The sequence below is a fragment of the Pseudomonas sp. P97.38 genome (genome assembly GCF_001269745.1).
Taxonomy (GTDB): domain Bacteria; phylum Pseudomonadota; class Gammaproteobacteria; order Pseudomonadales; family Pseudomonadaceae; genus Aquipseudomonas; species Aquipseudomonas chlororaphis_E.
On sequence record NZ_LHVJ01000035.1, the window covers coordinates 57672 to 115342 of the forward strand.

Genomic DNA, 57671 nt, shown 5'->3' on the forward strand with positions numbered 1-57671 from the left:
TTGCCGGAAACCAGCGTGATCGGCGCGGGCAGCAGCGAAACCGCGTGGGGCCCGACCGAGGGCTATGCCGCCACCCGCACCGCCGCCGGCACCAAGACCGATACACCGATTGTCGAGTTGCCGCGCTCGGTCTCGGTGGTCACGCGCCAGCAGATGGAAGACCGCTCCGTGCTCAACCTCAACGACGCCCTGCGCTACACCGCCGGCGTGCAGAGCAGCGGGTATGGTTCGGATACGCGCAACGACTGGCTGCTGGTACGCGGCTTCGTGCCGACCCAGTTCCTCGACGGCCTGCCACTGCCGCGGGGCAACTACGTCACGCCCAAGATCGAGACCTGGAACCTTGAGCGCATCGCCGTGCTGCGTGGCCCGGCCTCCTCGGTCTACGGCCAGACGCCACCGGGCGGCATGCTGGACATGGTCAGCCGTCGTCCCCAGGCCGACAGCAGCCACGAAGTCCAATTGCAGGCCGGCAGCAACGAGCACAAGCAGATCAATTTCGACAGCACCGGCAAGGTCGACGACGAAGGCCAGTTTCTCTATCGGGTCAGCGGCACCGTGCGCGACAGCAACGCCCAGGTCGACCACATTCCGGACAAGCGCTACAACATCGCCCCCAGCCTGACCTGGAACATCAACGACGACACCCGCCTGACCTTCCTGTCCCAATACACCCGCGACGACACCGGCATCACCGGGCAATTCCTGCCGTTGCAAGGCACCAAGCTGGCCTCGCCGGCAGGCACGATTTCCCATCACAAGAACCTCGGCGACCCGGATTGGGAGTTCTACGACCGCACCTACTACGCGCTGGGCTATGCCTTCGAACATCGCCTCAACGACACCTGGCAGTTCCGTCAGAACCTGCGCTATACCAAGAGCGACCTGGAATTCCAGGGCATCTCCGCCGGCGGCTCATTCTGGCCGGACGGCCCTGACACCTCGGTGAGCGCCGACGGCACCGTCAAGCGCAGCGCCAGCATTGTCGACGAAGACATCAGCCAGTTCGCCGTAGACAACAACTTCCAGGCCGACTTCCAGACCGGCGCCTTGAGCCACACCCTTTTGCTGGGCCTGGATCACCAGCGCTCCAACAGCAACGCACGCTGGCAGTGGGGCTCCGGCGGCGTGCCGACCAGCAACATCAACAACCCGGTCTATGGGCAGGATTTCTCCAACGTCCAGTACTTCACCATGTACGACTACAACCAGAAGACCAACCAGACCGGCCTCTACGTCCAGGACCAGATGGCCCTGGACAACTGGCGCCTGACCCTCGGCGGACGTGAAGACTGGATTCACACCGGCACGCTGTTCCACAACCAGAACGATGCGACCACCACCCAGCGCGACAAGAAATTCAGCGGCAACGCAGCGTTGAGCTACGTCTTCGATAACGGCGTGACGCCGTACATTTCCTTCGCCCAGTCATTCCAGGCGGCGACCGGTTCGGTCATCACCAGCACCCAGGCGTTCAAACCCACCGAAGGCGAACAATACGAAGCCGGTATCAAGTACCAGCCGCCCGGCACCAAGACCTTGCTGACCGCCGCCGTGTTTGACCTGACCCAGAAAAACAACTCCGTCACCGAAAACAACATCACCCGCCAGGTGGGTGAAGTGCAGGTTCGCGGCCTGGAGCTGGAAGCCTCTGGCGATGTCACCGACAACCTGAAACTGGTCGGGTCCTACACCTACAACGACAGCGAGATCACCAAGGGCACCGCCGCCGAGAAAGGCAAGCGCATGGCCCAGGTGCCTCGCAACCAGGCCACCGCGTGGGCCGACTACACCTGGCACAACGGCCCGCTCGACGGCTTTGGCGTCGGTGCCGGTGTGCGCTATGTCGGCGACACCTATGGCAACACCACCAACACCGATTGGGGCCACGTCGGTTCCTACACCGTGTACGACGCCTCGGCCCATTACGACCTGGGTCGCCTGAGCAATGCTCTCAAGGGCGTGTCGGTGGCGGTGGACGCGAAAAACATCTTCAACAAGGACTACCTGTCCACCTGCGACGGGTTCTATTGCTACTACGGCGACCAGCGCAATGTCGTGGCCAGCGTGAATTACAAATGGTAAACGGTTAGCATTTGCAAAACCTTTCGAGGGCACCTGTACCCGAGACCTATCAGTCAAATGAACCCCCTGTGGGAGCGAGCTTGCTCGCGAAGACGGCGTAACAGTCAACATTGTTGCTGTCTGGCACACCGCTTTCGCGAGCAAGCTCGCTCCCACAGGTTCGCGGCTTGACTGACGGGGCTCAGGCATCGAGGCCCTCTTGCATTCGGATCGCCCATGAAAAGCAAAACCATCCGCCGCTGGTCCTTCGTCCACACCTGGACCAGCCTGATCTGCACGGTGTTCCTGCTGATGCTGGCGATCACCGGGCTGCCGTTGATCTTCCACCATGAAATCGAACACCTGTTGGGCGACGCCCCCGAGCTGCGGCAGATGCCGGCCGACACGCCGCCCCTGGACCTTGCGCAACTGGTGGAAAAAGCCAAGGCCCATCGCCCCGGCGAAGTGGTCCAGTACTTTGGCTGGGACGAAGACGAGCCCAACGGCGTCATCACCATCATGGCACCGACGCCAGGCACCGAGCCCAATTCGTCCCACACCTTCATGCTCGACGGGCGCACCGGTGAAGCCCTGGAAATGCCCTCGGCCAATGGCGGCTTCATGATGGTCATGCTGCGCCTGCACGTGGACATGTTCGCCGGCTTGCCGGGCAAGTTGTTCCTGGCGTTCATGGGCCTGCTGTTCGTGGTGGCCATCGTCTCCGGGGTGGTCTTGTACCTGCCGTTCATGCGCCGCTTGAAGTTCGCCACCGTGCGCCAGGACAAATCGACCCGCCTGCGCTGGCTCGACCTGCACAACCTGATCGGCGTGGTCACGTTGGTCTGGGCGCTGACGGTGGGGGTCACCGGCGTGATTGCCGCGTGCGCCGAGTTGATCATCGCCGCCTGGCGCAACGACAGCCTCAGCAGCATGATCGAACCCTATCGCGATGCCCCGCCACTGACGCAACTGGCACCGGCCACCCGCCTGCTGGACATCGCCAGGGACGTCGCGCCCGGCATGGAGCCCAGCTTCATCGCCTTCCCCGGTACGCTGTTCTCCAGCGCCCACCACTATGGCGTGTTCATGAAGGGCAACACTCACCTGACGTCTCACCTGCTCACGCCGGTGCTGATCGACGCCAGCACCCTGGCCGTCACCGCCGTGGCCGAGCGCCCGTGGTACATGGACGTCATGAGCTTGTCGCTGCCTCTGCACTTCGGCGACTACGGCGGCCGGCCGATGCAGATTTTCTGGGCGGTCCTCGACGTGCTGACCATCATCGTGCTCGGCAGTGGCGTCTACCTGTGGCTGGTGCGGCGCAAAGCGGCCAAGCCAGCAGCCATCGCCGCGCAGGCCACCTCGTGAAGCCGCGCCAGTCGAGTTTCTGGAAGGTGTTTGGCCTTCCCATGGGGATCGGTGTGCTCTGCGCCGCCGGGTTGTTCAGCGCTTTGCTGGGCGATGGCCTGTGGGACGCCGTGAGCTGGCTCGGGCTGGGCGTGCCTTGCGTGTTGGGGGTGCGGGGATTGCTCCCGCGCCGCTGAGTCCTCCGGGCGCCATCCCATTGATCTGGCGCCCTTTCTCCTGACGTTATACGACGACACTTCGCCGCGTCGCGGCATGGCTGCGCCTGTCCGCTGACATATTTGTTGACAAATTAATCCTTGCGCTCCTATAAATGCGCACGTTGTACGACAACCTACAACAAGTATCCCTGCGACACCAAATCCAAAAATAATCATGGTGAAGTGATGAAAATCAAAGGCATCCGCTGGTGGATGGTCGGCCTGGTCACGGCCGGCCTGATGGTCAACTACCTGGCCCGCAATACCCTCTCGGTGGCTGCCCCCACCCTGATGAGCGACATGAACATTTCCACCGAGCAGTATTCGCACATCGTCGTGGCCTGGCAGGTGTGCTACGCGCTGATGCAGCCGGTGGCCGGTTACATCATCGATGCCATCGGCACCAAGATGGGCTTCGCCATTTTTGCGTTCGCCTGGTCCCTGGCTTGTGCGGCGGCGGCCATGGCCTCGGGCTGGCAAGGCCTGGCCTTTTTCCGCGGGTTGTTGGGCGTGACCGAAGCAGCCGGGTTGCCGGCAGCGGTCAAGGCGTCCACCGAATGGTTTCCGGCCAAGGAGCGTTCGGTCGCCATCGGCTGGTTCAACATCGGCTCGTCGATCGGTGCCGTCCTGGCCCCGCCGCTGGTGGTCTGGGCAATTCTGAACAGTGGCTGGGAACTGGCCTTCCTGATCGTCGGCGGCATGGGCATCGCCTGGACGTTCCTGTGGTTGATCCTCTACAAGCACCCGCGTGACCAGAAGCGCCTGAGCGACACCGAGCGCGACTACATCCTCAGCGGCCAGGAAGCCCACTTCAAAGACCAGGCGCCGAAAAAGGGCGGCTGGAAGACGATCATCGCCAGCCGCAACTTCTACGCCATCGCCAGCGCGCGGATTCTCTCCGAGCCGGCCTGGCAGACCTTCAATGCCTGGATCCCGCTGTACCTGATGACCGAACGGCACATGAACATCAAGGAAATCGCGATGTTCGCCTGGCTGCCGTTCCTGGCCGCGGACCTTGGCTGCGTGCTGGGCGGTTACCTGAGTCCGTTCTTCCACAAGTATTGCAAGGTGTCGCTGTTCACCTCCCGCAAGATGGTCCTGCTGTTCGGCGCGTCCTGCATGATCGGCCCGGCCTGCATCGGCCTGGTCGAGAGCCCGTACACCGCCATCGCCCTGCTGTGCATCGGCGGCTTCGCCCACCAGACCTTGTCCGGCGCGCTGTACGCCATCACGTCCGACTCGTTCGGCAAGCATGAAGTCGCCACGGCCACCGGCATGGGCGGGATGTTCGGTTACCTCGGCGCTGCTGCCTTCACCCTGGTGTTTGGCGTGATGGTGACGAAGATCGGCTACAGCCCGCTGTTCGTGATGCTGGCGATCTTCGACGTGGTCGCGGCGTTCATCGTCTGGACCGTCGCCCGGGAACTCAAGCCACAACCGACGACACCGTCAGCACAACCCCAGGCGCTGCAACCGGCCGCTTGAGCCGCGACGACCGGGCCACCGCGGCCCGGTCGCACTGCCTTGGGCACCGATGAAGCGCTATGCTGCGCAACACGTGCCACTGACCCGAGACGTTGCCATGTCCACCCCCAGCATGACGCTGTTCCACAACCCCGCTTCACCTTTCGTTCGCAAAGTCCTGGTGCTGCTGCACGAAACCGGCCAGCAGGACCGCGTGGCGTTGCAGCTCAGCCAGCTCACACCGGTCAAGCCGGACCGGGCGCTCATCGACGACAACCCGTTGAGCAAGATCCCGGCCCTGCGCCTGGCCAACGGAACGGTGATCCATGACAGTCGCGTGATCCTCGATTACTTCGACCACCAACATGTCGGCAATCCACTGATCCCCCGGGACGGCGCGGCCCGCTGGCGACGCCTGACCCTGGCCTCCATGGCCGATGGCATCATGGATGCGGCAGTCATGATTCGTTATGAAACCGCCCTGCGCCCGGCGGAAAAGCATTGGGACGAATGGCTCGATGCGCAACGGGACAAGATCCGCCGTGCCGTGGGCGTGCTTGAAGCCGAGGCCATTGCTGAGTTGGCCAGTCATTTCGACGTAGCGTCCATCAGCGTGGCCTGTGCCTTGGGCTATCTCGACCTGCGCCACCCGGACCTGGAATGGCGCAAGTACAACCCGCAATTGGCGGCGTGGTTTGCCGAGGTGAGCTTGCGGCCTTCAATGATTGAAACAGTGCCCAAAGTCTAGGCTCTGGCTGAAAAGCCTTGATACTCGTTCATGCTGCGTTGAAAACCGGCTCGGAATGCTCATTTACTCCAGTAAAGTCGAGCGCGACCCCTGCCGTTCCTCGCCGGTTTTCGCCTTGCCTGACCTTCGTCTCAAGACTTTTCAAACAGAGTCTAGTTCTGCACTGGCTGCACCGGCCCCATCGCGAGCAAGCTCGCGCCCACATTTGGCTTCGTTGCCTGGGTAAACGAGGTCTCCTGTGGGCGTGAGCTTGCTCGCGATAAGGCCAATGCGATCCATCGGAAACAATCCGGCAATCCGCGTCACCAACACCTCTGCCAATCGCTGATCCTCCCGCAACCCCAGCGACCGGCTCATTTCACCTCTCCCAGCTCGAAGGACATGGCCGCTGCCGGCTTCGCCCCCACCCCGTACCAGTCCAGCTTACGGGTCAGCACCATGAACACGCCGAGCAGGGCGAACAGCAACAACGAGCCCATCAGCAAGGCGTAGTCCTCAGCGCTCAGCAAACCGTAGAGCAGGCCATACAACGCCGCCAGCCCCACCGAAAAGGCCACGCCATGGCTCACGCTGCGCAACACATGGCACACATAGAAACCGATCAACACCACGCAGGCACTGGCGGATGCCAGGTAGGCCAGGGCGAAGCCGATGTGCTCGGACAACGACAACAGCAGCAGGTAGAAGAACGCCAGCGCCACGCCCACCAATGCGTATTGCACCGGGTGCACCGCCAGGCTCTTGAGCACCTCGAACAGGAAGAAGCCGGCGAAGGTCAACGCGACGAACAGCAGTGCATATTTGATCGCCCGGTCGGTCTTGAGGTACTGGTCCACCGGATCGATGAAACTCACGCCGAACGCCCGGCTGCGGAACGCTTCGCAACCATCGCTAGGTTCGCAGCCTTGCAACGCTTCTTCGAGGTTGGTGGAAAAAAACGACGTCTGCCAGTCAGCACTGAAGCCTTGCTCATTGATGTCACGCTGGACCGGCAGGTAATTGCCGATGAAACTCGGGTGTGGCCAGTCGGCCGACAGATGCACCTTGGTAGACTTGCCCACCGGCAGGATCTGCAGCTCGCCGGTGCCTTGCAGGCGCAGGTCGAAACCAAAGGTCAGGTCGGCACTGCCCTGGGCAGTGATCATCGGCAGCGGCACGTGCACGCCCTGCCCCAGCCAGCCGACTCGCGAGCCGGGCAGGAAATCGACGGTTTGCTGATTAAGCGTCAGGGTCAGCGCATTCTCGATGCCACGGATGTCACTGATACCGACCGTCAGGTACGGCTGGTCGAAACGGTAGTCGGCCAGGTCCTTGGTCGCGACGCCATAGTGTTCAGGCACCTTGAAGCGGCCATCGATGCGGTTGTCGGCATGGAACAGCCGCGCTTCATAGATGCCCCGGGCACGGGTCTCGGTGCGCACCTGACCGTCGAGTTCGAACTGCTCCGGCAAGAAGTACAACTCGCCGCTTTGTTCGACGGTTTCCAGGAAACGCACGCCGGTCTTCTCGTTGGTGTTCCAGACTCGCACGTCCTTGCGAAACGGCACGACAATCATCGGCCCAATGAGTTGCTGGCTGCGGCTGGAACTGCGGGCAATGTCTTGCAGCACACCGTCACGCAGTTCCTGGCGCTCGTCGATGAGGCCGTTGATCATCAGCAAGGGGATCATCAGCAGGAGGATCAAGAGGGCAATCATGCCCAGTTTTATAGCGAGGCTGCGGTTCATGTGGGGCTCTCCCTGTTCGAATGAGGGAGAGTCTGGGGGTGCTATGTGGGGCGTTCATGGGGGCAATGTGGAGATTGTGTGGAGACTCGACCGCTCTTGCCCTCGCCACAACGGTATTCCTTCGGGGAGAACTCGCTCTTCAGGGCAAGCGCAGCACCACTTCCACTCCACCCTCGACGTTGCCGATGGTGAACTCCCCGGCATGCAACTGCACCACTTCCTCCACGAAGTTGAGCCCCAGGCCCGTGCTCTTGCGGCCGGTCCCAGGGCGCGGCAGGGAATAGAAACGCTCGCTCAGGCGTGGCAGCGCGTAGTCGGGGATCGGCTCGGCCTGATTGAACAGGCGGATCTCCACCCGCTGGCCGGCACGCTCGGCGCTGAGGCGCAGCAGCCCTTCGGCCGGGGTGAAGTCCAGGGCGTTCTCCAGCAGGTTGCCCAGCGCCTGGCGCAGCAGGAATGGCTCGCCCATCAACACCAGGTCGGCCGCGATGTGCCGTTCGATTCGCAACTGACGGCCCGCGATCCAACCGCTGCGCGCCTCCAGCAGTTGATCGAACAATGCCGCCAGCGGCACCGCGACGACTTCCTCCAGGCCCTGGCGCTGTTCGACCTGGGCCAGGTTGAGCAGGCGCTCGATCAACTGCTGCATGCGCACGCTTTCGCTGTCGATGTTGCTGACGAAGCGCTGGTGCTGGGCCGCGGGCATGTCGCTTTGCAGCAGCTCGGCGGCGCCGCGAATCGCCGCCAGGGGGCTCTTGAGTTCATGCGTCAGCGTGTGCACGTAGCGCTCGACATAGGCCTTGCCTTCCAACTGCGTGCGCATGTGCTCCACAGCGCCCGCCAGTTGCTCGAACTCGCCGCCGCGATAATGCGGCACTTCCACCCGTTGCCCCTGGCTGACGGCCTGGGCGTAACGGGTCAGGCGACGCAGCGCCGAACTGAGCCACCACGACAGCACGGCGCCGAGCAGCAGGCCCAGGCCGATCAAGCCAGCGCCATACAACAGCAGGCGCCGCTCCGTGCGGTCGATATAGGGCTGCAGCGAGCTGTTGGGCTTGGCGACGGTGACCACGCCGATGATCCGGCCGTTGTCGCGAATGGGCGCGCCGACGTGCATCACCGAGGACGCCGGGTCATCCGGGTCGCTGCGGCTCGAACGGGCACCGTAATGGCCGCGCAAGGTCAAGTACACGTCGTTCCAGCGCGAATAATCCTGGCCCACCGCCATCCCACTGGAGTCGAGCACCACGATCCCGTTGGCATCGGTGACGTAGATCCGATGATTGACCTGATTTTTCGGCAAGCCCCAGATCGACGCCGCCGGCTGGCGTTCGCCGTAGGCCTTGAGCAATTGCGGCCAGCGATTCTGGTTGAGGGTGCCGGCCTTGAAATCGTCCCGCAGGATCTCGGCCATCAGGTTGGCCGTGTCCACCAGGGTTTCTTCGGTGGACTGGCGCACGCCAGGACGGATCTGCTCGATCACCGTGCCGAGCACGAAATACCCGGTCAGGCCGATAAACAGCACGTAGACCAGGAAAATCCGGATCCCCAGCGACATCAGCTGTGCCCCGGGCTGTAGCTGTAGCCGAGGCCGCGATGGGTCTGGATCGGCTCGGCCTCGGCCCTGACCAGGCGCAACTTGGCGCGCACGCTCTTGATGTGGCTGTCGATGCTGCGCTCGTAGCCGGCATCGCTGGCGACACCCAGGGCGTCGAGCAACTGTTCGCGGCTGAAGACCCGCTCCGGCTGCTCCAGCAGGCAGTTAAGCAAGCGGAACTCGTGGCGGGTCAGGTTCAGCGGCTTGCCGCGATAGCTGATCTGCACCCGGTCGCTGTCCACCTGGAACAGCGCCGTGCCCGACTCCGGCGCCGGGCGCGGGGCCACGCGCTTGAGAATCGCGCGGACCCTGGCCGCCACTTCCCGGGGGCTGAAGGGCTTGACCACGTAATCGTCGGCACCGATCTCCAGACCCACGACCCGGTCGATCTCGCCATCCCGAGCTGTCAGAAAAATGACCGGAACGTCGCTGAAACGTCTGAGATTCTTGCAGGTTTCAAATCCACTGATATCCGGCAGGCCCACATCGAGGATGATCAGGTCCGCCGGCGTGTGCTGCTGGTGTTCGAGGGCCGCCGCGCCGAGGCTCAGCCAGGTGGTGTCGAAACCCTCTCCTTGCAGCGCAAACACCAGCGTATCGGCGATGGCGGCTTCGTCTTCGACAATCAGAATATGAGGCATGTCTTGCGCGCCCGACAGTAAAGTTGCCGGAACGGTGCCCCAACCCCAGGGGCACGTCAATCGGGGAAATCAGCAGTCCGGCTTGTCAGCCGTATAACGCCGGGCCGGGTTCACCGCCGCACCAAACTCGCGCAGGGCCTTGGCGCCGATCAGCAACGGGTAGTTGAAGCTGCTGCGGTCGGTCAGGTTGACCTCCACGGTGCGCTTGACGTTACCCAGGCACATTTCCAGGTCCACCACCGGGCGCTTGCTCGGGGCGATGGTTTCGTTGTCGTCGTCATCTTCTTCGGAGCGGGTCTTGATCTTGCTGATGCGCGCGATCTTGTGCTCGTAGACCTTGTTGCTCGCATCCTTGGTGGCCAGGCGGAACCGCACCCAGTCATCGCCGTCGCGGGTGAAGGTCTCGATGTCCTTGGCCGACAGCGAAGCGGTCAGCGCGCCGGTGTCCATCTTGGCCTTGAGCACTTCACCGCCGATTTCCGGCAGCGCGATGTATTCATAGCGCCCGTACAGGGTCGGCTCGGCGGCCAGCACTGGAAGGGCCACCAGGGAAAGCAGGGCGAGAATGGATTTCATGCGATAGGGCTTCCTGTGTGGGGTCGGATTTTAGACAGTGGTCGATGGATTCGTTCGGTCGCCCTCGTTACCACTGCGCTGCCCTTGTGGCGAGGGGATTTATCCCCGTTCGAGTGCGAAGCACTCGCCATAGTGCCCAATTGCCGCACAGAGCTTGGGCAGCTGCGCAGCCCAACGGGGATATATCCCCTCGCCACAGAAGCAAACCCAGCATACCGGCCAAAAGGTGAAACATTCGTCCACGCCTATTTGGCCTGCCGCCCGAAGCTGCTTATCATGGCCCGCCCATCTGTCTGCAAGAGTCATTTATGCGCCGCTTGCTCACCGGCTGTCTCGTCACGCTGCTGCTGTTGCTCAACACCCTGGTGCTGTTCGGCCCATTGATGGTGTTCGCCCTGCTCAAGCTGATCCTGCCCGGACGCTTTCGCGACTACGCCTCCTGGGCGGTGATGTGGATCGCCGAGACCTGGGCCGAAATCGACAAGCTGATCTTCGCCCTGTGCATCCCCACCCGCTGGGACATCCGCGGCGGTGCCGACCTGCGTGGCGACACGTCCTACCTGGTCATCAGCAATCACCAATCCTGGGTGGACATCCCCGCCCTGATCCAGACCCTCAACCGCCGCACGCCGTTCTTCAAGTTCTTCCTCAAGAAGGAGCTGATCTGGGTGCCGTTCCTCGGCCTGGCCTGGTGGGCGCTGGATTACCCCTTCATGAAGCGCTACACCAAGGCCTTCCTGGCCAAGAACCCGGAACTGGCCGGCAAGGACCTGGAAATCACCAAGGCCGCCTGCGAGCTGTTCAAGCGCCAACCGGTCACCGTGGTCAACTACCTCGAAGGCACCCGCTTCACCACCGCCAAAAGCCAGCAGCAACAATCGCCTTTCACCCACCTGCTCAAGCCCAAAGCCGGTGGCGTGGCGTTCGTACTGGCAGCGATGGGCGAACAACTGGACGCGATCCTGGATGTCACGGTGGTCTATCCCCAAGACCGGATCCCCGGGTTCTGGGACCTGATCAGCGGCGCCGTGCCCAGGGTCATCATCGACATCCAGACTCGCGAACTGGACCCGGCGCTGTGGCAAGGCGACTACGAAAACGACCCGGTGTTTCGCCAGCAGGTGCAGGAATGGGTGAATCAACTGTGGACAGAGAAGGATCGGCGGATTGCCGTGTTGCGTAGTGGTGACTAGCAGTTCTGATAGTAGGCAGCGCCTGGAAAACCGCCGATGCTGGAGGCCCTGATGACTGGACCTTGCATGGAGCCAGGACATGCTTGCCGATCCTCGCGAAACCGTATTGTGCCGCTATTACTATGATCCGCTGGATCGTCTGACCGCCTGTGCGCCAACTGCAGAAGCTGGCATCCAGCGTTTTTATTGCAAAAGCCGGCTGGCGACTGAGATAAAGGACGCGGTGCAATACAGTGTCTTCCAGCATGACGATCAGTTGTTGGCGCAGGTGCAGCGCGAAAATGCAAAGACCGACGCCACTCTACTGGCGACTGATCAGCAGCGATCGGTATTGAATGCGCTCGATGCAGCTCGACCACATCCGTTCGCCTACACGCCCTACGGCCATCGTCCGGCGGAACACGGCTTGCTCAGTCTGCTGGGATTTAATGGCGAGCGGCCGGACCCGGTGACGGGGCATTATTTGCTGGGGAATGGGTATCGGGCGTTTAATCCGGTTTTGATGAGGTTTAATAGTCCGGATAGTTGGAGTCCGTTTGGGGAGGGTGGGGTTAATGCGTATGCGTATTGTGTTGGAGACCCAAGGAATGCGGTCGATCCAACGGGCCACGTCAAGTTTATCTATTCGATAAAAGATGCAGTTAGAGCATTTAATAAAGAAAGAGCGAATCTTGCAACGACGATTTCGAGAACCGGGCCAATAAGCGGCGATCGTGGGGCTGCGATCGCTTCAAAAACTTCAAAACGTGGAAATTTGGCTGCGCGAGCATCTAACCGCGTCCATAGCTCTGACTTGAAAGACCTCGCGGATACGATCGTGAGAAATGAGCAAGAGCTATCAAACGACGTAAAAACTTACAGCATCAGCACGCCACTGAAAACTTACGAAGAAGCTGTACTTGCGCGTGAAGAAGCTAGGAAGGCGTATAACTATAATAGGACCCCAACCGTATACAAACCCCACTACGTCCAGTACCCGGAAAATGGAAGCTTTATAAACTCCCCAGTACTGCTAGACCCTCTCCATTTTGATGCAGAAATATATTTTCAGAAATTTAAATTTAAAAAACAACAAGCCAAGTACCAAACAGGAAATCGTGATGCCATTCATAGCGCAATCATACGACGAGCCATATATATAAGAAAGTTCACTTCGCATGACTTAATGACTATCCGGAGGTAAACGTAAAACTTCGAAGCGAGAAATTGAGGACAAACACTCACTGGTGTCTACAGAACCTTAAATGGTCAGGTAGTACCACCGCCCCAGACCCCACCCAAATTCTGCAGCAACGAACTCCCCACTCCCTGCTGCCCAAGATACTCAAGAATCACCGGCGCAAACTGGCCAATCATCCCGCTGTCCATGCCCAGCGCACTGAAAGCGTTGTTCAAGTCCCGAATATCCTTGACGTTACCCAGCAAACCATCGAGCAAGGCACTCTTGTCCGAGCCACCACCCAGCAATCCACCCAACCCATTAAGCCCGCCAATGGCGTTGTTGCCTGCGATCTGATCAAGGCCCGGCACGCTTCTGCTCAATTCGGAAAACTGCGGTTCGCTGAGCCGGTTCCTCGCCAGCCCTAGCATTGCCCCGGCGCCGCCAATGGCCTGTTCCGGGGTGATCTTGAGTTCCGAACCCAGGGTGTTGAGCAACCCGGCGGCCTTGGGCGCGGCGGCCACCGCGCCCTCCCCTTGCGCGTTCTGGTGGCCCTGCATGGCCGACAGCACGTTGGCCGCATCATCGAGGCTGAATTGAGCGAAGGCCGGGCTCGCCGCGAACGAGAGCAGGCAAGACAGGGCGAAACCGCGTGAAACCTTCATTGGGGGAACCTCTCGGAGCAATGAAAAACCGCCTGGGGTCGGCGGTATGAAATCGGGCGTTGGACTGGGCCCCAAGGCGAATGTTCCACGTGTGGATATCGACGACCGACCACGCCTCGCCCCCTGTCAACGCCCACCGGGTTACCATACAGTGCGCCTCCCCCCCGCGAGTTTTGCTTATGAACATAAAAATCGGTGGAGCGACCCTCGCGGTCATCCTGACGGGCATGCTCATTGCCTTGGGCGTCAGCGAATGCCAACGCGGCCCGCTCAACCCTGAAGTGGCCGACGGCACCAGCGACGAGCAAAAGACCTGGTTGACCATTGAACACCGTATCAAGCGCTACGACCCGGCCCTGACCGAGGTCATCCGCAACGACCCGCAAACGCTGACGGTGCGCTATCGTCCCGCTGTACCCCCGGAAAGCGACGACGCCTGGGTGGGAGACCTGTTGCGCGTGGTCGGCCACGGCCTGGCGGCGCTCAATAATGCGCCGGGCGGCAAGCAGTACTCGCATGTGACGGTCCAGGCTCGGCGGCTGGCCGACGACGATGTGGAGCTGGCCTACGACATGCAGGGTTTCGACACCATCAAGACCCAACAGGACGGCTACACCACCTTCGCCAGCCAACCTCGTAGCCTGACATTGAGCCGTGCCGCCCTCGCCCAGGTTCAAGACGACTGTCGCAACTCGAGTACACAGGGTTTCTACCCTGAATTCTGCGAGCGGGTCAGGACGGCAATCGCCCGCAACTGACCGTGGCGAGCCAGCTTGCTCGCGCTCAAATGCGCAGCGCTCGCCCCTGGTGCTGAAAAACGAGGGCTGCTTCGCACCCCAGCGGAAGCAAGCTCCCTCGCCACAATGGTGTTTCGGTCAGTGGGGTACGGGCGCCGCACGGCGGCATGACCGCTTCGTGACAATCATCTGAATATCACCGGCAAACAGTTATTTCCTTTCGGCATTGCCTACTGTCAGCTCTGACAGTAGGCACTCGTTCTGCCCGAAATTAAGCTCCCATTGTGTCAACGGAAACGAGGCGAATGAGCCCTAAAGCTCGCCGTGCTTTCATTCATTCGGGCAAGGACAATAAAAATGAGTGACCGAATCAAAGGAACCGTTAAATGGTTTAACGATGCAAAAGGCTATGGATTTATTACCTGCGGCACGGGCGGCGAAGAACTGTTCGTTCATTATTCCGCGATTTCCGGCGAGGGTTATAAAACCTTGAAAGAACGACAAGCAGTGTCTTTTGAAATAGAGCGAAGCGAGAAAGGCATGCAGGCGACGAGAGTCACGCCAGAATAGTACGACTCGCGAAACTTAAAATAATATGTAGATACGAGGAGTAATTTTATGGATAAGCAGCTGGACAGATATCGCGAAAATCTAATTATCAACGGTACATTTGAAACCGGTCTTGAAGGCTGGAACGCTACCCGTGTTACATGGGCAGGCGGTCGCGCACGGTTCGCGCCTAATGGCAACCTGAGGCAGACCGTTAGGCTAAATACGCCAGGCACCGTTAGATTATTGTTTAATATTTCTTCGTATTACGGCATCGGTGGAGTCAGGCTTTCGGTAGGGAACGGCTATTGCAGCATCAATCGGACAGGCCCTTACGAAGTCGATTTCACCGTCGACAACGCAGGCTCCATCGACCTGATCTTCACGTCACAAGGCGCTTTTGATATCGATGATGTCGAGTTCTATTTTGACGAAGCCGAGTGCCAACCGGTACAGCTGCTGCAGAATGGCAGCTTCGATAATGGACTTGAGGAGTGGGACTACGACGGGGAGATAAATATCGTCGACGGGCAAGCGCATTTGAGTGAGCGCTCAAGGCTCGTCCAACAAATCGCGGTGAAACCTGGCACGCCGATAAAGGTTTCTTATTCTTTGAAGACAAGCAATCCTTGCAGCGCCTCGTGCACCATTCTTGAATATGGCAAGCGCTGGTTCATTGGATCTCAGCCTGATAAGTGGAGTGCAGGAGGCCTCGCGTTTGTCGCACCGGAAGGCATCGCTCCGACGCTCGCTCATGTTGAGTTCCGACTGCACTCCTCACCTTACGTCAAACCTTTCTTTCTACACCTGGACGACATCGAGGTTTGGGCCTGTCCCGGAGCAGCGGACGCTATGACAAAAGTCCGGCACGACCTGTGGTCGATTGACCAGAGTATCGATGGTGAGCAGGACACAGGAGCGACATCGTGACGAACTCATCTGCCATGCCGGTCGAACGCGAAAATGTACTCTGCCAATACAGCTACGACCCTTTGGATCGGCTGGTCGCCTGCACGCCAACCGCCCAGGCCGGTTCCCAGCGGTTCTACCTGAAGGAACGCCTATCCACCGAAATTCAAGGTTCGGCGCAGCGTTCGATTTTCCAGCAAGGCGATCAACTTCTGGCTCAACAGCAGCAGGCGGATACTGTCAAAACTACGCTCATCGCAACCGATCGTCAGCGGTCCGTACTGCATGGGCTCGACACACTGCAGCCTCGTGCCATTGCCTACTCGCCATATGGCCACCGCGCTTCAGAAAGCGGTTTAGAAGGCCTGCTCGGCTTCAATGGTGAAAGACCGGACCCAGTGACGGGGCATTATTTATTGGGCAATGGTTACCGAGCATTCAGTACCGTACTGATGCGTTTCAATAGCCCGGACTCAATGAGCCCGTTCGGGAAAGGTGGCTTGAACGCCTATGCATACTGTCACGGTGACCCTATAAATCGAATAGACCCTACTGGCCATATCAGTCTCCTCAAGCCGCTATTGAGGATGATGGGGCTTAGAACACCTAAAAAAACCGTCACTGTTCATGGAATCGAGTTACGCGTTCCAACTAATAAGAGGCTGAAATCTTTCATCGAAACCCCTACCGAGGAATATAAAAAGACGTTAGACCCTTCCTTGATTGAGGCGCAACATAGGCCACAGGCGATCGAGTACGAAAAGCTGTTAATAACAATCAACACTAAAATTATTGAAAGCGAGAAACGTGCTGCAAGAATGATAAAGAATTTGAGAGCAACCAAACACAATACAGCTCGTTACGAAGAAATAACACTTCAAATAAAACGAGACCGAGCCCAATTTCAACACGACCTTGTTGAATACAATAGATTCATTCGTAATTCAACACGTCTACCTACCTACGACGAGATCTTCGAGATTGCACCACCCGCTTATGATCCTTCAATGTGACGGCCAAGGCATATCCAAACCCAGCCAGAACATCTCTCTCATCAAATGCATGAAAAGGAAGCTCAGAGGAGCTTCCTTTTCACTACGACGCTATTATCACGCCGCACTAAACATCTTATGCGGATCAATCACAAACTTCTTAGGCACACCCGCATCGAACTCGCCGTACCCCTTCGGCGCGTCGTCCAGGCTGATCACCTGCACACCGACGATTTCAGCAATGTTGATACGGTCCCACATGATCGCTTGCATGAGCGCGCGGTTGTACTTCATGACCGGGGTCTGGCCGGTGTGGAAGCTGTGGGATTTGGCCCAGCCCAGGCCGAAGCGGATGCTCAGGGCACCGATCTTGGCGGCGGCATCGACGGCGCCCGGGTCTTCGGTCACGTACAGGCCGGGGATACCGATCTTGCCGGCGACGCGGGTCACTTGCATCAGGGAGTTGAGCACGGTCGCCGGGGCTTCGTGCTTGACGCCTTCATGGCCGTGACCACGGGCTTCGAAGCCCACGGCATCGACGGCGCAGTCGACTTCCGGTTCGCCCAGCAGGTCGGCGATCTGTTCGTGCAGCGGGGTGTCCTTGGACAGGTCGGCGATTTCGAAGCCCTGGGCCTTGGCGTGGGCCAGGCGCACCGGGTTGACGTCACCCACGATCACCACGGCCGCACCCAACAGGCGCGCCGAAGCAGCGGCCGCCAGGCCAACCGGGCCGGCGCCAGCGATGTATACGGTGCTGCCTGGGCCGACACCTGCGGTCACGGCACCGTGGTAGCCGGTCGGCAGGATGTCGGAGAGGCAGGTCAGGTCACGGATTTTTTCCATGGCCTTGTCACGGTTCGGCAGTTTCAGCAGGTTGAAGTCGGCATACGGCACCAGCACGTATTCGGCCTGGCCGCCAGTCCAGTCGCCCATGTCGACGTAGCCGTAGGCACCACCGGCACGCGCCGGGTTGACGGTCAGGCAGACGCCGGTGTGTTGCTCTTTGCAGGAACGGCAGCGCCCGCATGCAACGTTGAACGGCACCGATACCAGGTCGCCGATCTTCAGGTTCTCGACATCGCTGCCCTTCTCGATCACTTCACCGGTGATCTCGTGCCCCAGGACCAGGCCGGTCTGGGCGGTGGTACGGCCACGCACCATGTGTTGGTCGGAGCCGCAGATGTTGGTGGAGACTACGCGCAGGATGACGCCGTGCTCGATCTTCCTGCCACGCGGGTCCTGCATTTTGGGATAGTCGATTTTCTGCACTTCGACCTTGCCTTGGCCGAGATACACGACACCACGATTACCGGACATGCTTTCACCTCGCTGTTGTTTTTATGAAACTGCGTTGCCTAGACAGGCAGCGCGTTGATTGCTCGGGTTAGTGCTTGTGTCTTTGTTTCTTTGTTGTCTGTAAGGGCCTCATCGCGAGCAAGCTCGCTCCCACATGTTTTTCGGTGTAACTAATATTTGTATACCGACACAAATCCTGTGGGAGCGAGCTTGCTCGCGATGTCGGCCTAGAGAACGACCGTTCTGTTGGCGTTGAGGAACACCCGCCGTTCAATGTGATACCCCACCGCCCGGGCCAACGTCAGCCCTTCGATATCCCGCCCCTTGGCGATCAGGTCCTCGGGGTAGTGGCTGTGATCCACCACCTCCACGCCTTGGGCGATGATCGGGCCTTCGTCCAGGTCGTTGTTGATGTAGTGCGCCGTCGCGCCCACCAGCTTCACGCCCTTGTTATAGGCCTGGTGATACGGCTTGGCGCCCTTGAAGCCCGGCAGCAGGGAGTGATGGATGTTGATCGCCTTGCCATCGAGCTTGCGGCACAGCTCCGGCGACAGCACCTGCATGTAACGGGCGAGGATCACCAGTTCAGCGCCGGTGTCTTCGATCACCTGCCACACCTGGCGCTCCTGGGCCGGTTTGTCGTTCGGGTCCAGGGGGAAATGGTAGTAGGGAATCTCGTGCCAGTCGGCGAGCGGCTTGAGGTCCGGGTGGTTGGACACCACGGCCACCACGTCCATGGACAACTGGCCGATGCGCTGGCGGTAGAGCAAGTCGTTGAGGCAGTGATCGGCCTTGGAGACCATGATCACCACTTTGGGCCGGTAGTTCGGCGCAGTCAGCTCGAAGACCATGCCAAAGGCTTCGGCACGCTCGGCCAGGCCGGCACGGAAACCCTGTTCGTCGAAGCCCTCGGGCTGGCGGAATTCCACGCGAATGAAGAACCGCGCCGAAAGACGGTCGTCGAAGGAATGGTGTTCAGTGACGTAGCAGCCCTGCTCGAACAGAAAGCGGGTCACCGCGTCCACCGTGCCGAGCACGCTGGGGCAGTCGGCAGTCAAGATCCATGTGTCTGGGGCGCGGCTCATTGCGGTGACTCCTGTTCAAATTTTCGGTGCGACAGAGAAACCCTGTGGCGAAGGAGCTTGCTCCCGCTGGGTTGCGCAGCAACCCCAATGTCAGCAACCGCGTCCTTATCAGGAACGCGGGCTCAGGTTTACGACTGCTACGCAGCCGAGCGGGAGCAAGCTCCCTCGCCACAAAAGCATTCGAGCACTGCGTTAAGCCTGAACACTCAAGCCATACTCAGCCGAAGCGTCCTGCAACCACAGCCACCAGTAATCCGAGAAGCTGCGGCGGATCAGCAGCTCCCAGGTGTCTTCGCCGGTGTGGCGGATCACCAGTTGCGACTTGGCGAACACCGTGCCCACGGCCTTACCCACCGGGAAGTTGCTTGGGTGAACATCGTAGCTGGTGGATTTCATCAGCACGTCGCGCACGTTCGGGCCCGACAGTTCGAGGATCTGCTGGCCGCCGCTGACGTTGACGATCTGGATGTGCAGGTCGCCCAGGGCTTCGCGCAGTTTCTGCTCGGCGGCAAATTCTTCGCCGGTCGGCACCACCAGCAGCCATTCATCCGGCCCCATCCATTGCAGGCTGGTCTCGCCCTTGACGATGACACTCAGCGCACCCGGCAATTCGATGCCCAGGGCTTTGTGCACGCCCGCGGCGAAGGCCGCGTCATGGCCGTCGCCACGAATCGTCAGGTGGCCGAGCAGTTTTTTCTCGCGCACGGTCACACCGGCGTTCTTGCGGCCCTTGCCCACCAGGCTGGCGAGGTCGGCATGGTGCAGCGACGACTCGGCTTTGGCCCCGGTGGTTGGGCGTTGTTGGTACACGTTGACTGCGGTCATATAGCACCTGCTCTGAATACTGTTTAGTCAAACCCTTGCGGTGGCTGTCAGGCCGCCATCGCGAGCAAGCTCGCTCCCACAAGGGTTACGCGATCAACTGTGGGAGCGAGCTTGCTCGCGATGATGCCGACGAGGTATCGCTGGCATCCCACAGGACCTCAAGCCACTAGATATTCTGCCGATCCCCCTTCGGATCGAAGAACACCGAGGAAACGATCTCGGCCTCGATCACGCTGCCATCGGCCTGCGGCGAGAAGACCCGCTCACCGATACGCTTCAAGCCCCCCTTGACCACACCCATGGCAAACGAATAACCCAGGGAGTTGTGCGCGTAGCTGGAGGTCACGTGACCGACCATGGTCATCGGGATCGCCTGCTTGGGGTTGAAGACCAGTTGCGCGCCTTCCGGCAGCCAGACATTCGGGTCGATCGGCTTGAGGCCCACCAGTTGCTTGCGGTTCTCACGCACGCAATCTTCACGGTTCATGCCGCGCCAGCCGATCCACGAGAACGGTTTGGTACGGCCCACGCACCAACCCATGTTCAGGTCGTCCGGGGTCATCGAGCCGTCGGTGTCCTGACCGACGATGATGAAGCCCTTCTCGGCCCGCAACACGTGCATGGTTTCGGTGCCGTAAGGGGTCAGGTTGTACTTCTTGCCCGCCTCGACGATCTTTTCGAGCACGCCCATGGCGTAGTCGGCCTGCACGTTGACTTCGTACGACAGCTCACCGGTGAACGAGATCCGGAACACGCGGGCCGGCACGCCGCCCACCAGGCCTTCCTTCCAGGTCATGAACGGGAAGCCGTCACGGTCCAGGTCGATATCGGTGACTTCGCTCAGCAGCTTGCGGCTGTTGGGCCCCGACAGGGTCATGGTCGCCCAGTGGTCGGTGACCGAGGTGAAGTACACCTTCAGGTCCGGCCATTCGGTCTGCTGGTAGATCTCCAGCCATTGCAGCACACGGGCCGCACCGCCGGTGGTGGTGGTCATGATGAAATGGTTGTCGGCGACGCAGGCGGTGACCCCGTCGTCGAAGACCATGCCGTCTTCCTTGCACATCAGGCCGTAGCGAGCCTTGCCCACGTCGAGCTTGGTCCAGGCGTTGGTGTAGATGCGGTTGAGGAACTCACGGGCATCCGGGCCCTGGATGTCGATCTTGCCCAGGGTCGAGGCGTCCAGCAGGCCGACGCTGTCACGCACGGCCTTGCATTCGCGCTTGACCGCAGCGTGCATGTCTTCGCCGTTCCTTGGGAAATACCAAGGGCGTTTCCATTGGCCGACGTCTTCGAATTCGGCACCGTTCTTCACGTGCCAGGCGTGCAGCGCGGTGAAGCGAACCGGTTCGAAGATGTGCCCGCAGTGCCGGCCGGCCACCGCGCCGAAGGTCACCGGCGTGTAGTTCGGACGGAACATCGTGGTGCCCATCTGCGGGATGCTCACGTTCAGCGAGCGCGCCGCGATGGCCAGGCCGTTGACGTTGCCCAGCTTGCCCTGGTCGGTGCCGAAGCCCAGGGCGGTGTAGCGCTTGACGTGCTCGACCGACTCGAAGCCTTCGCGGGTGGCGAGTTCGATCGCGGCGGCAGTGACGTCGTTCTGCAGGTCGACGAATTGCTTCGGCGCCCGTGCAGTGGCTTTTTCGTGAGGCACCTGGAACAGCGCCAGGGTTGGCTCTTCGTGGCGGCTCAAGGCTTTGGGCAACACGCCCTCCACCGCCTTGAAGCCGGCTTCGCTGGCCGCGCGCACGCCGCCTTCGAAACCATCGGCCAGGGAATCGCCCAGGCCGTAGACGCCATTCACGCCGCCGACGCACACGCGCTTCTGCGGTGCTTCGCCCGGTACGAAACCGAGGATGTCTTCACGCCAGATCGGCTTGCCACCCAGGTGCGAAGCCAGGTGGACCACCGGGCTGTAGCCGCCGGAACTGGCGACCAGATCGCAGTCCAGCCATTCGCCTGGGCTGGTGACTTTTTGCGCACGCACGTCGATCGCGGCGACACGGGCACCGGTCACGCGCTTGCTGCCACGGGCCTCGATCACGGCGCTGCCGGTGAGAATGCGGATGCCCTTGGCACGCGCCTCTTCCACCAGCGCACCCCGAGGGTTGCTGCGGGCATCGGCGACGGCGACCACTTGCAGGCCGGCGTCGAACCAGTCCAGCGCCACGCGATAGGCGTGGTCGTTGTTGGTGCTCAGCACCAGTTTCTTGCCCGGTGCCACGCCGTAGCGACGCACGTAGGTGGAAACCGCGCCGGCCAGCATGTTGCCCGGCACGTCGTTGTTGCCGTAGACCAGCGGCCGCTCGCAAGCGCCGGTGGCCAACACCACGCGCTTGGCGCGGACACGGTTGATGCGCTGGCGCACCTGGCCGATCGGCGCACGATCACCGAGGTGGTCGGTGAGGCGCTCGTGGATGGTCAGGAAGTTATGGTCGTGGTAGCCGTTGACGGTGGCGCGCGGCAACAGCACGACTTCCGGCATCGAACGCAGCTCGGCGATCACCGCCGCCACCCATTCGGTGGCCGGCTTGCCGTCCAGGCTCTCGCGGGAGTCGAGCAGGCTGCCGCCGAACTCTTCCTGCTCGTCCGCCAGGATCACTCGCGCACCGCTGCGGGCCGCTGCCAGCGCGGCAGCCAGGCCGGCAGGACCGGCACCGACCACCAGCACGTCGCAGTGACGGTTCATGTAGTCGTAGGTGTCCGGATCGTTCTCGGTCGGCGAGCGACCCAGGCCCGCGGCCTTGCGGATGTACTTCTCGTACGTCATCCAGAACGACTGTGGATACATGAAGGTCTTGTAGTAGAAGCCCGGCGGCATCAGCTTGCCGCCGACCTTGCCGAGGATGCCCATCATGTCGTTGTTCACGTTCGGCCAGCCGTTGGTGCTGGTGGCGACCAGGCCCTGGTACAGCGCCTGTTGAGTGGCCCGCACGTTAGGGATCTGGGTGGCTTCGGTGGCACCGATCTGCAACACGGCGTTCGGCTCTTCCGCGCCGGCGGCGAAGATGCCCCGTGGACGGGAATACTTGAAGCTGCGGCCGATGATATCGACGCCGTTGGCCAGCAATGCGGCGGCCAGGGTGTCGCCTTCGAAGCCTTTGTAGGTCTGGCCGTTGAAGGTGAAGCTCAGCACTTTGTTGCGGTCGATCCGTCCGCCGTTGGACAGGCGATTGATCTGGCTCATACCTTCTCTCCCAGAGCCTGTGCGGCCGCTTTCGGACTGTCAGCCTTGTCGGTGAATTGCGGCTTTTGGCCGATCTTGTAGGTTTCCAGGATTTCGTAGCTCACCGTGTCACGGGTCGCGTTGAAGTACTGGCGGCAACCGGCCGCGTGGATCCACAACTCATGGTGCAGGCCGCGAGGGTTGTCGCGGAAGAACATGTAGTCGCCCCACTGCTCGTCGGTGCAGGCATTCGGGTCCAGTGGACGCGGGATGTGCGCCTGGCCGGACGAATGGAATTCCTCTTCGGAGCGCAGTTCGCCGCAGTGAGGACAGAAGATGTGCAACATAGGGATTTCTCCTTCCTGTTAGTGGGCGACGGCAGCAGCGCCGTGTTCGTCGATCAATGCACCGTTGTGGAAACGGTCGATGGAAAACGGCGCGGCCAGCGGGTGCATCTCACCCTTGGCCAGGCTGGCGGCAAACACGTTGCCCGAGCCCGGGGTGGCCTTGAAGCCGCCGGTGCCCCAACCGCAGTTGAAGAACATGTTCGGCACCGGGGTCTTGGAGATGATCGGGCAGGCGTCCGGCGTGGTGTCGACGATGCCGCCCCACTGGCGGTTCATGCGCACCCGCGAGAGCACCGGGAACATCTCGACGATGGCCTGGATGGTGTGTTCGATCACCGGGTACGAACCGCGCTGGCCGTAGCCGACCCAGCCGTCGATACCGGCACCGATCACCAGGTCGCCCTTGTCGGACTGGCTGATGTAGCCGTGCACGGCGTTGGACATGATCACGCTGTCGATGATCGGCTTGATCGGCTCGGACACCAGCGCTTGCAGCGGATGGGATTCGACCGGCAGGCGGAAACCGGCCAGCTTGGCCATGTGCCCGGAGTTACCGGCGGTCACCACGCCGACGCGCTTGGCGCCGATGAAGCCCTTGTTGGTTTCCACACCGATGCACACGCCGTTTTCCTTGCGGAAACCGATCACTTCGGTCTGCTGGATCAGGTCCACGCCCAAGGCGTCGGCGGCACGGGCAAAGCCCCAGGCCACGGCATCGTGACGGGCCACGCCGCCGCGACGCTGGACAGTGGCGCCCAGCACCGGGTAACGGGTGTTCTTCGAGCAATCCAGGTACGGGATCTCGTCGGCCACTTGCTTGGCGTTGAGCAGTTCGCCGTCCACGCCGTTGAGGCGGTTGGCGTTGACCCGGCGCTCGGAATCACGGATGTCCTGCAGGGTGTGGCACAGGTTGTACACACCGCGCTGGGAGAACATGACGTTGTAGTTCAGGTCTTGGGACAGGCCTTCCCAGAGCTTCATGGCGTGCTCGTACAGGTGGGCCGATTCGTCCCACAGGTAGTTGGAGCGCACGATGGTGGTGTTGCGCGCGGTGTTACCGCCGCCCAGCCAGCCCTTCTCGACCACGGCCACGTTGGTGATGCCGTGCTCCTTGGCCAGGTAGTAGGCGGTCGCCAGGCCATGCCCGCCACCGCCGACGATCACCACGTCGTAGACTTTCTTCGGGGTCGGCGTGCGCCACATCCGCTGCCAGTTTTCGTGATGGCTGAGAGAGTGTTTGAAGAGGCCGAAGCCCGAATAGCGTTGCATAGTCATTACTCCAAAACCGACTCAGCGATAAACCGGGAAGTCCGCGCACAGGGCCGACACTTGCTGGGCGACGTTGGCTTCGACATCGGCGTCGCCGAGGTTGTCGAGGATGTCGCAGATCCAGCCGGCCAGCGTCACGCACTGGGAAACCTTGAAACCGCGAGTGGTCACCGCCGGAGTACCGATGCGCAGGCCCGAGGTCACGAATGGCGACTGCGGGTCGTTCGGCACGGCGTTCTTGTTGACGGTGATGTGGGCGCGGCCCAAGGCGGCATCGGCGTCCTTGCCGGTCAGGCCCTGACGGATCAGGCTGACCAGGAACAGGTGGTTATCGGTGCCGCCGGACACTACATCGTAGCCGCGCTTGATGAACACGCCAGCCATGGCCTGGGCATTCTCGATCACTTGCTGCTGGTAGGCCTTGAAGCCGGGCTCCAGCGCTTCCTTGAAGCACACGGCCTTACCGGCGATCACGTGCATCAGCGGACCGCCCTGGGCGCCGGGGAATACCGCGGCGTTGAGCTTCTTCTCGATCTCTTCGTTGGACTTGGCCAGGATCAGGCCGCCACGTGGACCGCGCAGGGTCTTGTGGGTGGTGGTGGTGACCACGTCGGCATAAGGCAGCGGATTCGGGTACAGGCCGGCGGCGACCAGGCCCGCCACGTGGGCCATGTCGACGAACAGCAGGGCACCGACCTTGTCGGCGATCTGGCGGAAACGCGGGAAGTCGAGGGTCTTGGAGTAGGCCGAGAAACCGGCGACGATCATTTTCGGCTTGTGCTCGACCGCCAGGCGCTCGACTTCGTCGTAGTCGATCAGGCCGGTGGTGGTGTCGATGCCGTACTGCACCGCGTTATAGAGCTTGCCCGAGGACGACACCTTGGCGCCGTGGGTCAGGTGACCACCGTGGGCCAGGCTCATGCCCAGGATGGTGTCGCCGGCTTGCAGCAGGGCCAGGTACACGGCGCTGTTGGCCGAAGAACCGGAGTGCGGCTGGACGTTGGCGTAGTCGGCGCCGAACAGCTGCTTGGCGCGCTCGATGGCCAGGGCTTCGACCTTGTCGACGTGCTCGCAGCCACCGTAGTAGCGCTTGCCTGGATAGCCTTCGGCATATTTGTTGGTCAGGCCGCTGCCCTGGGCCTGCATCACGCGCTTGCTGGTGTAGTTTTCCGACGCGATCAGCTCGATGTGATCTTCCTGGCGTTGCTCTTCGGCATTCATCGCCGCCAGCAGTGCATCGTCATAGCCTTGGATTTGGTCTTGCTTGCTGAACATCGCGTCTCTCCCAGCGGCGGCGGTGCGCCTTTTCGTCTCGGTGAGGCACGGACCCTTTGGTCGTGCCCTTTGGAAGCGATGGTATGGCTGGCGCAGACAGGTCAAATGCCTATGGACGCCACACAAAGGCGCGTTTACGACATGTGTCGCAAAGGAGTTCCAGCACCGCCCCGTGGCGAGGGAGCTTGCTCCCGCTCGGCTGCGCAGCAGTCGTGAAACCGACAAATGCGGGGCGCCTGTCATTCTCAGGCCTTGGGGCTACTTCATAGCCCAGCGGGAGCAAGCTCCCTCGCCACAGGGGGATTACGCGACGGCCAGACGAACCGCGAGCAGAACCAGAAAATGCGCCGGATAAAGCACATAAGCCCAACGCCGCATGGCCGGCGGATGAATACGACCAACCTGTCGCAACAGCAACAGCCCGAGCACTGGCGCCAGCAGGCAAGCCACCAGCCCCCACAGCGCCACGGCATTGCCCAGCCACGCCGCGCCGTAAAGCGCCCGCCACTGATTGGCCGCCACGCACACCACCCCCGGCAACACGGCGAAGTACCAGGGCCGGCGAATCACCAGCAGCAACGCCAGTGGCAGCAACACGCCGAAGAAGCCGAACATCAGTTGCGCAGAGAACAGTGCCGACAACACCAGCGCCCCCACCGCCAGGCCACGCGCCTCCAGGGTCGGCGTCTGCCAACTGCGCGCCACCAGCAGGCCCAGGGTCAGGGTCGGCAACACATTGAGCGTCGCCCCCTCAGGAAAGAACAGCCGATAAGGCACTTCACTCACCGCGCCGAACAACAGCAACCAGCCCAGGTAACGCCACGGCAGGGCGCTGGCGCCGATGCGTGCCAGGTTTGCCGCCATCGCCAGGCAGAACCAGGGGAATGCCAGGCGCCCCGGCACGTACAGCCAATCGGCGGAGAAACCGACATATCGCAGATGATCGAGCACCATCGCCAACAGAGCCAGCCACTTGAGCAAATCCAGCGCCCCGTCACGTCGGCTCATGGGCAAGGCGACGCAATGACATTGTGATTTCCTGACAGAAACATCCGGTGTGTTCCCCCGCTAATCTTGGGTAAAGTGCGCACCAACATCGAACACGGCGTCGTGGACCCAAGCGCGCCGACCCCGGAACGCCCCCACCCGGGACGTCCACTCAGGGAACTCTTTATCCAGGACTCTCTACCTCAGGAGCAAGGCCATGACCGACAAGAGTCAACAGTTTGCCAGCGACAACTATTCCGGTATTTGCCCCGAAGCCTGGGCCGCCATGGAAGAAGCCAACCAGGGTCACCAACGCGCTTACGGCGACGACGAGTGGACCCACCGGGCCGCCGATGATTTCCGCGCCTTGTTTGAAACCGACTGCGAAGTGTTCTTCGCGTTCAACGGCACCGCGGCCAACTCCCTGGCACTGTCCTCGCTATGCCAGAGTTACCACAGCGTGATCTGCTCGGAAACCGCCCACGTCGAAACCGACGAGTGCGGGGCGCCGGAGTTCTTCTCCAACGGTTCCAAACTGCTGGTGGCCCGCACCGAAAACGGCAAGCTGACCCCCGACTCGATCCGCGAGATCGCCCTCAAGCGCCAGGACATCCATTATCCCAAGCCGCGCGTCGTGACCCTGACCCAGGCCACGGAAGTCGGCAGCGTCTACACCCCGGAAGAAATCCGCGCCATCAGCATCACCTGCAAGGAATTGGGGCTGAATCTGCACATGGACGGCGCGCGCTTTTCCAACGCCTGCGCTTTCCTCGGCTGCTCCCCTGCCGACCTGACCTGGAAAGCCGGCGTGGACGTGCTGTGCTTCGGCGGGACGAAAAACGGCATGGCGGTGGGCGAGGCGATCCTGTTCTTCAATCACGACCTGGCCGAAGACTTCGACTACCGCTGCAAGCAGGCGGGGCAACTGGCCTCGAAGATGCGCTTTCTCTCCGCGCCCTGGGTCGGCCTGCTGCAGGACGACGCCTGGCTCAAGCACGCCCGCCACGCCAACCACTGCGCCCAGCTCCTGGCGCAACTGGTGAGTGACATTCCTGGCGTGGAACTGATGTTCCCGGTCCAGGCCAATGGCGTGTTCCTGCAACTCTCGGAAGCCGCCATCACCACCCTCACCGCCCGCGGCTGGCGGTTCTACACGTTCATCGGCAAGGGCGGCGCCCGCTTCATGTGCTCGTGGGACACCGAAGAGGCGCGGGTAAGGGAATTGGCGGCAGACATCCGGGAAGTGATGAGCGTCTGAGGCGAGCACAATTTGGCAGGAAAGGCCCTTTTGTGGCGAGGGAGCTTGCTCCCGCCCGACTGCACAGCAGTCGCAATCCTGACGATGCAATCTCACTGATGGACCGCATGCACTTGTAAAGGGGCTGCTACGCCCGGGCGCGGACCGGCCCAGCAGAAACAAGCTCCCTCGCCACAGAGGGGGCGGCTGGCGGATCAGAACTCGATCCGCACATCCCCCTTCGGCACGCTGCAGCACGACAGGATGTAGCCTTCGGCTTCGTCGTCCTCGGTGATGCCGCCGTTGTGGTCCATCTCCACTTCCCCACCCAGCTTCAACACCTTGCAGGTTCCGCAGATGCCCATGCCACAGGCCTTGGGAATCATCATGCCGAGCTTGGCGGCGGCGGCATGGACGGTTTCGCCCGGTGCCACGCGAATGCTCTTGCCCGAGGAGGTGAACTCCACCAGGTGCAGGTCCGCGGCATCGACTTCGGGCGCTTCGGCGGCCTGCTCGGCTTGCTCCACGGCGTCGGCCCGGGCTTCCGGCGGCGTGGCGCCGAAGGATTCCTCGTGATACCGCTTCATGTCGAAGCCGGCACTCTCCAGCAAGCGCTTGACCGCGTTCATGTACGGCGTCGGGCCGCAGCAGAACACCTCGCGCTCCATGAAGTCCGGCGCCATCAGCTCCAGCATCTTGTGGTTCAGGTAGCCGCGATAACCGGCCCAAGGCTCGCCCAGGCCATGCTTCTCACAAATCAGGTGCAGGCTGAAGTTGTCGATCCGCGACGCCATGTGCTCCAGCTCGCGGTGGTAGATGATGTCCTTGGGCGAACGGGCACTGTGGATGAACACCATGTCGACGTTGGCATTGGTGTCGTAGTACCAGCGCGCCATGGACATCACCGGGGTAATGCCGACGCCGCCGCTGAGGTAGAGGACTTTCGGGGCGGAGAAGTCGATGGCATTGAACAGCCCAACCGGCCCGTGCACTGCCAGCTCCTGGCCCTCATGCAGGGTGTCATGCAGCCAGTTCGAGACCTTGCCGCCCGGCACGCGCTTGATGGTCACCGAGAAACTGTAGGGCACCGACGGCGAACTGGAGATGGTGTAGGAGCGCATGACCGGCTGGCCTTCGATCTCCAGCTCCAGGGTGACGAATTGCCCCGGCTTGAAAAAGAACATGATCGGCTGGTCGGCCATGAAACAGAACGTACGCACATCCCAGGTTTCCTGGATGACTTTGACGCACCGCACGATATGTCGGCCATTGGCCCAGGTCTGGGTGGTGACCGGGTTCAGGAAATTATTGGACATGCTCATCTCCACGGCCGACTGCCGGCCTTCATGTTGGCGATTGTGCGCAGGCCCCGACACCGCCGTTTACCTATTCGCGACATTGACATACTTATCGCGACCAGCCCCCAACCACCGGGGCTTGCGCGTCGGGAACAGATTGGGCCATGTCGCCCATGGATAAGGTTCGCCCCCTGCGCGGCCCCACACTCGCCCCAACAGACAAACAACGTTTTCTGCCTTGCGTAGCACAACCGATTAGTCATTTCGCCGGCCACACAGATGGCCATGAGGATACAACGATGGACGTGACCACAACCCTGAGCCTGGGCGATCCGCTGGAACCCGCACGCAAGGCCACCGCACAGATGCTGCAGGAGCGCGAGCGCACGTTCTCGTTGCCCCAGCCGTTCTACAACGACGAGCGCCTGTTCGACATCGACATGCAGGAGATCTTCCAGAAGGAATGGTTGATCGCCGGCATGACCTGCGAGATCCCGACCAAGGGCAACTACCTGACCCTGCAGGTCGGCAAGAACCCGATCATCGTGATTCGCGGCGCCGACGGCGTGGTGCATGCCTTCCACAACGTCTGCCGCCACCGCGGTTCACGCCTGTGCACCAGCGACAAAGGCAAGGTGGCCAAGCTGGTCTGCCATTATCACCAGTGGACCTACGAGCTGGACGGTCGCCTGCTGTTCGCCGGCACCGAGATGGGCGCCGACTTCGACATGAAGCAGTACGGCCTCAAGCCAGTGAACGTGAAGACCGCCGGCGGCTACATCTTCATCAGCCTGGCGGAGAATCCACCGGCCATCGATGACTTCCTGTCGACGCTCAGCCACTACATGGAACCGTACGACATGGAAAACACCAAGGTGGCGGTGCAAACCACCTTGATGGAAAAGGCCAACTGGAAGCTGGTCCTGGAAAACAACCGCGAGTGCTACCACTGCGGCGGTTCGCACCCGGAACTGCTCAAGACCCTGCTGGAATGGGACGACGTCACCGACCCGCGGGCCGACCAGGCGTTCAAGGACCACGTGGCCGCGTCCGCCGCCGCGTGGGAGGCCGAGAAGATCCCTTACGCCCACGCCAGCTTCGGCCTGCGCAACCGTATCGTGCGCATGCCGCTGCTCAAGGGCACCGTGTCGATGACACTGGACGGCAAGCAAGGCTGCGCCAAGCTGATGGGTCGCATCAAGAACCCGGACCTGGGCTCGATGCGCATCCTGCACCTGCCGCATTCGTGGAACCACTGCATGGGCGACCACATCATCGTGTTCACCGTGTGGCCGATCAGCGCCCAGGAAACCATGGTCACCACCAAGTGGCTGGTGCACAAGGACGCCGTCGAAGGCGTGGACTATGACGTGGCGCGCATGCGCGAAGTCTGGGACGCCACCAACGACCAGGACCGTCGCCTGGCCGAGGAAAACCAGCGCGGCATCAACTCCACCGCCTACCAGCCTGGCCCATACTCCAAGACCTATGAGTTCGGCGTGGTGAACTTCGTCGACTGGTACAGCGAGCGCATGCTCAACAACCTGGGTGCCGAGCCGGCGCCGTACCTCAAGGGCGTGCCGGTCCAGGGCTAAGTCAGAAGCATCGCGAGCAAGCTCGCTCCCACAGGGGTTCTGTGTCGTTCACAAAACCTGTGGGAGCGAGCTTGCTCGCGATAGCGGCCTCCCATCCGCCCGATTACTGTGAAGACCAGCGCACCGACCCATCCTCCCCATAGAACGTCTCGACAATCGCCTCCCCGCTCAACTGCACCTTCACATACCCGTTCAACACCCGCTCCGGATACGCCTCATCTCCCGCCAGTTGCGTCTCCGACCACAGCACCCGGGCATGCCCGTTCAACTCGCTGGTGGTGCCATAGGGAATCGCCCCATGCCCGGCGCATCGCGCATGCAAGCCGCCCTGGGTGGCGTAGCAAATGCCGTTGTGCAAATGCCCCCAATACCAATAATCCGGCTCACGGCCCAAGGCGTCGCACACCGGCTGGTACAGCGCGGTCTTGTGGTGCCCGGAAATATCAAAGCCCTGGTGGTGACTGAGCACCATCAACTTCTTGCGTTTGGGCAGGCCCTTCATCCAGTCGATCTGCTGGGCGTTGAGGGTGCCGTCCATGTACAGGTTCATGGCGTCCGAGGCGTAGGCGCTGTCGAGGCCGACCACCAGCCAATCGTCGTTGTACAAGGCGAAATAACTGGTGCCCTGCTGCACCGGGAAACGCTTGGCCAGCTCCTTGAAGTAACCGTGGGCGCCGCTGTACATCTCATGGTTGGAGTTGAGGGTGAACGAACCGTGCTTGCCCTGGGGCCAGCCGATCATGTCGACGTCTTCCTGGGAATGGGTGCCGGCGTAGTACACGTCCCCCAGGTGGATGGTGAAATCGGCCTGGGCCAGTTGCATCTGGTTGGCGACCGCGACCGCCGGCGCATGGCTGTCGAACGGCCCGGTGCCCCAGTCGCCGGCGATCGCCAGCACCACGTCGCGGTCCATCTTCACCAGCGCCGGGGTGGTGGCGAACGTTGCGTGATGGCGCAGGTTCTCGATCCACTTGAGCAGCGCCTCGCTCCACAACAAGTCCAGCAGTTCCCATTTGCGACAGCCCAGCAAGGTGCCGTCCTTGAGTACCCGGGTCGGCAATTCGTCCTCGCTCTGCGGCAAGGGCTCGGCGTTGCCGAGCTTCAGGATCGACAGGCCGTGGGACAGCTCCCACGGCACGGCCGGCTCGTCGTCCGGCAGGTCGCCGTGCTCGATCACATGTCGTGCCTGGTCGTGGCCGCGCTGCAACAGCTTGACGATGGCCTGGAACTCCTCGGGCTCCAGGTCGTTGACCAGTTTCTTCCAGGACATTTCCAGCCGCGTGACCAACCCGTGCAGACGGACCTTGACCTTGTCGAACTCATGTTCCCAATGATGCAGTAATGACATGTGGACGCTCCTTCGCAATGCCCTGGGCTACAGGGTCTTCATGAACTCGATCAGGGCCCGCTTATCGGCGTCCGACAACTGCGTGCCGTACAGGTGGCCGCCGTTGTGGTTGCCTTCCAGGCGGGTGTCGTACTTGAAGTCCGCCGAGGCCTTCATCTGCGCACCACGGGTGACGAAGCCGACTTTCTCCTGGTCGTAGATATCCGAGCCGGTATAGAACACTTGCGGACGCTGCTCAGGCGGTTGCAACAGATCCCACAGGGTCGGCACCGAGCCGTTGTGCAGGTACGGCGCACGCAGCCAGATGCCGTCGGTGGGGGTGTTGCTGTAGCTCTGGGTCTTGCGGTAGGCGTTGAAGTCGAACGGCGGTTTCTTGAAGCCGTGGAACGCCGTCACCAGGCCGGTGGTGAAGGAATTCAGACGATGAGGGTCGGTGCCCAGCTGGTCGATGTTGGTGGTGACCTGGCCCGTGTCGGTGCGGCCGAAATCATGACAACCGGCACAGTTCTTCTCCCAGATCGGCTGGCCCTGGGCGACTTTCGCCTGATCCAGTGCGAACGGCCAGGCCGGCGCCTTGTGGCCCAGCAGCCAGTTGGTCACGCGGTTGAAACTGGGCGGCAGCACCGACTCGGGCGTCGCGCCCACCGCCATCGCCGCGGCGTAGTTGCGCTCATGGATCTTGTTGTTATTGCCGTCCCAATGCAGGTACATCGACTCGCGGGGCTTCTGGTTCCAGACCTGGGGCAGGTCCACGGTGCCGATGGTGGAGTCATCCGGGAAGCCGAACACCACCATCTTGGTCGGGTTGAAGGTGTCGGTGCGCCCCGGCCCCTGGGCGGGACGCAGTTTCTGCCAGGCATAGGCCTGTTTCTGCTTGAGCAGCGCGCTCTTGGCCATCGGAATGATCAGGTAGCGGTTGTACAGCTTCTCGAAGAAGCCCAACTGGAACTTGCCGTTGATCGCGGCCATGACCGCATCCGGGGTGAATTTCGGGTCGCTGGCGCAATCGTAGGCGAACCACTGGAAGGCTTGCAGTTGCAGGGTATTGGCCGGCGCGGCGGCGACCGGCACCGCGACGTCAGTGGCACTGGCCCGGTAGGAGCCGGTGTGGCACAGGGCGCAGTTGGGCTCCACGGTGGGGTAGCCCAGTTGTCGCTTGGCCATGCCGATGGGCAGGTCGTTGCCGTTCTCGTACAGGAAACCGAACACTTCGTAGCCGCCAGGCTTGGGCAGTTTTTCCGGACACATCTGCGGCAGCACGGCGAACAGGTAGTACGGGATCCGCGCCTCGATGCCCAGGCCGATGGCGGCATACTTGTAGTGGTCCTCGTCGGAGGCGAAGTCCGGCTGCGGCACCTCGCGGATCATCTGGTACCAGGTCTGGTAACCGATGAACCCCAGCACCAGCACCACCACCAACGCACCGGTCTTGAAGCCGGGCCTTTGCCAGCGTCGCGCCCAGCCTTCGCGCCACGCCCGCCAACCGTCACAGAGCAACGCCAGCGGACGATTGGCCACCGGGCTGCCCAGGTACAGCAGCCCGCCCAGGATCAGGAACATGCTCAAGTCGCCCATCAGCATCGGCACGAACAGCGGCCCCTGGGCGTTGGTGTTGATCAGGTAGATCCAGAACACCACCGCCACCAGGCGCGAAAGCACGCACAGCCAGGAATTCACCACGAAGCGCGGCGCGGCGAACCCCGACGGCATGTAGAACAGGCTGATACCCACCAGCAACATGCCGGCGTTCTCCAGCCAGGGATCGGACAACACGGGCGGTAGGCCAAGCATGGACGTCAGCAACGCCGGCGCAAACAGCGCCGGGATGGCGAAGCACATGTTCATGACGATCCCGACCCAGATGATGCGTTGGAACCAGCGGATGTAAGTGTTCATGGGCATCCTTTTCCTTATTCTTGGCTCACGATATGCGGCGCTCTGACGATCGCCATCGCGAGCAAGCTCGCTCCCACACTGGATGTGTGGCATGCACAAAATCAGCGGCACATGGCCCCTGTGGGAGCGAGCTTGCTCGCGATGCAGACCACTCGGTCTTGCGTCAGCCGAGGGCAGTCTTTTCCAAGTGCTCAAGGATGAACGGATACACATCCACCACCGCATCCTTGCCGAACATGCAGTCGATATGCCCGTAGCCCGGCACCTCGTGGCGGCTGAACAATTGTGGACCGTGCAGGTCGCACAGGCGCTGGTAGGTCTTGAGGGTGCTTTGCGGCAGGTAGCACTGGTTGTCGGCGCCGCTGATGAAGCAGATCGGCAACTTCAGCCGATCGAAATGCGGCATGTAGACGTCATTGCCCTTGAAGTCCACCAGGTGGCCCTTGCGCACGATCAGCGCCAGGTGTTCGAAGGTGTGCATGTTCGACTCGCCGAACAGTTCATGCAGGTTGTCGTGCAGGGTCTCGTTGAGGGTGTCGTGGCGATACAGCGATGCGTACATGAAGGTGATGCGGTGGCAGACCGGATTGGTGCAATAGCCTTGGGCCTCGATCCGCGCATAGCCGTTGAGGGCCTTGTCGTAGAGTTTGTTGAACCAGTTCTCCTTGTTGTCGGCATAGGCCGTCAGGGACTTGTTGCCGATGGCATCGAGCATGCCCGGCAAGTGCAGGCCGGCCTTCAGCCCGGTGGCCGTGGCGACCACCGTGTCGGCGGCGATCTGCGAGCAGACCACCGAGCGCACCCCTTGCAGGCCCGCCAGCAGCGACATGAAGAACGTCGTCGCACCGTAGCAATGCACTACGCACTGCACGTCACGGGCCAGGGTCGCCTGCTGGATCTGTTCGATGGCCGCCTTGAAATCGTACTGGGCCACCTGGTCGCCGTTCCATTCGCGCTTGCTGGCCGGCAGCAGGATGCTCACCCGCAGGTCCAGCAGCCAGACGTCATATTCGTGCTTGCACAGGTACTCCAGCAGGTTGGTGTGGATGGTGTCGGTGGAAAAGATGTTCGACCCCACGCCCAGACCGTGCACCAGCATGACTGGGCCCTTCGTGCCGGCCTGATAACGGGTCAGGCGCAGTTCGACATTGTCCTCGGTCTGGAAGAAATGCACGGTCGGCGCCGGTGCATCCAGCGGCCGCTTGATACGCGGCGGCGCGTCCGGGTTGAAGTAGACATCGCCGGCAAATACCCCACCGTAGCTCTCCCACAGGATCCCGGCGAAGAACTTGCCGAACCGCGCCAAGGCCTCGACACGCTCACGTTCATTGCGGGCGTTGAGCACCTTCATGGTGGTCATCTGCTTGGCGAAATCGGTCGGCAAGATGTGCATCACCCCCGAGCCGAGCACCGCGCCGGTCTTGTCCGGTCCACGATATAAGGTGACGTACAGCGTGCTGGTGTCGTGCCAGATGTTCAGCACGCCATTGTCCTCGGGCACGGTCTTGAACGCGCTGAAGTAGTAATCGGTGCCGTCCTCGGCGGTCAGCTTCATGTCGTAGTTCATGTGCCGCACGCCAACCTGTTGCTGATACACCTCGAACAGGTTGAACACCCCATTGCTGGCGACCAGCGGCTTGGGCGAGAGCATCGGCGCATCCAGCGTGCCCACCAGCGTCGCGGCGTGTTCAGGCTCCTTGATCAGACGATTGAGGTCGTCGGCGGTAATGGTCAGGGTGAACTCGATGGGCGAGTTATCGGCCTTGCCGCGCTTGGCCGCCGCTTCGTAGAGCGTCAGGTCGGTGCCCTGGGCCTGGGCGAAGGCGGTGGAAAAATAGCCCTTCATGGTCTCGGTGAATTGCACACCCAGGGTCGGCGCCGCCACCGGTTTGCTCGGGGCCGACGGCAGCGTGTAGTCGATGGTCCACCCCCGATCCGCTGCCAGCAGGCCCATGTTGCGCTCGCTCACCGCCGAAATGGTCAGCAGCGGATTGACCGCCAGGGAGGTCGGGATCACCGCACCGTCGGCCACGTACAACCCGGGGTAGACATCCGTGCCGCTGGCGCCGCTGAACACCTGGCCCTTGTGGTTGACCACGCCTTGCGTCGCGTCTTCGCCCATCACGCAACCGCCCAGGGGATGGACCGACACGATGCTGTGCCTGAGCAACTTGGTCCAGATCGGGTTTTCGACCCAGATCCCGCCCAGGGCCTTGGTGCTCTGGTGCAGGCGCTCGTTGCCGAGGGTGACGTTCTCCTGCTCGCCAACACCGGGCCAGTCGATGCGCAACTGGTCCTGGCGGTCGAGCACCATGCGCCCCTTGCCGTTGTCATGGCTCATGATCAGGTACGTCTGCATGTTATGCAGCGCGCCGTAGTAAGGCCCGCGCAGGAAGCTCTCGGCCTCGCGTCCCTTGTATTTGAGGCTGGCACCGAAACCGGTGTCGGTGGGCACACCGATCATGCCGGCGAATGCCGCCATGCTCGGCACCATGGCCCGGCCGAGCGCACCGGGGATCGAGCCCTCTTCGATGACCATGCGGCTGCGCCAGTCGCCTTCGGTGCGCATGTCGATGATTGACGTGATGCACGGCCCCACCGGCTCAAGCTCCTTGGCCGAATGAGCGCCGAAGCCGATGCCATTGATGGTCTGGTCGCAGTTGTGGCCGAACCCGAGGATGTCGCCATTGCCACTCATGTTCTCGCCCAGCTGACTGGACATCGACAGGCCCTTGTCCCGCGAGCGCAGCATGATTTCAGTCGAGCCCAGAGTCCCGGCCGACACCACCACGATGTCGGCACGCACGAACAGAGTCGGCGCCGAGAACAACTCACGACCACTGTCCAGGTACTGAAAGTGGACGATCCAGCCATCGCCGTCGCGCTCCAGGTGCCGCACCTCGGCCTGGCAGAAAATCTCTGCGCCGTGGTTCCAGGCATCCGGCAGGTAGTTCATCAACGTGGTGTTCTTGGCCTTGTTGTTACAGCCGGAGACGCAATCGCCGCAGCCGTTGCACGGCAATTGCTCGACCCCGACGTGGTTGAGGTTGTTGGCCAGCTTGTCGAACGTGACGTTGATCGGCGGCTTATAGAAATGCGCACCCTGCTTGAGGTAGTCGGCCGACTTCTTGTGGGCGTCGAGTTTGGGCAGGTTCGGCGACGACTCCGGGTAGGCGTTGGGCTTGAGCATCTCGCGGGCCCGCGCATAACCGTCCTTGAGCAACGTGTCGCGGTGTTCACGCACCGCTTGCGGCCAGCGCGGGTCTTCGAACACCCCGGGCTCGGGCTCCAGCGAAACGTTGGCATTGATCAGCGAAGTGCCGCCCAGGCCACAGCCCACCACCACGTTCTGCTGGGCGTTGACGTGCAGGTCGAACAGGCCGGTGCGCGAGCCGATGTGGCCGTCCGGGTCGTGCACCTGCAGCTCCTCGGTGGCCGCGAGCAGGGTGTTTGGGTACTCGCCGGGCTGTATCTCCCGGCCCCGCTCCAGCAAACACACCTTGCGCCCGGCCCGGGACAAGCGCGAGGCCGCAATGCCACCGCCGTAGCCCGAACCGATGACCACAACGTCGTAGTGCTCTTGGATTTGGCTGATGGGGGTCGAGATCCGTGTCATGTTCAAGTCCTCTCAGGCAGATGGGGCAACTCTGCGGTTGCCTGTAAATCGAAGGCGTGCGAACGCCTGGCCACCGACCCGTAGGGGTTCGAGCGGCAGTCAGCGGTGTGGCGGGGAATCAGTCGGGCAACGGCGCGCTATAGCCGCGCGCGCTGATTGGCGGCGCGACGACGGGTCCGTCTGGGTAATGCGCCAAGAAGCGGCGCGAAGCACGTCGTGGGGGAAAACCGATGCATGCAGGGGTGCTGGCTATCCATCATGCGTTCTCCCTGAACCTGATCTGGATAAAGAAGCGGTGTCCTTGTGCCATGAGTGAAGACAGGTGACCGACCTGCGTCAAGGCAGCTACTTAGAACTGTATGAAATTTGATCTATCGCGATTTGGACTATAGCCGCCGGGCCTTGCAGCCTTTCGCAAACAAGTTATCCACATGACCACCCACAGCAAATGGGGACAAGTGAAGATCATCTGAGATCGTCTTGGGAAAAAAGCACGGGTAAACCGCCTGTTATGCACAGCAAACGCGCCCGCGCATTATCGGTTATTTTTTAATCAAACGTTTGAAAGCCTCGTATTCACTGGCCTGTAGCGCTAAACAAACACCTTATCCACAGAAGCGCCAACAGTGTTCGGGGATAAATTGACGTTTCTGTGGAAAACCACGGATATGGCGGTTAAACACGGGTTTTTCCGGTATTTTTCCAACGGCGCAACGCAATTGATTATTTAATGATCAATTGCATGAAAGGCACGCTGCGCCTGGCTTGCAGGCGATAGCGAACATCTTATCCACAGAAGCACCAACAGAGATTGGGGGCAATTGTGGACACTCATATGCCCTGAGGTAACAGGAAAAGCCAATAAAAACCGTGAGTTAGGCTGATCATTTTTTGATCGCAGGCTGGAAAGGCTTGATTGGCGTGGGGTGTGGCGATGGGCGAACAGGTTATCCACAAGTGGACGCACAGGGATTGTGAGTAACCGTAGCTAAATGACTGTGAGAGCGAACCGGCAAGCGAAAGCGGTATCCCGCGACAACCCTGTCGCCTGACACACAGCCCTCGCGAGCAGGCTCGCACCCACAGGGGGAGTAGGGTCGTTTCCGCCTTAGCGGACGACCCCTTCTTCGACCAGCAACTTGAGAATCGCCTCGGCGCCCGCTTCCGGGCTGACGCCCTTGAGCACTTGCCCGCCTCCGCCGCTGGCCTTGGCCGTGGCGGCTTTCATGCGGTCGGCGCCGCTCTTGGCCTTGATGACTTTCAGGCGTTTGGGGCGTGGCTTGGCCGGTTGCAGGATCGCCACCGCCAGCAAGGCGTCATCGACCACTTCGACCTCTTCGGCGTGCAGGACACCCCGTCGCGCAGGGCCGTAGGCGCTCTGCCGAGGCTTGGGCGCGGCGTTATCCACAGTCGCCAGGAACGGCAGGCGCACTTTCAAGCGGCGCCGTTGCCCGCGAGGCAAGGCCTGCAGCACCAAGGCAACGCCGCTGTCGATGGATTCGACCTGGGCCAGCCCGACCACCAGCGGCCAGCCGAGGTTTTCCGCCAGCAGGAATGGCAACATCCCGGAGCCTTCGCCGGTTTCCGCCTGGCTGCCGGTGAGCACCACTTGGGCGCCGGCATCGCGCAGGTAGTCGGTCAGGGCCGGCAGCGCGTCGGCGCCCTCGGGGTTGTCCAGGACGTGGAGTTCGTCCAGGCCCATGCCCAGGTAGGCGCGCAGGGCCGGCTCGGCCACGTCGCCGGCGTGCAGCACTTGCAGGTCGTTGCCAGCCAGTTGCAGGCCCAGTTCCACGGCGCGGGCGTCCTGTTCGGCGCGACGGGGCCGGCCGGAGGTCGGGTGGGCACCGATGGAGACGAGGCTGATCACTTGAGTACTCATGGTTGAATCCTTAGCTTAAGCCGCATCGCGCCTGGCTTCGTTGCGGTAGGCCTCTACCGCCGCGATCAGGGCCTTGAGAATCGCCGCGCTGTCACCAATCACCGACAGGTCCGCCCGCTTGATCATGTCGCAGCCCGGGTCGAGGTTGATCGCTACCACCTTGTCGCAGGCACCGATGCCTTGCAGGTGCTGGATCGCCCCGGAAATTCCCACGGCCACATAGACCCGCGCGGTGACCCAGGTGCCACTGGCGCCCACCTGGCGGTCCCGCGCCATGAAGCCATCGTCCACTGCCACCCGCGAAGCACCCTCGGTGGCGCCCAGGGCCGCCGCGGTCTGGTGGAAAAGCGCCCAGTCCTTGACCCCGTTGCCGCCGGAGAAAATGAATTCGGCTTCGGCCATCGGAATCGCCCCCGGGTCCACCGCCACCGCACCCAGGTCTTCGATGCGCGACAGGCTGCGGGCCACGCTTGTGGATAACTCCACCGGCAGCGCTTCATGACGGGTCTCGCTGACCGGTTCGGCGCATTCGGCGGCGGCGAGGATCAAGCGTGCCAAGGGTCGGGCCAGGTCTTGCAGGCCGGCACCGGCGCGGCCGATGCACTCCTCGCCCTTGACCTGCCAGACCCGCGTGGCCGGGCGCTCACCCAACGCGGCGGCAAAGCGCCGGCCCAGTTCGCCACCGCCGCTGCGGCTGTCCGGCAGCAACCAGTGACGAGGGCTGAATTGGTTATCCACAGCCCGCAGGCCCTGCACCCGTTGCTCCGGTGCATAACCATTGAAGGCTTCGCCTTCGAGCACCAGCAAACGGTCGACGCCGGCCGTGGCGAAGGTGGTTTCCTTGTGCTCGCCAAAGACCACCGCCAGCACCGCGCCGTCGCTGCCGGCCAGTTGATGGGCCAGGCCGAGCAAGTCCCGGTCGTGGGCGCTGAGACGGCCCCCGACCATGTCCGGCACCACGCTGATGTAGAACGCCGGTTGCGTCACCTGATGCAGCGGCAATTGCACTTCAGTGGCCGCGGCGCGCTTGGTCGCGCCGCCCTGCTGGGCGCCGCTGCGGTCGATACGCTTGATGCCGTTGGGGCCAATGAAGCCCACGCCGTGGACATGCTTGCGGATGACCCCGTTAGGGCCCATCCAGCTGTGTTGCACCGGCTGCATGGCCGCGTGCAGCGGGTGCAGGCGGTTGCGGGCGATCCACTCGGCGCGAGGGTCGCGGCGGATGATGTCGCTCATTAATGCACCTCCGCAGGTTCACGTTTGGCCGGGGCCGCGGTTTTACCCGACGCCACGTCTTCAAGCAGGGCATCGGCCACCAGTTCGGCGATGTCCTTGATCATCGGCCGCGGCTCGACCACGCCTTCCAGCATCGCCGTGCACTGTGGACAACCCACCGCCACCAGCTCGGCACCGGTTTCGCGGATGTCTTCCATGCGCATGTCAGGAATCCGTTGCTTGCCCGGGATGTCGGTGATCGGCGCCCCGCCGCCACCGCCGCAGCAACGCGATCGGAAACCGGAACGCTGCATTTCCTTAACCTCGATGCCCAGTGCGCGCAGCACCTGGCGCGGGGCCTCGTACTCGCCGTTGTAGCGACCCAGGTAGCACGGGTCGTGGTACGTCACACTGTCACCCTTGTGCTGGCCGAGATTGAGGGCGCCAGCGCCGATGATCTCCGCCAGGTAAGTGCTGTGGTGCTGCACCAGGTAGTTGCCATCGAAGGCACCGTACTCGTTTTTCAGCACGTGGAAGCTGTGAGGGTCGCAAGTGACGATGCGGTTGAAGCTGTATTTGGCCAGGGTCTGGATGTTGCGCTTGGCCAACAGCTGGAACGTCGCTTCATCACCCAGGCGCCGGGCCACGTCACCGCTGTCGCGTTCTTCGAGGCCGAGCACGGCAAAATCGATCTTCGCCGCCTTGAGCACTTTGACGAACGCACGCAGGGTACGCTGGTTGCGCATGTCGAAGGCGCCGTCGCCGACCCAGAAGAGCACGTCGGTGGATTTCTTCTCGCTGAGCAGGTTCAGGTTCAAGTCCGCCGCCCAGTTCATCCGCCCGCCCGGAGCGAAGCCGCCAGGGTTGTCGGTGGCGATGAGGTTTTCCAGTACCTCGGCGCCCTTGTTCGGGGTGGCGCCTTTTTCCAGGGTCAGGTGCCGGCGCATGTCGACGATGGCATCGACGTGCTCGATCATCATCGGGCACTCCTCGACGCAGGCACGGCAGGTGGTGCACGACCACAGCGTCTCGGCGTCCACCAGGCCATTGACGATCGGCTGGTGCGGATTACCGCCGTGCTCGCCCACCGGCTTGCCCGGATACGGGCTGCCGGCGAACTTCGCATCGGTGCCACCCGCCAGGCCAACGACCATGTCCTGGATGAGTTTTTTCGGGTTCAGCGGCTGGCCGGCGGCAAAGGCCGGGCACGCGGCTTCGCATTTACCGCACTGCACGCAGGCGTCGAAGCCAAGCAACTGGTTCCAGGTGAAGTCCTTGGGTTTCTCCACCCCCAACGGCGCCGCCGGGTCATTCAAGTCCAGCGGTTTCAGGCCGGTGGAGCGGCCGCCGCCAAAGCGTTCGGCGCGACGGTGCCAGGCCAGGTGCAGGGCACCGGCGAAGGCGTGCTTCATCGGGCCGCCCCAGGTCATGCCGAAGAACAGCTCCGAGACGCCCCACAACACACCGAGCCCGAGGATCGCCGCCAGTACCCAGCCGCCGAAGTTTTCCGGCAGGATGCCCGCCACCGGCAGGGTCACCAGGAAGAACGACACCGAGAATGCCAGCAGGCTCTTCGGCAGGCGCATCCACGGGCCTTTCGACAGCCGTGCCGGCGGGTTGCGACGACGCAGGTAGACGAAGATCGCGCCGACGAACATCACCGCCGTCATCAGCAGCAGCGCATAGCCCAGGAAACGGTTATGCAGGCCGAAACCGTGCACCAGGATCGCCAGCACGATCGACGCCACCGCACCACCGGCCGTGGCGACGTGGGTGTTGGCGATGTATTTGTCCCGCGCCACCACGTGGTGCAGGTCCACCATGTAGCGCTTGGGCATGGCGAAGAGACCGCCGATCAGGTCAACCTTGGACGGTCGTCCCCGGCGCCACATGTTCACCCGCCGCAAGGCGCCAAGGACCGCCAGGCCCAGGGCTGCGAACAGCAGGATGGGAAGAAGGGTGTTTAGCATCAGAGTCACCTCTGCGAGGTGCGAGCTGCGAGCTGCAAGCTGCAAGGAAGAGCAGCGGAGGCCGTGCTTTTACTTGTAGCTTGTAGCTTGCCGCTTGCAGCTGCGCCGTCAAAAATCCTTACAGAGCCGAAGCGCGTCGTAGATGGCGGCGTGGGTATTACGCTGGGCCACGCAGTCGCCGATACGGAACAGCAGGTAGCCATCGCCGCTCTGTTCCAGGCACGGCTGGGGCTTGATCGCGAACAGGGCTTCGACGTCGATCTGGCCCTTGTTGCGCGAACCTTCCTTCAGCGCGTAGTAGATTTCTTCGTCCGGCCGCACGCCGTTCTCCACCACCACCTGGTCCACCACGCGTTCTTCCTTGGCGCCGGTGTACTCGTTCTCCAGCACCGCCACCAGCTTGTCGCCTTCGCGGTAGACCTTCTCGAGCATCATGTCCCCGGTCATGATCACTTCCTTGGGGTACATGCTGCGGTAGTAGGTGGGGAACGACGTCCCGCCAATGGCCACGCCCGGCTTGATGTCATCGGTGACGATCTCGACCTGGCTGCCCTTGTCGGCGAGGAAGTCGGCCACCGACATGCCGGTGAACTCGCAGATGGTGTCGTAGACCAGCACGTTCTTGCCCGGCGCGACCTTGCCGTCGAGCACGTCCCAGCTGCTGACCACCAGCCCTTCGGCGGCGCCCCAGTGCTCATTCTGCTCCACGTTCGGATGCCCGCCGACGGCCAGCACCACCACGTCCGGACGCAGGTCCATGATGGTCGCCGCGTCAGCCGCCACGCCCAGGCGCAGGTCGACTTTCAGCCGCGCCAGCTCCAGTTGGAACCAGCGGGTGATACCGGCGATCTGGTCCCGCTGCGGGGCTTTGGAGGCGGTGGTGATCTGCCCGCCGATGAATTCCTTCTTCTCGAACAGGGTCACGTCATGGCCACGTTCAGCCGCCACGCGCGCCGCTTCCATGCCCGCGGGGCCTGCACCGACAACCACCACCTTGCGTTTCGGCCCGGTGGATTTCTCGATGATGTGCGGCACGCCCATGTATTCACGGGACGTCGCGGCGTTCTGGATGCACAGCACGTCCAAGCCCTGGTACTGGCGGTCGATGCAATAGTTGGCGCCGACGCACTGCTTGATCTGGTCGACCTGGCCCATCTTGATCTTGGCGATCAGGTGCGGGTCGGCGATGTGGGCACGGGTCATGCCGACCATGTCGACGTAGCCGCCCTCCAGGATCCGCGTGGCCTGGTTCGGGTCCTTGATGTTCTGCGCGTGCAGCACCGGAACCTTGACCACTTCCTTGATACCGGCGGCCAGGTGCAGGAACGGCTCCGGTGGATAACTCATGTTCGGGATAACGTTGGCCAGGGTGTTGTGGGTGTCGCAACCCGAGCCCACGACGCCGATGAAGTCCAGCATGCCGGTGTCGTCGTAGTACTTGGCGATCTGCTTCATGTCCTCGTGGGACAGGCCGTCCGGGTGGAACTCGTCACCGCACAGGCGCATGCCCACGCAGAAGTCGTCGCCCACTTCGGCGCGCACGGCCTTGAGTACTTCAAGACCGAATTTCATGCGGCCTTCGAAGCTGCCGCCCCACTCGTCGGTACGCTTGTTGACTCGCGGGCTCCAGAACTGGTCGATCATGTGCTGGTGCACGGCCGACAGCTCGACACCGTCCAGGCCACCGGCCTTGGCCCGGCGCGCGGCCTGGGCGTAGTTACCGATCACCCGCCAGATTTCCTCCGGCTCGATGGTCTTGCAGGTGGCACGGTGCACCGGCTCACGCACACCGGACGGCGACATCAGGGTCGGCCAGTTGAAGCCGTCCCAACGCGAGCGACGGCCCATGTGGGTAATCTGGATCATGATCTTGGCGCCATGCTTGTGCATGGCGTCGGCCAGGTTCTGGAAGTGCGGGATGATGCGGTCGGTGGACAGGTTCACCGAGCTCCACCATTCCTGCGGGCTGTCGATGGCCACCACCGAGGAGCCACCGCAGATCGCCAGGCCGATGCCGCCCTTGGCCTTCTCTTCGTAATACTTCACGTACCGGTCGGTGGTCATCCCGCCGTCGGTGGCGTAGACCTCGGCGTGAGCGGTGCTGAGCACGCGGTTGCGGATGGTCAGCTTGCCGATCTGGATCGGCTGGAACATTGCTTCAAAAGCCATGGCGCAATCCTCGACTTACAACGGCTTGACGATGAACAGGCCGTCGTCGTGGCCTTCTTCGGAACCGCCGTAGACCTGCTCGGCCACGGTGCGGATCGAACTGCCACGGGCGGCGAGGATCTGGTCCATGGCGCCGGCGAACCAGCCGGTGAACATGTAGTCGACCTTGCGCCCGACCTTGCCGTACACGTAGACGAACGCCGAGTGTTCGAGCTTGACGCTGGCCGTGCCTTTGTCCAGGTCGATATCCTGGATCTTGAACAGGCCCCAGCCGCGCTGCGACAGGCGCTTCATGTAGTGCTCGAACACCGCGACGCCTTCCAGGCCGTGGCATTCGGCTTCTTTCTCACACCAGTGCCAGGCGGACTTGTAGCCGGCCTTGTAGAGAATCTCGGCGTAGGCGTCGGCGCCCAGGACTTCCTCGATCCCCATGTGGTTGTTGACGAAGAAGTGGCGCGGCACATAGAGCATCGGCAGGGCGTCGGAGGTCCAGACACCGGTTTCGCTGTCGACTTCGATAGGCAGTTGGGGGGCGATTTTGGCCATTGAAACTTGACTCCGGAAATTCGTGATCATTACTGAGCGAAGCGTTTGCTTTTGCTCTTATAAAAAAGCTGCGTGAATGCCTTTGAAGCCGTAGCGAGCACGTCGAGAGCAAGGAAGGACCGGCGCGACAAGCGAGGCAGTACGCATGTACGGCGAGCTTGGCGCGAGGACCTGACGCAGCTATCGGCGAGCGCAGCAGGCTCCAGAGGTATTCACTCGCCCCAGACGTCTTTCAGGACGTTCACCCAGTTCTCACCCATGATCTTGCGCACCACCCGCTCGGAGTGACCGCGCTTGAGCAGCGTCTCGGTGAGGTTCGGGAACTCGCCCACGGTGCGGATGCCCAGGGGGTTGATGATCTTGCCGAAGCTGGTCAGACGACGGGCGTAGCCCTTGTCGTGGGTCAGCATCTCGAAGAACGCCTGGTCATGGCCCTGGGTGAAGTCGGTGCCGATGCCGATGGCGTCTTCACCGACGATGTTCATGGTGTATTCGATGGCTTCGGCATAATCGTCGATGGTCGAGTCGATGCCCTTGGCCAGGAACGGCGCGAACATGGTCACGCCCACGAAGCCACCGTGGTCGGCGATGAACTTCAGCTCTTCATCGGACTTGTTGCGCGGGTGCTCTTTGAGGCCGGACGGCAGGCAGTGGGAGTAGCAGACCGGCTTCTTCGATTCGAGGATGACTTCCTCGGATGTCTTGGAACCGACATGGGACAGGTCGCACATGATGCCCACCCGGTTCATCTCGGCCACGATCTCGCGACCGAAGCCCGACAGGCCGCCATCACGCTCGTAGCAGCCGGTGCCCACCAGGTTCTGGGTGTTGTAGCACATCTGTACCACGCCGACGCCGAGCTGCTTGAAGATCTCGACATAGCCGAGCTGGTCTTCGAAGGCGTGGGCGTTCTGGAAACCGAAGATGATGCCGGTCTTGCCCTGTTCCTTGGCGCGACGGATGTCGGCGGTGGTCTTCACCGGGATCACCAGGTCGCTGTTCTCGCGGATCAGTTTCTGGCTGGCGACGATGTTGTTGACGGTGGCCTGGAAACCTTCCCACACCGACACGGTGCAGTTGGCTGCGGTCAGGCCGCCCTTGCGCATGTCTTCGAACAGGTCGCGGTTCCACTTGGCAATGATCAGCCCGTCGATAACGATGCTGTCGGCGTGCAATTCGGCTGGGCTCATCAGGCAGTCCCCTTTTTGTCAGCGATTCATGCGCCGAATCGTGTGCCGGCGCTTTGGGGCCAGCATATGCCTGAGGGCCGCGGCGACCGGGTGCAAAAACGACAGGGGAATTGCCGAAAGCGTCAATCACCGACATTGGGCCGCGGCAGGCCCACCCTGCCCGTCTGTTCTTTAGCCGACGCTTGCGCCAGAATCCGCGGCATCACTGGCTTTCACCGGACTCGAGCGGCAACGCAATGAAATCAATCTTCCTGGCTTTGGCACTGATCAGCACCGTCGCCCACGCGACTGAAGACACCGAACAGAACCCCTGCGACGCCGTCGAAAACGACGTCCAGACCCTCGCCTGCTCGGCCTATGGCAAAAACGCCGCCGAACAGTTGCTGAGCGAAAACCTGCAGAGCCTCAACGAGCGCCTGCAAACCCGCTACGCCAGCGACAAGGCCCTACTGAGCGATATCACCGCCAAGATCAAGGCCGCCCAGCAACTGTGGCAAAAACAGCGGGACGCCGACTGCGCCATCGCCGCTTTCCCGGCCAAACCCGGCAGCGAGGCCTACAAGATTGCCGAAAACGACTGCATGGCCCAGGTGAGCGACGATCGGTCGGAGTTTCTGGAGTCGATTGGGCAGGAGTGATGGGCGCAGCGAGACCAAATGCAGGACCAGAAAGGCCGTTAAGCCGCTTCTGAGATTGCTGCCAGACGTCTCGGGAGTTCATGCCGATCAGATTGAGCTGTAGCTGCACGTCGTCTTGCAGAAGGGCGACTCAACCACCGCCTACTGTCAACTCTGACAGTAGGCGGATCACAACGAGGATCCTAGGATGACGCCACGCTTCGCTTTGCGGGGATTCTCTCATGCATGCTCTTACCGTCCTGCCCTTCTACGGCCTGGCCATTTTCATCGCCATCGTGCTGGGCATCGAGGTCGGTCGCCGGATCGGCAATCGCCATCTGGCCCGGGATCCCGAGGGTGCCCGCCAGGGCATCGGAGCCATTGAAGGCGCGGTGTTCGGCCTGTTGGCGCTGTTGATTGCGTTCACTTTCTCCGGCGCCGCCTCGCGCCTGGATCAACGGCGAGCGTTGATCGTTGCCGAAACCAACGCCATGGGCACCGCCTGGCTGCGCCTGGATCTGCTGCCGGCCAGCGAGCAATCCGCCGTGCGCCGGGCGTTCCGAGACTATGTCGACGCCCGGATCGAGTATTACCGTGATCTGCGCGAGGATCAGGTCGACGAGGCGGCCCATGACCGAGCCAATGTCTTGCAGCAGACCATCTGGAAAAGCACGATCGGCGCCCTGCAAAAGATGCCCACCCCGACGTTGGGAACCAGCGTGCTGCAAGCGCAGAATGAGATGATCGACATCACCACCACCCGCGCCGTGGCCCACGAGACCCATCCTCCCCTGATCATCTACCTGATGCTGGTGACCATGGCCCTGATCAGCGCCGTGCTGATCGGCTACGGCATGGCCGGGACAGCCCAACGCAAATGGCTGCACAGCCTGGGTTATGCGGCGGTCATGGTTGGCGTGCTGTATGTGATCCTGGACTTCGAGTACCCCCGCTTCGGCATCATTCGGGTCGATTACTTCGACAAGATCATGCTGGACTTGCGCAAGACCATGGACTGAGCCGACAAAATCACCACGTCCCCGGCTTCGATGCAGATAGACTTGGGCCTCATACCCAAATCCCGAAGGCTCGAATGGTTATCTGCGGCATTGAAATCAAAGGCAGCGAAGCGATCATCGCCGTTGCCTCGCTGGATCAACAGGTCTTGAGCCACGTATCGCTCACTACCAAGAAAATCACCCTGGACGACGATGACGAGGCTGCCAACGTCAAGGCGTTCGCTGCTCAGGTCCGGGCGTTTGTGCTGGAGAACGCTATCGAACGCATCGCCATCAAAAAGCGCAGCAAGAAAGGCGAGTTCGCCGGCGGACCAACCACGTTCAAGATCGAAGGGGTTTTCCAGCTGCTGGAAGGCTGCGACGTGACGCTGCTGTCGCCGCAGACCATCAATGCGCAGAGCAAGAAGCATGACTTCGCTTTGCCGGCGACGCTGAACAAGTACCAGCATGAGGCGTATAAGGCGGCGTGTGCGGCGCTGGTGAAGAAGTAAGCCAATCTCTCAGACGAAACACCCCCCGTGGCGAGGGAGCTTGCTCCCGCTGGGGCGCGAAGCGGCCCTGCTTTTAGGGCCTGCTACGCAGTCCAGCGGGAGCAAGCGCCCTCGCCACAGGTATGGCCGGTAAGTATCAGGTTCACTGCCGCTTGCGATACCCCTTCAACCAATCGGCAAACGCTTTGTCCTCCAATGCGTAGCCACCGCGATTGGACTTCCATACCAATTCCTTTTCACGAAGCGCGTCGATGCAGGATTGGATGGTCTGGGTGCCTGGCACAACCTCGCTTCCCATACTCGCAAGCACCTTGCCCACGGCCTCCAGCGTCGCATCCGTAAAGGGCGCAAAGGGTTCGTTGTTTTGCGAGCGCTCGGCCATGACCTGGAGAACGGCGCGTTGGGGCACCGTCAGCGCGTTCCAGGCGCTTTCAAACTCGGTCCAGACACCGGCACGCAGCATTTCGGCGCTGCTGCGCAGCAACTCGCCCAGATGGCTCGCCTCACCCAATTCCAAGGCAATTTCGCCGATGACGGCACGCAACATTTCAGGGCGACGTCCGACCAACTCAAACGCTTGATCGAGCTCGTCGGCATTGAATTGGTTGGTCTGGGCCAGATGCGCGTTCAAATGGGCAGCGTAGGCCTTGGTGAACTCCTTGCCCAACAACGGGAAAGACGTGATACCGGAGCCGTAGAAAGGCTGATTGCGGCTGAGTACCAGATGAGCCAGCTTGTCTCGATTGGACCCCGTAAACACCAGGCGAAGGCCACTGGCATCATCCTCACGGCCCTGGTTGAGCTGGTCACGAGCGGCCTTGAGCGCGAACATCACATTGACCCCGGCTTCGGTGGTCAGCGCGTGCTGGGCTTCGTCGATCACCAACACCACGGTTTTACCAGCGGCACGATGCAACAACTCCAGCGCCTGGGTCAGCGTTGCGCCGTCAGGCAGTTGCGGCCGGCTGAAATCCCAGGACAGCGTGCGCAAGAAACTGAGTTTGTCGATGCCCATGGACTTGGCAAGCTTACGGATACCCTTTTCATAAGGCACCAATGCCGCAGCGATAGCCGAGGCAATCAGATCGGCAGGGTCCTTCTGCTTGTTGGCCCATAGATCGACGTAGACCGCCAGCCAGCCACGGGTTTCACATTCGGGAATCAAGTCTTCACGCAAGAAGGTGCTTTTTCCGGTGCGTCTAGGCGCCGCCAGGAACAGGCCAGAGGTGTAGTCCTGAATCCCGGCCCCCACCAGCCCATCGACAATGCTGCGGGCCAGATCGGGGCGCCGGAAGACAAAACCAGTGGGCTTGGACATGGTTTTATACTCATTTATGGCGACAGGTATAATTTATAGTCGCGAGTATAATTAAGTATAAAAACCTGTCAAACCACCTCCCGTCCGTCCCCCTGCCGTCGCCGATCCTCCCGCGGACAGCGTTCGAACCGGGCCCGATAGCTGCGGGTAAAGTACGACGGTGATTCAAACCCGCAGGCAATGCTCACTTCCAGCACGCTCATGTCGGTCTGGCGCAGCAGTTGCCGGGCCTTCTCCAGGCGCAGGCGCAGGTAGAAATTGCTCGGGGTGTCGTTCAGGTGCAGGCGGAACAGGCGTTCGAGCTGGCGTCGCGTCACGCTGATCGATTGCGCCAGCGCCAGGGTGCTCAAGGGCGGTTCGCTGTGGGTTTCCATCTCCCCGATGACCTGCACCAGTTTCTTGTTGCGAATGCCGTAGCGGCTGGCGATTTCCATGCGCTGGTGGTCTTTGCGCGGACGGATGCGACCGAGCACGAATTGCTCGCTTACCTGGATCGCCAGTGCCGCGCCGTGGGCCTGGCCGATCAGGTCGAGCATCAGGTCAATCGAAGCGGTGCCGCCCGCGCAGGTGATGCGGCGGCGGTCGATCTCGAACAGTTCCTGGGTCACCCCAAGGTGAGGATAAGACTCCTTGAACGCCTCGATCGCCTCCCAGTGCAAGGTCACCCGATGCCCGTCCAGCAACCCCGCCTCGGCGAGAACCACGCTGCCGGTGTCGATGCCGCCCAGGGTCACGCCGTCCTTGTCCAGGCGATGCAGCCAGCGCTCCAGTGCCGGCGTGGAGAACTTCAGCGGCTCGAACCCCGCCACCACCCAGAGGGTTGCGCCTTTCTTCAGGGGTTCCAGTGCCGCATCGGCGTTGACCGACATGCCATTGCTCGCCAGCACCGGCCCACCATCGACACTCAATACGTGCCAGCGGTACAGCCCGCCGCGAAAGCGATTGGCCACCCGCAGCGGCTCGATGGCCGAAATGAAACCGATGGCCGAGAAACCCGGCATCAACAAAAAGTAGAAATCCTGGGACATGGCGCGCACTCGGTTGGCGGGTAGCGTGGCACCTTGATACGCCACAGGTCGCCGCAGTGCAAGAGCACGTCGCCGCAGGGCGCTTTGCGCAACGACCAGCTACGTAACGTGGCATCACCGGCGCACAGACGCCGGACCCCATAACAATAAGCTGCCGAGGACCCGCCATGAAACGATTGATCAGCTCCTGCGTTCTTGCTCTCAGCGGTACCGTTTTGCTCAGCTCAGCCACCTTTGCCGCCGAGTCTGCCGCATGCCAGAACGTGCGCCTGGGCGTGGTCAACTGGACCGATGTCATTGCCACCAGTGCCCTGACCCAAGTGATGCTCGATGGCCTCGGCTACAAGACCAAACAGACCAGCGCCTCCCAGCAGATTATCTTCGCCGGCATCCGCGACCAGCGCCTGGACCTGTTCCTGGGTTACTGGAACCCGCTGATGACCCAGACGATCACCCCGTTCGTCGAGGCCAAGCAAGTCAAAGTCCTGGAGCAGCCGAGCCTCAAGGATGCCCGCGCCACCCTCGCCGTGCCGACCTACCTGGCCGACAAGGGCTTGAAGACATTCGCCGACATCGCCAGGTTTGAAAAAGAGCTGGGCGGCAAGATCTACGGCATCGAGCCTGGCTCCGGCGCCAACACCCAGATCAAGGCGATGATCGCCAAGAACCAGTTCGGCCTGGGCAAATTCCAACTGGTGGAATCCAGCGAGGCCGGCATGCTCGCCGCCGTGGACCGCGCGGTGCGGCGCAAGGAAGCCGTGGTGTTCTTCGGCTGGGCGCCGCACCCGATGAACGTCAATGTGCAGATGACCTACCTCACCGGCAGTGAAGACGCGCTCGGCCCGAACGAAGGCATGGCCACCGTGTGGACCGTCACCGCGCCGGACTACGCCCGCCAGTGCCCGAACGTCAGCCGCCTGCTGAGCAACCTGACGTTCACCGCCGAAGACGAAAGCCGGATGATGCAGCCGCTGCTGGACCACAAGGACCCGCTCGAGTCGGCCCGGCAATGGCTCAAGGACCATCCGCAAGACAAGCAACGCTGGCTCGAAGGCGTCACCACCTTCGATGGCAAACCGGCCGCCGACAACCTGCAACTGACCACCAACTGACCCACGCCCTCGTTCTGCGCAGCGCCGCCGGCCTGCGCAGTGATTCACCTCGCCTGAAGGAAGCCGCACCATGAACCACGACGTCATCATCACCTGCGCACTCACCGGTGCTGGCGACACCACCGCCAAGAGCCCCCACGTACCGGTGACCCCGAAACAGATCGCCGAGGCGGCCGTCGAGGCGGCCAAGGCCGGCGCCACGGTGGTCCATTGCCACGTGCGCGACCCGCAGACCGGCAAGTTCAGCCGCGACGTGGCGCTGTATCGCGAAGTGATGGAGCGCATCCGCGAGGCGGACGTGGACATCATCGTCAACCTCACCGCCGGCATGGGCGGCGACCTGGAGATCGGGGCCGGCGAGCGGCCGATGGAATTCGGCCCCAACACCGACCTGGTGGGCCCGCTGACCCGCCTGGCCCACGTCGAAGAGCTGCTGCCGGAAATCTGCACCCTGGATTGCGGCACCCTGAACTTCGGTGACGGCGACACCATTTACGTCTCCACCCCGGCGCAACTGCGAGCCGGGGCCAAGCGCATCACTGAACTGGGGGTCAAGGCCGAGCTGGAAATCTTCGACACCGGCCACCTGTGGTTCGCCAAGCAACTGATCAAGGAAGGCCTGCTGGACAACCCGCTGTTCCAGCTTTGCCTGGGCATCCCCTGGGGAGCGCCCGCCGACACCACCACCATGAAGGCGATGGTCGACAACCTGCCGGCGGACGCCGTGTGGGCCGGCTTCGGCATCGGCCGCATGCAGATGCCGATGGCCGCCCAAGCCGTGCTGCTGGGGGGCAACGTGCGGGTCGGGCTGGAAGACAACCTCTGGCTGGACAAAGGCGTGCTCGCCACCAACGGCCAACTGGTGGAACGCGCCGGGGAAATTCTCACTCGCCTCGGCGCTCGCGTCCTGACCCCGGCCGAGGGGCGCAGGAAGATGGGCCTGACCCAGCGCGGCTGACCCGACGGCCACCCAGATCATAGGTGGGAGCGGGCTTGCTCGCGAAGGCGGCATTTGCTCCACGGCAAATCCGTTGCATGTACCGGCCTCTTCGCGAGCAAGCCCGCTCCCACATTCAGTTCATCGAATACTTCAGGAAATCACCATGGGCTTTATCACTGATATCAAAACCTTCGCCGCCCTGGGCAGCGGAGTCATCGGCAGCGGCTGGGTCAGCCGGGCCCTGGCCCACGGGCTGGACGTCGTGGCCTGGGACCCGGCGCCCGGGGCCGAAGCGGCGTTGCGCAAGCGCGTCGCCAGTGCCTGGGGCGCGCTGGAAAAACAAGGCCTGGCGCCGGGCGCATCGCAGGATCGGCTGCGTTTTGTCGCCACCGTCGAGGAATGCGTGCGCGACGCCGACTTCATCCAGGAAAGCGCTCCCGAGCGCCTGGAGCTGAAACTCGACCTGCACAGCCGCATCAGCGCCGCCGCCAAGCCCGACGCGCTGATCGGCTCCAGCACGTCGGGGTTACTGCCCAGCGAGTTCTACGAGGGCGCCACTCACCCGGAACGTTGCGTGGTCGGGCACCCGTTCAACCCGGTCTACCTGCTGCCGCTGGTGGAAGTGGTGGGCGGCAGGAACACCGCGCCTGAAGCGGTGCAAGCCGCGATGCAGGTGTACACGTCCCTGGGCATGCGACCGCTGCACGTGCGCAAGGAAGTGCCCGGCTTCATCGCCGACCGGCTGCTCGAAGCGCTGTGGCGCGAAGCCCTGCACCTGGTCAACGACGGCGTGGCGACCACCGGCGAAATCGACGACGCCATCCGCTTCGGTGCCGGCTTGCGCTGGTCGTTCATGGGCACGTTTTTAACCTACACCCTGGCCGGCGGCGACGCCGGGATGCGTCACTTCATGAGCCAGTTCGGCCCGGCGCTGCAACTGCCATGGACCTACCTGCCGGCGCCGGAACTGACCGAGAAGCTGATCGACGACGTGGTCGAGGGCACGAGCGCGCAACTGGGCAGCCACAGCATCTCGGCACTGGAACGTTATCGCGATGACTGTCTGCTGGCTGTGCTGGAGGCAGTGAAAAACACCAAGGCCAGGCATGGGATGACGTTTACTGACTGAGCGCGGTCTCTGTGGCGAGGGAGCTTGCTCCCGCTCGGCCGCGAAGCGGTCGCCAATCAGCAGACGCGGTGTTTCTGAAACACCGCGATATCAGGCTTTTTGGGGGGCTTCGCCCCCAGCGGGAGCAAGCTCCCTCGCCACACACGTGTCCACCTGCACCCATCTGTGGAGTTTTGCCATGCCCACCCTCACCACCTACCAAACCCACATCCGCCCCGAATGGGTCGACTACAACGGCCACTTGCGCGATGCCTACTACCTGCTGATTTTCAGCTACGCCACGGACGTGCTGATGGACAAGCTCGGCATGGACAGCCAGGCCCGCGACGCCAGCGGCCATTCGCTGTTCACCCTGGAGCTGCACCTCAACTACCTGCACGAAGTGAAGGTCGACGCCAACGTCGAGGTGCATACGCAAATCATCGGCCATGACGCCAAGCGCCTGCATATCTATCACAGCCTGCACTTGGCCGGCGGTGACAAGGCGCTGGCGGGCAACGAGCAAATGCTGTTGCACGTCGACCTGGCCGGCCCGCGCTCGGCGCCCTTCCCGGAACAGACCCTGGGCAAACTCCAGGCACTGCTCGATGAACAATCCGACCTGCCGCCGCCGGACTGCATCGGCCGGGTCATCGCCTTGCCGCCCGCCCGCTAAACGTCGAACAGGAGCCGTCATGAAAACCGCCGCCGCTTTTGCCGATTTTCGCCGCTACCCGCTGGTGTGCGCACTGGACACCGTGAAGCCTCTGGCCGATCAGGTGCTAGTCACCTGGGCCGACGGCCGGGTCAGCCCGTTCCACCATCAGTGGCTGCGGGACAACTGCCCGTGCCCCCAATGCGTCTACAGTGTTACCCGCGAGCAGGTGCTGGAGATCGTCGACGTGCCTGAAGACCTGGCACCCGACATGACCTGGCTCGACGACGAAGGCTGCCTGTGCGTGGACTGGCAGGACGACCATCAGAGCCGCTTCGACCCCGGCTGGTTGCGCGCCCACGCCTACGATGAGCCGTCCAGGGCCGAGCGCCTGGCGAGCAAGCCCCAGCGCCAGCTGTGGCAACACGACCTGCCCTTGCCGGTGTTCGACTACCAGGCAGTGATGGAAGACGCCGATGCGTTGCTGCAATGGTTGTTGGCCGTACGGGACATCGGCCTGACCCAGGTGCGCGGCGTGCCCACCGAGCCCGGCTCGCTGCAACGGATTGCCCAGCGGATCTCGTTCATCCGCGAAAGCAACTTCGGTGTGCTGTTCAATGTGCAATCCAAGGCCGATGCCGACAGCAACGCCTACACCGCCTTCAACCTGCCGCTGCACAGCGACCTGCCGACCCGTGAAATGCAACCGGGCCTGCAGTTCCTGCATTGCCTGGTCAATGACGCCCAGGGTGGCGAAAGCATCTTCGTCGATGGTTTTGCGGTGGCCGAGGCCTTGCGCCAGGAAGCCCCCGACGACTTCGAGGCGTTGTGCCGCATACCGGTGGAATTTCGCAACAAGGACCGCCACAGCGACTACCGCTGTCTGGCGCCGATCATCGCCCTGGATGCCCTCGGGCACGTGGCGGAAATCCGTATGGCGAACTTTCTGCGGGGGCCGTTCGACACCTCGGCCGAACAGATGCCCGGGCTATACCGCGCCTATCGGCGCTTGATCGCCCTGACCCGCGAGCCGCGGTTGCGCCTGCTCCGGCGGCTCGAACCCGGCCAGCTCTGGTGCTTCGACAACCGTCGCACCCTCCACGCCCGCAACGCGTTCGACCCGGCCACCGGGGCCCGGCATTTCCAGGGCTGCTACGTGGACCGGGATGAGTTGTTGTCGCGCATCCGGGTGTTGCAGCGCTAGCCCGCGATGCGGCCTGTCCTACACCCCATCACGCCTGAATCACACAGGCAAAAAAATCCCCGATCAAGCCGTGACAGGATCGGGGCAGGTGCGTTACTGGAGGAGCCGTCGCGCGAGGGTGACCAAACCATCGTGATTCAGCTTGGAGCTCAGTGTGCCCAGTCCCGATCCGGCTCAATTAGCCGAAAACGACACGCTCATAGCCATCCGGGCCATTGCGACAATTTGCCCTTGCCGCCACTCCGGGTGGCTACCAGAATCGAGCCACGACCCCACTCCCGGAACAAGGAAAAGCGTCATGATGCACGCCGATTTGATCGACCAGGAAGACCTGTTGGGCCAGCTCAAGGCCCTGGGGCTCCAGATACCCAGCGGTGCCACCGCCGAACAGGCGTGCGAGTGCGCCGTGCGAGGCCTGGACAGGGAACGCGCCAATGAATTGCGACGGATGGTCAAGGACATGTACACCAGCAGCGCAACCATCCTGCCGGCGGTGCGCCAGGCCATCGACAAGCAGCTGCTGCCGGCGCTGACGGAGTATCAGCAAAACCACAGCGCCTGACCCGTGCGAGGGAGCTTGCTCCCTCGCCACAAAAAGCCTTCGGTCTAGAGCCTTACGCTGGCAAACGTCGACTCGTTGCGCGCCTGGCTCAGCGCCGACAGCGGACCGGACAGCGGCGACAGGACCAGGGCCTGCGGCAGCGGCATCATCGCCACCTGTTGCGTGGTGTTGGAACCGACGCGCTCGTCGCGCGGTGGAATGCCGAAGTATTCGCGGTAGCACTTGGAGAAGTGCGGCGTGGAGACGAAGCCACACACCGACGCCACTTCGATGATCGACATCGGCGTCTGCTTGAGCAGTTGCCGCGCACGAATCAGCCGCAGCTTGAGGTAGTAGCGCGAAGGCGAGCAGTGCAGGTACTTCTGGAACAACCGCTCCAACTGGCGCCGGGACACGGCGACGTACACCGCCAGTTCATCCAGGTCGATCGGCTCTTCGAGATTGGCTTCCATCAGCGCGACGATTTCCTGCAACTTCGGCTGGTTGGTGCCGAGCATGTGCTTGAGCGGCACACGCTGGTGATCCTGCTCGTTGCGGATGCGCTCATAGACGAACATTTCCGAGATAGCCGCCGACAGTTCGCGACCGTGATCGCGGCTGATCAAGTGCAGCATCATGTCCAGTGGCGCAGTGCCGCCGGAGCTGGTGAAACGGTTGCGGTCGAGGGTGAACAGCCGGGTGCTCATCGAGACCCGCGGGAAGGCTTCCTGCATCGCGGCCAGGCACTCCCAGTGCACGCTGCAATCGAAACCGTCCAGCAGGCCGGCGCAGGCCAGGGCCCAACTGCCGGTGCAGACGGCACCGAGGCGCCGGGATTGACGGGCC

48 protein-coding genes (2 of these 48 cut by a window edge) are annotated in these 57671 nt (G+C 62.2%); 22 read left to right on the plus strand and 26 right to left on the minus strand.

Annotated features, from left to right (window positions below):
- The 5 genes from AD664_RS26300 to AD664_RS26320 all read left to right on the plus strand — a co-directional run.
- Nucleotides 1-2085, plus strand: the 3' portion of a protein-coding gene (locus AD664_RS26300; protein ID WP_053151454.1) for a TonB-dependent siderophore receptor. The gene continues 354 nt to the left of window position 1, outside the view; only the last 2085 of its 2439 coding nucleotides appear in the window; its start codon lies off the left edge, out of view; its stop codon occupies nt 2083-2085.
- Nucleotides 2086-2301: 216 nt separating this feature from the next.
- Entirely contained in the window at nt 2302-3432 is a 1131-nt protein-coding gene (locus tag AD664_RS26305; protein ID WP_053151458.1) for a PepSY domain-containing protein, read from the plus strand.
- The gene (locus AD664_RS26310) at nt 3429-3608 is read left to right on the plus strand and encodes a hypothetical protein (RefSeq protein WP_053151461.1); all 180 of its coding nucleotides are present in this window, start codon (nt 3429-3431) and stop codon (nt 3606-3608) included. Before AD664_RS26305 ends, AD664_RS26310 begins: the two co-directional genes overlap by 4 nt.
- 207 nt (nt 3609-3815) lie before the next feature.
- Nucleotides 3816-5114: an MFS transporter gene (locus AD664_RS26315; RefSeq protein WP_053151464.1), complete on the plus strand. Its 1299-nt coding sequence runs from the start codon at nt 3816-3818 to the stop codon at nt 5112-5114.
- 97 nt (nt 5115-5211) lie between these two features.
- Entirely contained in the window at nt 5212-5841 is a 630-nt protein-coding gene (locus AD664_RS26320; RefSeq protein WP_053151466.1) for a glutathione S-transferase, read from the plus strand.
- Nucleotides 5842-6194: 353 nt separating this feature from the next.
- Here the strand turns inward: AD664_RS26320 and creD are convergent, their stop codons facing one another.
- The 4 genes from creD to AD664_RS26345 all read right to left on the minus strand — a co-directional run bounded on the left by creD (nt 6195) and on the right by AD664_RS26345 (nt 10382).
- Nucleotides 6195-7568, minus strand: a complete 1374-nt coding sequence (creD, locus tag AD664_RS26330; protein WP_053151472.1) for a cell envelope integrity protein CreD — start codon at nt 7566-7568, stop codon at nt 6195-6197.
- A gap of 139 nt (nt 7569-7707) precedes the next feature.
- Nucleotides 7708-9126: a two-component system sensor histidine kinase CreC gene (gene creC, locus AD664_RS26335; RefSeq protein ID WP_053151475.1), complete on the minus strand. Its 1419-nt coding sequence runs from the start codon at nt 9124-9126 to the stop codon at nt 7708-7710.
- Nucleotides 9126-9806, minus strand: coding sequence for a two-component system response regulator CreB (creB, locus tag AD664_RS26340; protein WP_053151477.1), 681 nt, complete (start codon nt 9804-9806; stop codon nt 9126-9128). Before creB ends, creC begins: the two co-directional genes overlap by 1 nt.
- A gap of 69 nt (nt 9807-9875) precedes the next feature.
- A complete protein-coding gene (locus AD664_RS26345; protein WP_042729606.1) occupies nt 9876-10382 on the minus strand; it encodes an ATP-dependent zinc protease in 507 nt (168 codons plus the stop codon).
- A 308-nt stretch (nt 10383-10690) separates the two neighbouring features.
- On the opposite strand from AD664_RS26345, the gene AD664_RS26350 reads away from it, so the two are divergent.
- Together AD664_RS26350 and AD664_RS28005 are read left to right on the plus strand one after the other, a co-directional pair.
- Nucleotides 10691-11575: an acyltransferase gene (locus tag AD664_RS26350; RefSeq protein ID WP_053151481.1), complete on the plus strand. Its 885-nt coding sequence runs from the start codon at nt 10691-10693 to the stop codon at nt 11573-11575.
- 79 nt (nt 11576-11654) lie between these two features.
- Nucleotides 11655-12758 (plus strand): RHS repeat-associated core domain-containing protein, encoded by a 1104-nt coding sequence (locus tag AD664_RS28005; protein WP_256207190.1) that lies wholly within the window; start codon nt 11655-11657, stop codon nt 12756-12758.
- A gap of 65 nt (nt 12759-12823) precedes the next feature.
- Here the strand turns inward: AD664_RS28005 and AD664_RS26360 are convergent, their stop codons facing one another.
- Nucleotides 12824-13399 carry a DUF2780 domain-containing protein gene (locus AD664_RS26360; protein ID WP_053151483.1) on the minus strand — a complete coding sequence of 192 codons (576 nt, stop codon included), beginning with the start codon at nt 13397-13399 and terminating at the stop codon, nt 12824-12826.
- Between the two features lie 179 nt (nt 13400-13578).
- On the opposite strand from AD664_RS26360, the gene AD664_RS26365 reads away from it, so the two are divergent.
- The 4 genes from AD664_RS26365 to AD664_RS26375 all read left to right on the plus strand — a co-directional run bounded on the left by AD664_RS26365 (nt 13579) and on the right by AD664_RS26375 (nt 16607).
- Complete coding sequence (locus tag AD664_RS26365; protein WP_053151485.1) at nt 13579-14157, plus strand: hypothetical protein; 579 nt, start codon at nt 13579-13581, stop codon at nt 14155-14157.
- A gap of 336 nt (nt 14158-14493) precedes the next feature.
- The gene (locus AD664_RS27420) at nt 14494-14706 is read left to right on the plus strand and encodes a cold-shock protein (protein ID WP_083454267.1); all 213 of its coding nucleotides are present in this window, start codon (nt 14494-14496) and stop codon (nt 14704-14706) included.
- Nucleotides 14707-14754: 48 nt separating this feature from the next.
- Entirely contained in the window at nt 14755-15615 is an 861-nt protein-coding gene (locus AD664_RS26370; RefSeq protein ID WP_053151487.1) for a hypothetical protein, read from the plus strand.
- On the plus strand, nt 15612-16607 hold the full coding sequence (locus AD664_RS26375) for an RHS repeat-associated core domain-containing protein (RefSeq protein WP_371261002.1): 996 nt from the start codon (nt 15612-15614) through the stop codon (nt 16605-16607). Before AD664_RS26370 ends, AD664_RS26375 begins: the two co-directional genes overlap by 4 nt.
- A 96-nt stretch (nt 16608-16703) precedes the next feature.
- Here the strand turns inward: AD664_RS26375 and fdhA are convergent, their stop codons facing one another.
- From fdhA to AD664_RS26415, 8 genes are all read right to left on the minus strand, one after another.
- Nucleotides 16704-17903, minus strand: a complete 1200-nt coding sequence (fdhA, locus tag AD664_RS26380; RefSeq protein ID WP_053151494.1) for a formaldehyde dehydrogenase, glutathione-independent — start codon at nt 17901-17903, stop codon at nt 16704-16706.
- Between the two features lie 206 nt (nt 17904-18109).
- A complete protein-coding gene (gene purU / locus AD664_RS26385) occupies nt 18110-18967 on the minus strand; it encodes a formyltetrahydrofolate deformylase (RefSeq protein WP_053151497.1) in 858 nt (285 codons plus the stop codon).
- Nucleotides 18968-19159: 192 nt separating this feature from the next.
- Complete coding sequence (locus tag AD664_RS26390; RefSeq protein WP_053151499.1) at nt 19160-19792, minus strand: sarcosine oxidase subunit gamma; 633 nt, start codon at nt 19790-19792, stop codon at nt 19160-19162.
- A 166-nt stretch (nt 19793-19958) separates the two neighbouring features.
- Nucleotides 19959-22976 carry a sarcosine oxidase subunit alpha gene (locus AD664_RS26395; RefSeq protein WP_053151500.1) on the minus strand — a complete coding sequence of 1006 codons (3018 nt, stop codon included), beginning with the start codon at nt 22974-22976 and terminating at the stop codon, nt 19959-19961.
- Nucleotides 22973-23302: a sarcosine oxidase subunit delta gene (locus AD664_RS26400; RefSeq protein WP_042732031.1), complete on the minus strand. Its 330-nt coding sequence runs from the start codon at nt 23300-23302 to the stop codon at nt 22973-22975. The genes AD664_RS26395 and AD664_RS26400 overlap by 4 nt, the downstream gene beginning before the upstream one ends.
- Before the next feature lie 18 nt (nt 23303-23320).
- Complete coding sequence (locus tag AD664_RS26405; RefSeq protein ID WP_024779446.1) at nt 23321-24571, minus strand: sarcosine oxidase subunit beta family protein; 1251 nt, start codon at nt 24569-24571, stop codon at nt 23321-23323.
- A gap of 21 nt (nt 24572-24592) precedes the next feature.
- Entirely contained in the window at nt 24593-25846 is a 1254-nt protein-coding gene (gene glyA / locus AD664_RS26410; RefSeq protein WP_042732030.1) for a serine hydroxymethyltransferase, read from the minus strand.
- Between the two features lie 303 nt (nt 25847-26149).
- Complete coding sequence (locus AD664_RS26415) at nt 26150-26854, minus strand: TraX family protein (protein ID WP_053151503.1); 705 nt, start codon at nt 26852-26854, stop codon at nt 26150-26152.
- Between the two features lie 196 nt (nt 26855-27050).
- On the opposite strand from AD664_RS26415, the gene AD664_RS26420 reads away from it, so the two are divergent.
- On the plus strand, nt 27051-28091 hold the full coding sequence (locus AD664_RS26420) for a low specificity L-threonine aldolase (RefSeq protein ID WP_053151505.1): 1041 nt from the start codon (nt 27051-27053) through the stop codon (nt 28089-28091).
- 194 nt (nt 28092-28285) lie between these two features.
- Here the strand turns inward: AD664_RS26420 and gbcB are convergent, their stop codons facing one another.
- Entirely contained in the window at nt 28286-29386 is a 1101-nt protein-coding gene (gene gbcB / locus AD664_RS26425; RefSeq protein ID WP_042730734.1) for a glycine-betaine demethylase subunit GbcB, read from the minus strand.
- Between the two features lie 281 nt (nt 29387-29667).
- On the opposite strand from gbcB, the gene gbcA reads away from it, so the two are divergent.
- Nucleotides 29668-30963 carry a glycine-betaine demethylase subunit GbcA gene (gene gbcA / locus AD664_RS26430; RefSeq protein ID WP_053151507.1) on the plus strand — a complete coding sequence of 432 codons (1296 nt, stop codon included), beginning with the start codon at nt 29668-29670 and terminating at the stop codon, nt 30961-30963.
- Nucleotides 30964-31066: 103 nt separating this feature from the next.
- Here the strand turns inward: gbcA and AD664_RS26435 are convergent, their stop codons facing one another.
- From AD664_RS26435 to AD664_RS26475, 9 genes are all read right to left on the minus strand, one after another.
- On the minus strand, nt 31067-32311 hold the full coding sequence (locus AD664_RS26435; protein ID WP_053151509.1) for a metallophosphoesterase: 1245 nt from the start codon (nt 32309-32311) through the stop codon (nt 31067-31069).
- A 27-nt stretch (nt 32312-32338) separates the two neighbouring features.
- Entirely contained in the window at nt 32339-34207 is a 1869-nt protein-coding gene (locus AD664_RS26440; protein ID WP_053151511.1) for a hypothetical protein, read from the minus strand.
- A gap of 163 nt (nt 34208-34370) precedes the next feature.
- A complete protein-coding gene (locus AD664_RS26445) occupies nt 34371-37823 on the minus strand; it encodes an alpha/beta fold hydrolase (protein WP_053151513.1) in 3453 nt (1150 codons plus the stop codon).
- Nucleotides 37824-38931: 1108 nt separating this feature from the next.
- On the minus strand, nt 38932-39702 hold the full coding sequence (locus AD664_RS26450) for an electron transfer flavoprotein subunit beta (RefSeq protein ID WP_053151514.1): 771 nt from the start codon (nt 39700-39702) through the stop codon (nt 38932-38934).
- A gap of 15 nt (nt 39703-39717) precedes the next feature.
- Complete coding sequence (locus AD664_RS26455; protein ID WP_053151517.1) at nt 39718-40938, minus strand: electron transfer flavoprotein subunit alpha/FixB family protein; 1221 nt, start codon at nt 40936-40938, stop codon at nt 39718-39720.
- Nucleotides 40938-42887, minus strand: a complete 1950-nt coding sequence (gene dgcB / locus AD664_RS26460) for a dimethylglycine demethylation protein DgcB (protein ID WP_053151520.1) — start codon at nt 42885-42887, stop codon at nt 40938-40940. The genes AD664_RS26455 and dgcB overlap by 1 nt, the downstream gene beginning before the upstream one ends.
- 108 nt (nt 42888-42995) lie before the next feature.
- Nucleotides 42996-45056 carry a dimethylglycine demethylation protein DgcA gene (gene dgcA / locus AD664_RS26465; RefSeq protein ID WP_042732529.1) on the minus strand — a complete coding sequence of 687 codons (2061 nt, stop codon included), beginning with the start codon at nt 45054-45056 and terminating at the stop codon, nt 42996-42998.
- 15 nt (nt 45057-45071) lie between these two features.
- Entirely contained in the window at nt 45072-45602 is a 531-nt protein-coding gene (locus AD664_RS26470; protein WP_030139308.1) for a DUF5943 domain-containing protein, read from the minus strand.
- Between the two features lie 212 nt (nt 45603-45814).
- Nucleotides 45815-46792, minus strand: a complete 978-nt coding sequence (locus AD664_RS26475) for a dipeptidase (protein ID WP_053151524.1) — start codon at nt 46790-46792, stop codon at nt 45815-45817.
- Nucleotides 46793-47028: 236 nt separating this feature from the next.
- Between AD664_RS26475 and AD664_RS26480 the strand changes: the two genes are divergently transcribed.
- The 3 genes from AD664_RS26480 (at nt 47029) to AD664_RS26490 (ending at nt 48919) form a co-directional block, all read left to right on the plus strand.
- On the plus strand, nt 47029-47430 hold the full coding sequence (locus AD664_RS26480; RefSeq protein WP_053151527.1) for a lysozyme inhibitor LprI family protein: 402 nt from the start codon (nt 47029-47031) through the stop codon (nt 47428-47430).
- 221 nt (nt 47431-47651) lie between these two features.
- Nucleotides 47652-48428, plus strand: coding sequence for a hypothetical protein (locus AD664_RS26485; RefSeq protein WP_053151530.1), 777 nt, complete (start codon nt 47652-47654; stop codon nt 48426-48428).
- Between the two features lie 74 nt (nt 48429-48502).
- Nucleotides 48503-48919, plus strand: a complete 417-nt coding sequence (locus AD664_RS26490) for a DUF3010 family protein (RefSeq protein ID WP_053151532.1) — start codon at nt 48503-48505, stop codon at nt 48917-48919.
- 142 nt (nt 48920-49061) lie between these two features.
- Here the strand turns inward: AD664_RS26490 and AD664_RS26495 are convergent, their stop codons facing one another.
- Nucleotides 49062-50237, minus strand: coding sequence for an AAA family ATPase (locus AD664_RS26495; RefSeq protein WP_053151535.1), 1176 nt, complete (start codon nt 50235-50237; stop codon nt 49062-49064).
- 68 nt (nt 50238-50305) lie between these two features.
- A complete protein-coding gene (locus tag AD664_RS26500) occupies nt 50306-51265 on the minus strand; it encodes a GlxA family transcriptional regulator (protein WP_042732675.1) in 960 nt (319 codons plus the stop codon).
- Nucleotides 51266-51432: 167 nt separating this feature from the next.
- Between AD664_RS26500 and AD664_RS26505 the strand changes: the two genes are divergently transcribed.
- The 6 genes from AD664_RS26505 to AD664_RS26530 all read left to right on the plus strand — a co-directional run bounded on the left by AD664_RS26505 (nt 51433) and on the right by AD664_RS26530 (nt 56846).
- Nucleotides 51433-52377 carry a choline ABC transporter substrate-binding protein gene (locus AD664_RS26505; RefSeq protein WP_053151538.1) on the plus strand — a complete coding sequence of 315 codons (945 nt, stop codon included), beginning with the start codon at nt 51433-51435 and terminating at the stop codon, nt 52375-52377.
- 70 nt (nt 52378-52447) lie between these two features.
- Nucleotides 52448-53335: a 3-keto-5-aminohexanoate cleavage protein gene (locus tag AD664_RS26510; RefSeq protein ID WP_053151543.1), complete on the plus strand. Its 888-nt coding sequence runs from the start codon at nt 52448-52450 to the stop codon at nt 53333-53335.
- A gap of 145 nt (nt 53336-53480) precedes the next feature.
- Entirely contained in the window at nt 53481-54446 is a 966-nt protein-coding gene (locus tag AD664_RS26515; RefSeq protein ID WP_053151547.1) for an L-carnitine dehydrogenase, read from the plus strand.
- Nucleotides 54447-54624: 178 nt separating this feature from the next.
- Entirely contained in the window at nt 54625-55101 is a 477-nt protein-coding gene (locus tag AD664_RS26520; protein WP_053151550.1) for a thioesterase family protein, read from the plus strand.
- Nucleotides 55102-55120: 19 nt separating this feature from the next.
- Entirely contained in the window at nt 55121-56284 is a 1164-nt protein-coding gene (locus AD664_RS26525) for a gamma-butyrobetaine dioxygenase (RefSeq protein ID WP_053151553.1), read from the plus strand.
- Nucleotides 56285-56582: 298 nt separating this feature from the next.
- A complete protein-coding gene (locus tag AD664_RS26530; RefSeq protein ID WP_042731608.1) occupies nt 56583-56846 on the plus strand; it encodes a hypothetical protein in 264 nt (87 codons plus the stop codon).
- A gap of 44 nt (nt 56847-56890) precedes the next feature.
- On the opposite strand, the gene AD664_RS26535 is transcribed toward AD664_RS26530, so the two are convergent.
- Nucleotides 56891-57671, minus strand: the 3' portion of a protein-coding gene (locus AD664_RS26535) for a GlxA family transcriptional regulator (RefSeq protein WP_042731607.1). It continues 323 nt past the right edge of the window; the window shows 781 of its 1104 coding nt (coding positions 324-1104); its start codon lies off the right edge, out of view — the gene reads right to left on this strand; its stop codon occupies nt 56891-56893.

Bases quoted from the DNA above. Each gene is read 5' to 3' on its own strand.
- AD664_RS26530 (WP_042731608.1), top strand. From the start codon at position 56,583: ATGATGCACGCCGATTTGATCGACCAGGAAGACCTGTTGGGCCAGCTC.
- creC (WP_053151475.1), bottom strand. From the start codon at position 9,126: ATGTCGCTGGGGATCCGGATTTTCCTGGTCTACGTGCTGTTTATCGGC.
- dgcB (WP_053151520.1), bottom strand. From the start codon at position 42,887: ATGCTAAACACCCTTCTTCCCATCCTGCTGTTCGCAGCCCTGGGCCTG.
- AD664_RS26510 (WP_053151543.1), top strand. From the start codon at position 52,448: ATGAACCACGACGTCATCATCACCTGCGCACTCACCGGTGCTGGCGAC.
- AD664_RS26490 (WP_053151532.1), top strand. From the start codon at position 48,503: ATGGTTATCTGCGGCATTGAAATCAAAGGCAGCGAAGCGATCATCGCC.
- AD664_RS26450 (WP_053151514.1), bottom strand. From the start codon at position 39,702: ATGAGTACTCAAGTGATCAGCCTCGTCTCCATCGGTGCCCACCCGACC.
- AD664_RS26415 (WP_053151503.1), bottom strand. From the start codon at position 26,854: ATGAGCCGACGTGACGGGGCGCTGGATTTGCTCAAGTGGCTGGCTCTG.
- gbcB (WP_042730734.1), bottom strand. From the start codon at position 29,386: ATGTCCAATAATTTCCTGAACCCGGTCACCACCCAGACCTGGGCCAAT.
- AD664_RS26470 (WP_030139308.1), bottom strand. From the start codon at position 45,602: ATGGCCAAAATCGCCCCCCAACTGCCTATCGAAGTCGACAGCGAAACC.
- AD664_RS26395 (WP_053151500.1), bottom strand. From the start codon at position 22,976: ATGAGCCAGATCAATCGCCTGTCCAACGGCGGACGGATCGACCGCAAC.
- AD664_RS26405 (WP_024779446.1), bottom strand. From the start codon at position 24,571: ATGCAACGCTATTCGGGCTTCGGCCTCTTCAAACACTCTCTCAGCCAT.
- creB (WP_053151477.1), bottom strand. From the start codon at position 9,806: ATGCCTCATATTCTGATTGTCGAAGACGAAGCCGCCATCGCCGATACG.
- AD664_RS26315 (WP_053151464.1), top strand. From the start codon at position 3,816: ATGAAAATCAAAGGCATCCGCTGGTGGATGGTCGGCCTGGTCACGGCC.
- dgcA (WP_042732529.1), bottom strand. From the start codon at position 45,056: ATGGCTTTTGAAGCAATGTTCCAGCCGATCCAGATCGGCAAGCTGACC.
- AD664_RS26455 (WP_053151517.1), bottom strand. From the start codon at position 40,938: ATGAGCGACATCATCCGCCGCGACCCTCGCGCCGAGTGGATCGCCCGC.
- AD664_RS26520 (WP_053151550.1), top strand. From the start codon at position 54,625: ATGCCCACCCTCACCACCTACCAAACCCACATCCGCCCCGAATGGGTC.
- AD664_RS26435 (WP_053151509.1), bottom strand. From the start codon at position 32,311: ATGTCATTACTGCATCATTGGGAACATGAGTTCGACAAGGTCAAGGTC.
- AD664_RS28005 (WP_256207190.1), top strand. From the start codon at position 11,655: ATGCTTGCCGATCCTCGCGAAACCGTATTGTGCCGCTATTACTATGAT.
- AD664_RS26485 (WP_053151530.1), top strand. From the start codon at position 47,652: ATGCATGCTCTTACCGTCCTGCCCTTCTACGGCCTGGCCATTTTCATC.
- AD664_RS26400 (WP_042732031.1), bottom strand. From the start codon at position 23,302: ATGTTGCACATCTTCTGTCCTCACTGCGGCGAACTGCGCTCCGAAGAG.
- creD (WP_053151472.1), bottom strand. From the start codon at position 7,568: ATGAACCGCAGCCTCGCTATAAAACTGGGCATGATTGCCCTCTTGATC.
- glyA (WP_042732030.1), bottom strand. From the start codon at position 25,846: ATGTTCAGCAAGCAAGACCAAATCCAAGGCTATGACGATGCACTGCTG.
- AD664_RS26475 (WP_053151524.1), bottom strand. From the start codon at position 46,792: ATGAGCCCAGCCGAATTGCACGCCGACAGCATCGTTATCGACGGGCTG.
- AD664_RS26515 (WP_053151547.1), top strand. From the start codon at position 53,481: ATGGGCTTTATCACTGATATCAAAACCTTCGCCGCCCTGGGCAGCGGA.
- AD664_RS26360 (WP_053151483.1), bottom strand. From the start codon at position 13,399: ATGAAGGTTTCACGCGGTTTCGCCCTGTCTTGCCTGCTCTCGTTCGCG.
- AD664_RS26440 (WP_053151511.1), bottom strand. From the start codon at position 34,207: ATGAACACTTACATCCGCTGGTTCCAACGCATCATCTGGGTCGGGATC.
- AD664_RS26365 (WP_053151485.1), top strand. From the start codon at position 13,579: ATGAACATAAAAATCGGTGGAGCGACCCTCGCGGTCATCCTGACGGGC.
- AD664_RS26320 (WP_053151466.1), top strand. From the start codon at position 5,212: ATGTCCACCCCCAGCATGACGCTGTTCCACAACCCCGCTTCACCTTTC.
- gbcA (WP_053151507.1), top strand. From the start codon at position 29,668: ATGGACGTGACCACAACCCTGAGCCTGGGCGATCCGCTGGAACCCGCA.
- AD664_RS26305 (WP_053151458.1), top strand. From the start codon at position 2,302: ATGAAAAGCAAAACCATCCGCCGCTGGTCCTTCGTCCACACCTGGACC.
- AD664_RS26390 (WP_053151499.1), bottom strand. From the start codon at position 19,792: ATGACCGCAGTCAACGTGTACCAACAACGCCCAACCACCGGGGCCAAA.
- AD664_RS26495 (WP_053151535.1), bottom strand. From the start codon at position 50,237: ATGTCCAAGCCCACTGGTTTTGTCTTCCGGCGCCCCGATCTGGCCCGC.
- AD664_RS26525 (WP_053151553.1), top strand. From the start codon at position 55,121: ATGAAAACCGCCGCCGCTTTTGCCGATTTTCGCCGCTACCCGCTGGTG.
- AD664_RS26505 (WP_053151538.1), top strand. From the start codon at position 51,433: ATGAAACGATTGATCAGCTCCTGCGTTCTTGCTCTCAGCGGTACCGTT.
- AD664_RS26500 (WP_042732675.1), bottom strand. From the start codon at position 51,265: ATGTCCCAGGATTTCTACTTTTTGTTGATGCCGGGTTTCTCGGCCATC.
- AD664_RS27420 (WP_083454267.1), top strand. From the start codon at position 14,494: ATGAGTGACCGAATCAAAGGAACCGTTAAATGGTTTAACGATGCAAAA.
- AD664_RS26445 (WP_053151513.1), bottom strand. From the start codon at position 37,823: ATGACACGGATCTCGACCCCCATCAGCCAAATCCAAGAGCACTACGAC.
- AD664_RS26420 (WP_053151505.1), top strand. From the start codon at position 27,051: ATGACCGACAAGAGTCAACAGTTTGCCAGCGACAACTATTCCGGTATT.
- AD664_RS26480 (WP_053151527.1), top strand. From the start codon at position 47,029: ATGAAATCAATCTTCCTGGCTTTGGCACTGATCAGCACCGTCGCCCAC.
- fdhA (WP_053151494.1), bottom strand. From the start codon at position 17,903: ATGTCCGGTAATCGTGGTGTCGTGTATCTCGGCCAAGGCAAGGTCGAA.
- AD664_RS26345 (WP_042729606.1), bottom strand. From the start codon at position 10,382: ATGAAATCCATTCTCGCCCTGCTTTCCCTGGTGGCCCTTCCAGTGCTG.
- purU (WP_053151497.1), bottom strand. From the start codon at position 18,967: ATGAGCCGCGCCCCAGACACATGGATCTTGACTGCCGACTGCCCCAGC.
- AD664_RS26370 (WP_053151487.1), top strand. From the start codon at position 14,755: ATGGATAAGCAGCTGGACAGATATCGCGAAAATCTAATTATCAACGGT.
- AD664_RS26350 (WP_053151481.1), top strand. From the start codon at position 10,691: ATGCGCCGCTTGCTCACCGGCTGTCTCGTCACGCTGCTGCTGTTGCTC.